At 68.3% G+C, this 49,251-nt stretch carries 48 protein-coding genes, 1 tRNA gene and 1 rRNA gene; 38 read left to right on the forward strand and 12 right to left on the reverse strand.

Annotated elements, in window-relative coordinates; all coding sequences use genetic code 11:
* Nucleotides 1–64: 64 nt before the first annotated feature.
* Complete coding sequence (locus HQ308_RS06195; RefSeq protein WP_222639172.1) at nucleotides 65–1,240, reverse strand: benzoate/H(+) symporter BenE family transporter; 1,176 nt, start codon at nucleotides 1,238–1,240, stop codon at nucleotides 65–67.
* Nucleotides 1,237–1,677 carry a thioesterase family protein gene (locus HQ308_RS06200; protein WP_027507255.1) on the reverse strand — a complete coding sequence of 147 codons (441 nt, stop codon included), beginning with the start codon at nucleotides 1,675–1,677 and terminating at the stop codon, nucleotides 1,237–1,239. The genes HQ308_RS06195 and HQ308_RS06200 overlap by 4 nt, the downstream gene beginning before the upstream one ends.
* Before the next feature lie 158 nt (nucleotides 1,678–1,835).
* Here HQ308_RS06200 and HQ308_RS06205 point away from each other — a divergent pair, with 158 nt between their 5' ends.
* Nucleotides 1,836–2,579 carry a GntR family transcriptional regulator gene (locus HQ308_RS06205; RefSeq protein WP_027507254.1) on the forward strand — a complete coding sequence of 248 codons (744 nt, stop codon included), beginning with the start codon at nucleotides 1,836–1,838 and terminating at the stop codon, nucleotides 2,577–2,579.
* Nucleotides 2,580–2,663: 84 nt separating this feature from the next.
* The gene (locus HQ308_RS06210; RefSeq protein WP_222645921.1) at nucleotides 2,664–3,509 is read left to right on the forward strand and encodes an SDR family NAD(P)-dependent oxidoreductase; all 846 of its coding nucleotides are present in this window, start codon (nucleotides 2,664–2,666) and stop codon (nucleotides 3,507–3,509) included.
* 10 nt (nucleotides 3,510–3,519) lie between these two features.
* On the opposite strand, the gene HQ308_RS06215 is transcribed toward HQ308_RS06210, so the two are convergent.
* The gene (locus tag HQ308_RS06215; protein ID WP_222645922.1) at nucleotides 3,520–3,978 is read right to left on the reverse strand and encodes a PTS glucose transporter subunit IIA; all 459 of its coding nucleotides are present in this window, start codon (nucleotides 3,976–3,978) and stop codon (nucleotides 3,520–3,522) included.
* The gene (locus HQ308_RS06220) at nucleotides 3,975–4,205 is read right to left on the reverse strand and encodes a glucose PTS transporter subunit EIIB (RefSeq protein WP_027507251.1); all 231 of its coding nucleotides are present in this window, start codon (nucleotides 4,203–4,205) and stop codon (nucleotides 3,975–3,977) included. The genes HQ308_RS06215 and HQ308_RS06220 overlap by 4 nt, the downstream gene beginning before the upstream one ends.
* Before the next feature lie 272 nt (nucleotides 4,206–4,477).
* On the opposite strand from HQ308_RS06220, the gene HQ308_RS06225 reads away from it, so the two are divergent.
* Genes HQ308_RS06225 through HQ308_RS06240 form a run of 4 tightly spaced genes read left to right on the forward strand, consistent with a single transcriptional unit; the run spans nucleotide 4,478 to nucleotide 8,492 of the window.
* On the forward strand, nucleotides 4,478–5,719 hold the full coding sequence (locus HQ308_RS06225) for a PTS transporter subunit EIIC (protein WP_373425274.1): 1,242 nt from the start codon (nucleotides 4,478–4,480) through the stop codon (nucleotides 5,717–5,719).
* Nucleotides 5,716–6,897 carry an amidohydrolase family protein gene (locus HQ308_RS06230; protein WP_308115692.1) on the forward strand — a complete coding sequence of 394 codons (1,182 nt, stop codon included), beginning with the start codon at nucleotides 5,716–5,718 and terminating at the stop codon, nucleotides 6,895–6,897. Before HQ308_RS06225 ends, HQ308_RS06230 begins: the two co-directional genes overlap by 4 nt.
* The gene (gene nagB, locus HQ308_RS06235) at nucleotides 6,878–7,657 is read left to right on the forward strand and encodes a glucosamine-6-phosphate deaminase (protein ID WP_222632735.1); all 780 of its coding nucleotides are present in this window, start codon (nucleotides 6,878–6,880) and stop codon (nucleotides 7,655–7,657) included. Before HQ308_RS06230 ends, nagB begins: the two co-directional genes overlap by 20 nt.
* A 31-nt stretch (nucleotides 7,658–7,688) precedes the next feature.
* Entirely contained in the window at nucleotides 7,689–8,492 is an 804-nt protein-coding gene (locus HQ308_RS06240; protein ID WP_027507247.1) for an SDR family oxidoreductase, read from the forward strand.
* Nucleotides 8,493–8,510: 18 nt separating this feature from the next.
* Here the strand turns inward: HQ308_RS06240 and HQ308_RS06245 are convergent, their stop codons facing one another.
* Both HQ308_RS06245 and HQ308_RS06250 read right to left on the reverse strand, forming a co-directional pair.
* Nucleotides 8,511–9,329, reverse strand: coding sequence for a shikimate 5-dehydrogenase (locus tag HQ308_RS06245; protein WP_222645923.1), 819 nt, complete (start codon nucleotides 9,327–9,329; stop codon nucleotides 8,511–8,513).
* Nucleotides 9,330–9,375: 46 nt separating this feature from the next.
* Nucleotides 9,376–10,041, reverse strand: coding sequence for an HNH endonuclease family protein (locus tag HQ308_RS06250; protein WP_027507245.1), 666 nt, complete (start codon nucleotides 10,039–10,041; stop codon nucleotides 9,376–9,378).
* A 133-nt stretch (nucleotides 10,042–10,174) separates the two neighbouring features.
* On the opposite strand from HQ308_RS06250, the gene HQ308_RS06255 reads away from it, so the two are divergent.
* The 7 genes from HQ308_RS06255 (at nucleotide 10,175) to HQ308_RS06285 (ending at nucleotide 19,293) form a co-directional block, all read left to right on the forward strand.
* Complete coding sequence (locus HQ308_RS06255) at nucleotides 10,175–13,009, forward strand: DEAD/DEAH box helicase (RefSeq protein ID WP_222645924.1); 2,835 nt, start codon at nucleotides 10,175–10,177, stop codon at nucleotides 13,007–13,009.
* A complete protein-coding gene (locus tag HQ308_RS06260; RefSeq protein WP_037187418.1) occupies nucleotides 13,009–13,770 on the forward strand; it encodes an SWIM zinc finger family protein in 762 nt (253 codons plus the stop codon). Before HQ308_RS06255 ends, HQ308_RS06260 begins: the two co-directional genes overlap by 1 nt.
* A gap of 64 nt (nucleotides 13,771–13,834) precedes the next feature.
* Nucleotides 13,835–15,343: a CoA-acylating methylmalonate-semialdehyde dehydrogenase gene (locus tag HQ308_RS06265; RefSeq protein ID WP_222645925.1), complete on the forward strand. Its 1,509-nt coding sequence runs from the start codon at nucleotides 13,835–13,837 to the stop codon at nucleotides 15,341–15,343.
* 11 nt (nucleotides 15,344–15,354) lie between these two features.
* Nucleotides 15,355–16,494, forward strand: coding sequence for an acyl-CoA dehydrogenase family protein (locus tag HQ308_RS06270; protein WP_222645978.1), 1,140 nt, complete (start codon nucleotides 15,355–15,357; stop codon nucleotides 16,492–16,494).
* On the forward strand, nucleotides 16,491–17,600 hold the full coding sequence (locus HQ308_RS06275; protein ID WP_222632733.1) for an enoyl-CoA hydratase/isomerase family protein: 1,110 nt from the start codon (nucleotides 16,491–16,493) through the stop codon (nucleotides 17,598–17,600). Before HQ308_RS06270 ends, HQ308_RS06275 begins: the two co-directional genes overlap by 4 nt.
* Nucleotides 17,597–18,490 carry a 3-hydroxyisobutyrate dehydrogenase gene (mmsB, locus tag HQ308_RS06280; RefSeq protein ID WP_222645926.1) on the forward strand — a complete coding sequence of 298 codons (894 nt, stop codon included), beginning with the start codon at nucleotides 17,597–17,599 and terminating at the stop codon, nucleotides 18,488–18,490. Before HQ308_RS06275 ends, mmsB begins: the two co-directional genes overlap by 4 nt.
* A 32-nt stretch (nucleotides 18,491–18,522) precedes the next feature.
* A complete protein-coding gene (locus HQ308_RS06285; RefSeq protein ID WP_222645979.1) occupies nucleotides 18,523–19,293 on the forward strand; it encodes an enoyl-CoA hydratase in 771 nt (256 codons plus the stop codon).
* 68 nt (nucleotides 19,294–19,361) lie between these two features.
* Here the strand turns inward: HQ308_RS06285 and HQ308_RS06290 are convergent, their stop codons facing one another.
* Complete coding sequence (locus tag HQ308_RS06290) at nucleotides 19,362–19,892, reverse strand: MarR family winged helix-turn-helix transcriptional regulator (protein ID WP_027507237.1); 531 nt, start codon at nucleotides 19,890–19,892, stop codon at nucleotides 19,362–19,364.
* 221 nt (nucleotides 19,893–20,113) lie between these two features.
* Here HQ308_RS06290 and HQ308_RS06295 point away from each other — a divergent pair, with 221 nt between their 5' ends.
* Both HQ308_RS06295 and HQ308_RS06300 read left to right on the forward strand, forming a co-directional pair.
* Complete coding sequence (locus HQ308_RS06295) at nucleotides 20,114–20,929, forward strand: hypothetical protein (protein WP_222645927.1); 816 nt, start codon at nucleotides 20,114–20,116, stop codon at nucleotides 20,927–20,929.
* Between the two features lie 69 nt (nucleotides 20,930–20,998).
* A complete protein-coding gene (locus tag HQ308_RS06300) occupies nucleotides 20,999–21,646 on the forward strand; it encodes an alpha/beta family hydrolase (RefSeq protein ID WP_222645928.1) in 648 nt (215 codons plus the stop codon).
* 27 nt (nucleotides 21,647–21,673) lie between these two features.
* Here the strand turns inward: HQ308_RS06300 and HQ308_RS06305 are convergent.
* The 3 genes from HQ308_RS06305 to HQ308_RS06315 form a co-directional block, all read right to left on the reverse strand.
* A tRNA-Arg gene (locus HQ308_RS06305) sits at nucleotides 21,674–21,746 on the reverse strand.
* Between the two features lie 60 nt (nucleotides 21,747–21,806).
* A complete protein-coding gene (locus HQ308_RS06310; protein WP_222645980.1) occupies nucleotides 21,807–22,508 on the reverse strand; it encodes a DUF305 domain-containing protein in 702 nt (233 codons plus the stop codon).
* Between the two features lie 2 nt (nucleotides 22,509–22,510).
* Nucleotides 22,511–23,392, reverse strand: a complete 882-nt coding sequence (locus HQ308_RS06315) for a DUF3105 domain-containing protein (protein WP_027507233.1) — start codon at nucleotides 23,390–23,392, stop codon at nucleotides 22,511–22,513.
* Nucleotides 23,393–23,549: 157 nt separating this feature from the next.
* Between HQ308_RS06315 and argS the strand changes: the two genes are divergently transcribed.
* From argS to HQ308_RS06415, 20 genes are all read left to right on the forward strand, one after another.
* Nucleotides 23,550–25,202 carry an arginine--tRNA ligase gene (argS, locus tag HQ308_RS06320; protein WP_222645929.1) on the forward strand — a complete coding sequence of 551 codons (1,653 nt, stop codon included), beginning with the start codon at nucleotides 23,550–23,552 and terminating at the stop codon, nucleotides 25,200–25,202.
* Nucleotides 25,199–26,617 carry a diaminopimelate decarboxylase gene (gene lysA, locus HQ308_RS06325; RefSeq protein ID WP_056448484.1) on the forward strand — a complete coding sequence of 473 codons (1,419 nt, stop codon included), beginning with the start codon at nucleotides 25,199–25,201 and terminating at the stop codon, nucleotides 26,615–26,617. Before argS ends, lysA begins: the two co-directional genes overlap by 4 nt.
* Nucleotides 26,614–27,966, forward strand: coding sequence for a homoserine dehydrogenase (locus tag HQ308_RS06330; protein ID WP_155957165.1), 1,353 nt, complete (start codon nucleotides 26,614–26,616; stop codon nucleotides 27,964–27,966). The genes lysA and HQ308_RS06330 overlap by 4 nt, the downstream gene beginning before the upstream one ends.
* A 91-nt stretch (nucleotides 27,967–28,057) precedes the next feature.
* The gene (gene thrB, locus HQ308_RS06335; protein ID WP_222645930.1) at nucleotides 28,058–28,990 is read left to right on the forward strand and encodes a homoserine kinase; all 933 of its coding nucleotides are present in this window, start codon (nucleotides 28,058–28,060) and stop codon (nucleotides 28,988–28,990) included.
* Between the two features lie 292 nt (nucleotides 28,991–29,282).
* Nucleotides 29,283–31,496, forward strand: coding sequence for a transcription termination factor Rho (gene rho / locus HQ308_RS06340; RefSeq protein WP_308115694.1), 2,214 nt, complete (start codon nucleotides 29,283–29,285; stop codon nucleotides 31,494–31,496).
* Between the two features lie 150 nt (nucleotides 31,497–31,646).
* Nucleotides 31,647–31,880 carry a 50S ribosomal protein L31 gene (gene rpmE / locus HQ308_RS06345; RefSeq protein WP_027507227.1) on the forward strand — a complete coding sequence of 78 codons (234 nt, stop codon included), beginning with the start codon at nucleotides 31,647–31,649 and terminating at the stop codon, nucleotides 31,878–31,880.
* Nucleotides 31,881–31,981: 101 nt separating this feature from the next.
* Entirely contained in the window at nucleotides 31,982–33,061 is a 1,080-nt protein-coding gene (prfA, locus tag HQ308_RS06350) for a peptide chain release factor 1 (protein WP_222645931.1), read from the forward strand.
* A gap of 45 nt (nucleotides 33,062–33,106) precedes the next feature.
* Nucleotides 33,107–33,988, forward strand: a complete 882-nt coding sequence (gene prmC / locus HQ308_RS06355; protein ID WP_056448594.1) for a peptide chain release factor N(5)-glutamine methyltransferase — start codon at nucleotides 33,107–33,109, stop codon at nucleotides 33,986–33,988.
* Between the two features lie 61 nt (nucleotides 33,989–34,049).
* A complete protein-coding gene (locus HQ308_RS06360; protein WP_027507224.1) occupies nucleotides 34,050–34,712 on the forward strand; it encodes an L-threonylcarbamoyladenylate synthase in 663 nt (220 codons plus the stop codon).
* Between the two features lie 125 nt (nucleotides 34,713–34,837).
* The gene (locus HQ308_RS06365) at nucleotides 34,838–35,926 is read left to right on the forward strand and encodes a glycosyltransferase family 4 protein (RefSeq protein ID WP_081821490.1); all 1,089 of its coding nucleotides are present in this window, start codon (nucleotides 34,838–34,840) and stop codon (nucleotides 35,924–35,926) included.
* A gap of 1 nt (nucleotide 35,927) precedes the next feature.
* Entirely contained in the window at nucleotides 35,928–36,389 is a 462-nt protein-coding gene (locus tag HQ308_RS06370) for a hypothetical protein (RefSeq protein WP_197027871.1), read from the forward strand.
* Between the two features lie 477 nt (nucleotides 36,390–36,866).
* Nucleotides 36,867–37,592, forward strand: a complete 726-nt coding sequence (atpB, locus tag HQ308_RS06375) for a F0F1 ATP synthase subunit A (protein WP_037187440.1) — start codon at nucleotides 36,867–36,869, stop codon at nucleotides 37,590–37,592.
* Between the two features lie 82 nt (nucleotides 37,593–37,674).
* Complete coding sequence (locus HQ308_RS06380) at nucleotides 37,675–37,917, forward strand: ATP synthase F0 subunit C (RefSeq protein WP_027507220.1); 243 nt, start codon at nucleotides 37,675–37,677, stop codon at nucleotides 37,915–37,917.
* Between the two features lie 5 nt (nucleotides 37,918–37,922).
* Nucleotides 37,923–38,486 (forward strand): F0F1 ATP synthase subunit B, encoded by a 564-nt coding sequence (locus HQ308_RS06385; RefSeq protein ID WP_027507219.1) that lies wholly within the window; start codon nucleotides 37,923–37,925, stop codon nucleotides 38,484–38,486.
* Nucleotides 38,483–39,313 carry a F0F1 ATP synthase subunit delta gene (locus HQ308_RS06390; RefSeq protein ID WP_222645932.1) on the forward strand — a complete coding sequence of 277 codons (831 nt, stop codon included), beginning with the start codon at nucleotides 38,483–38,485 and terminating at the stop codon, nucleotides 39,311–39,313. Before HQ308_RS06385 ends, HQ308_RS06390 begins: the two co-directional genes overlap by 4 nt.
* 128 nt (nucleotides 39,314–39,441) lie before the next feature.
* A complete protein-coding gene (atpA, locus tag HQ308_RS06395) occupies nucleotides 39,442–41,085 on the forward strand; it encodes a F0F1 ATP synthase subunit alpha (protein WP_027507217.1) in 1,644 nt (547 codons plus the stop codon).
* A 42-nt stretch (nucleotides 41,086–41,127) separates the two neighbouring features.
* Nucleotides 41,128–42,102, forward strand: a complete 975-nt coding sequence (locus HQ308_RS06400; RefSeq protein ID WP_027507216.1) for a F0F1 ATP synthase subunit gamma — start codon at nucleotides 41,128–41,130, stop codon at nucleotides 42,100–42,102.
* A gap of 2 nt (nucleotides 42,103–42,104) precedes the next feature.
* Nucleotides 42,105–43,556, forward strand: coding sequence for a F0F1 ATP synthase subunit beta (atpD, locus tag HQ308_RS06405; RefSeq protein WP_027507215.1), 1,452 nt, complete (start codon nucleotides 42,105–42,107; stop codon nucleotides 43,554–43,556).
* A gap of 6 nt (nucleotides 43,557–43,562) precedes the next feature.
* Nucleotides 43,563–43,931 carry a F0F1 ATP synthase subunit epsilon gene (locus tag HQ308_RS06410; RefSeq protein WP_027507214.1) on the forward strand — a complete coding sequence of 123 codons (369 nt, stop codon included), beginning with the start codon at nucleotides 43,563–43,565 and terminating at the stop codon, nucleotides 43,929–43,931.
* A gap of 47 nt (nucleotides 43,932–43,978) precedes the next feature.
* Nucleotides 43,979–44,413, forward strand: a complete 435-nt coding sequence (locus HQ308_RS06415; RefSeq protein ID WP_231476479.1) for a DUF2550 domain-containing protein — start codon at nucleotides 43,979–43,981, stop codon at nucleotides 44,411–44,413.
* Nucleotides 44,414–44,437: 24 nt separating this feature from the next.
* On the opposite strand, the gene HQ308_RS06420 is transcribed toward HQ308_RS06415, so the two are convergent.
* Nucleotides 44,438–45,019, reverse strand: coding sequence for a cob(I)yrinic acid a,c-diamide adenosyltransferase (locus HQ308_RS06420; RefSeq protein WP_027507212.1), 582 nt, complete (start codon nucleotides 45,017–45,019; stop codon nucleotides 44,438–44,440).
* 65 nt (nucleotides 45,020–45,084) lie between these two features.
* On the opposite strand from HQ308_RS06420, the gene murA reads away from it, so the two are divergent.
* A complete protein-coding gene (gene murA / locus HQ308_RS06425) occupies nucleotides 45,085–46,338 on the forward strand; it encodes a UDP-N-acetylglucosamine 1-carboxyvinyltransferase (protein ID WP_027507211.1) in 1,254 nt (417 codons plus the stop codon).
* Nucleotides 46,339–46,356: 18 nt separating this feature from the next.
* Here the strand turns inward: murA and HQ308_RS06430 are convergent, their stop codons facing one another.
* The gene (locus tag HQ308_RS06430) at nucleotides 46,357–47,766 is read right to left on the reverse strand and encodes a PLP-dependent aminotransferase family protein (RefSeq protein WP_222645933.1); all 1,410 of its coding nucleotides are present in this window, start codon (nucleotides 47,764–47,766) and stop codon (nucleotides 46,357–46,359) included.
* A 95-nt stretch (nucleotides 47,767–47,861) separates the two neighbouring features.
* On the opposite strand from HQ308_RS06430, the gene HQ308_RS06435 reads away from it, so the two are divergent.
* Complete coding sequence (locus HQ308_RS06435; protein WP_261775759.1) at nucleotides 47,862–48,557, forward strand: pyridoxamine 5'-phosphate oxidase family protein; 696 nt, start codon at nucleotides 47,862–47,864, stop codon at nucleotides 48,555–48,557.
* A 584-nt stretch (nucleotides 48,558–49,141) separates the two neighbouring features.
* Nucleotides 49,142–49,251 (forward strand): 16S ribosomal RNA (locus HQ308_RS06440); the annotation flags it as partial.

Below are 49,251 nucleotides of genomic sequence, written 5' to 3' on the forward strand. Positions count from 1 at the left end.
TCCGCCCCCGTGCGCCTTTCGCGTACCCCTGGATACGCGAAAGGCGCACGAGGAGCGCCGGTCCTCAGGCGCGTCGGGTGAGGCCCAGTCGGACGACGAGACCGAGCACGAGCGCCCAGAAGGCCGAGCCGATCCCCGCGATCGCCACACCCGAGGCGGCGACGACGAACGTGATGGCCGCCGGCACCCGGTCCGCCTCGGTGCTCAACGCGGCGGCCAGCGATGCCGCGAGGGTGGCCAGCAACGCCAGTCCCGCAACGGTTTCCACGATGCCGGCCGGCGCGAGGGCGACGAGGGTCGCCAGCGCCGCCGAGGCGAGCGCGAGGGCCAGGTAGGACGCCCCGGCAGCCACCGCCGCGATCCACCGACGATCCTTGTCCGGGTGCGCGTCCGGGGCGGCCGCGAGCGCTGCGCTGATGGCAGCGAGGTTGACGGCGTGAACGCCGGCGGGTGCGGTGATCGCTGTGCCGACACCGGTGACGGTCATCGAGGCTCGCCACGGTACCGCGTAGCCGAAGGAGGCCATGACGGCCGTTCCCGGGATGTTCTGCGACGCCATCGTCACGATGTAGAGCGGCAGCGCGATGCCGATCAGCGCCTGCCACGTCCAGGTGGGTGCGACGAGGTCGAGGCTCGGGAGCAGCGATCGGGCGCCGATCTCGGTGTCGCCCGTCGTGAGCGAGATGCCGATGACCACTGCGGCGACGGCGAAGGCCGCCGGTACCGCCCAGCGCGGGGAGAAGCGCAGCAGCACGACCCATGTGACGACGACGGGGGCGACCGCCGCGGGATTGTCCGCGAGGGCCCGCACGGGTTCGAGACACAATGGCAGGATGACGCCGGCGAGCATCGCCTGTGCCAACGACACCGGGATCGCCGCGATGACGCGGCCGAGGCCGGACCACACTCCGGTGAGCACGATTGCGATGCCCACGGTCACGAACGCTCCCACGGCCGCCGGCCATCCGCCGACCACCGCTCCGGTACCCGCGAGCAACGCGGCACCGGGTGTGGACCAGGCCAGTGTGATCGGGATGCGGTAGCGCAGTGCCAGACCGGTGATTCCGAAGGCCATGACGAGAGACATGGCGAACAGTCCGGACGCGGCTTGGGACTCGCTCGCCCCCACCGAGCGCAGGCCCGTGAGGACCACGGCGAACGAACTGGTGAAGCCGACGAGCGCCGTGACCACACCCGCGCCGATCGGCACGGCGAGGGACACCCGGCCGGGGGCTGTCACTGTCCGAGTGCCTCGACGACCGCGCGGATCTCGTCGGGGACCGGTGTCGGGCGGCGGGTCTCGGCGTCGACGTAGACGTGCACGAACCGTCCCGCCGCCGCCGGGGTCAGGTTTTCGCCGTCCACCCGGAAGATGCTCAGTGCGTACACGATCGAGGTGTTGCCGAGTCTCTCGACGGCGATACCCACCTGCAGATCGTCGGGAAAGCTCAGTTGGCTGAGGAACCTGCAGGACGTCTCGGCCACCACGCCGATGGCCGGGAGTGTGCGGATGTCGAGGCCGGTGCTCTGCATGAGCCACCCGTTCACCGCGGTGTCGAAGTACGAGTAGTACGTGACGTTGTTGACGTGCCCGTAGTGGTCGTTGTCCTCCCAGCGGGTGGCGACTGGCCACAGGACGGGGCAGTCGGCTGCGGACGGGACGGTGCTCTCGGTCATGCGGGTGAGGATTCCATCCCCGTGCGCCTTTCGCGTATCCCAGGGTGCGCAAAAGGCGCACGGGGCGAAGCCACGGTAGTAAGTTGGACGGGACCAGTCCGTACCGCTCGCGCCACAGATCGCTCCGGTCGCGCCGATTCTCGGGAGTACACGCCGTGGTGATGCCCGTCCACCTTCGCGACAGTGCCGTACCCAAGCACGAGCAGCTCCGCGCGATCCTGTTGCACCGGTGCACCAAGGAACTCCAGCCCGGCGATCTGATGCCGAGCGAACGGCGCCTCATGGAGGACTACGGGGTCAGCCGGATCACCGTGCGCGAGGCCATCGGTCAGCTCGTCAACGAGGGGCACCTGGTGCGGGTGCGCGGCAAGGGCACGTTCGTCGCCAGTCGGCCCGTCCAGTCGAGGCTCCACCTGGCGTCGTTCTCGGAGGAGATGCGCGCGCAGGGTCTCGAACCCACCACGGTCGTTCTCTTCGCGCGGCTCGAGGATCCGTCGGTGGCCACCATCCGTGCGCTGGACATCGCCGCGGGCGGCAAGGCGTACCACATCAAGCGGCTGCGGCTGGCGGACGGAGAGCCCGTCAGCGTCGACGACGGGTGGTACGACGCCGCCGTGCTGCCGGGCCTGGTCGAACTCGATCTGAGCAAGTCCATCTACGACGCGGTGTCCTCCCACTACGGGCAGACCATCGATCGCGCCGAGCAGACGGTCAGCGCGACGGCGGCCGACAACGACACCGCGACGCTGCTGGGGACGAAGCGTGGGGCGCCGGTGCTGTACTTCGACCGGGTGTCGTTCAGCGGTGACCGGCCGATCGAACACACGGAGAGCTGGTACCGCTGCGATCGGTATCAGCTCACGATGGAGGTCCAGGGCGGGCGGCGGCCACAGCGTCGCTGACGTCCACAGCCGACAGCGTCGCCGACGCCGTTCGCTCGTACACTTCGGTCGAGGCGTTCCATCCGCAGATCGAAAGGCTCCTCCGTGCCCACTCCCCGTTCGCTCACCGGTCGCACCATCGTCGTGACGGGAGCGAGCGACGGGATCGGGCGCATCGCCGCGCGCACCCTGGCGGAACGCGGTGCGGAGGTGCTCGTCGTGGGCCGCTCACCGGAGAAGACCGCCGCCGCGGCCTCGGAGATCGGTGGTCGCGCGTTCGTGGCCGACTTCGCCTCGTTCGACGACGTGCGACGGGTCGCGGACGAGCTGCGGGATTCCGTCGATCACATCGACGTCCTGTTGAACAACGCGGGTGGAACGTTCGATCCGTCGAAGCGCACCGCCGACGGGCACGAGCCGAACGTCCAGATCAATCACCTGTCGCCGTTTCTGCTCACCCACCTGCTGCTCGACCGACTCGGCGGTTCGGCGGGCAGTCGCATCGTGAACACGTCGTCCGTGGGCAACCTCGGTGGACGAATCGATCTGCAGGACATGGCCTACGACCGTTCCTCGCCGGCCGAGTTCCGCGCCTACTGCACCAGCAAGCTGATGAACATCGGCTTCACCCGCGGCGCCACGGAGCGGTGGTCCGACCGCGGCATCACGTCGGTGGCCGTCCATCCCGGAGCGGTGCGCAGCAACTTCGGCAACGCCAACGTCCTGTTCCGGGTGATCTACCGGACTCCGCTGAAGTACGTGGCCTCGATCAGTGCCGAGTCGGGCGCCGAGCCGTTGGTGTCGGTGGCCGTCGACAAGCCGGACGCCGAGGTCGCCGGGATCTACTACAGCCGCCACAAGGCTCGCGGTCGCACGAACGGGCAGGTCGACGATCCCGCCGTGGTCGACGGGCTGTGGAGAGAGTCGGAGAAGCTGGTCGGGCTGGCCTGACCCCGGCCCGTCAGAGGACGAAGAGCGGCTCGCCGGCAGAGACGGACGACCCGACCGACGGCGTCGCGAAGGAGTCCGCGGCGGAGTCCATCACGACGACGGGGCACACGTCGTCGAATCCGGCGGCGGCGACGGCGGCCGGGTCGTAGCGCACGACGACGTCTCCGGCCGACACCGAGTCCTTCTCGGCCGCGACGAGTTCGAAACCCTCGCCCTTCATCGTCACGGTGTCGATACCGACGTGCACCAGCACTCCCTTCCTGTCCTCCGTCAGAACCACGAAGGCATGAGGGTGCAGCTTGAGGATGCGCCCGGACACGGGCGAGTGGACGTCCACCATTCCGGTCGTCGAAGCGGGTCTGACAGCCACGCCGGCGCCGACCATCTGCGAGGAGAACACCGGGTCGGGGACGTCGGCCAGTGCGATGACGGTGCCCGCGAGCGGGCTGCCCACGGCGGTGTCGGTCACAGGATGTCGTCGATGTCCTCGGCGAGGGTGTCCGCCTCGGGCCCGACGATGACCTGCACGGCCGTCCCCTTGTGGAAGACCCCGTGTGCTCCGGCGGCCTTGAGAGCGGCCTCGTTCACGAGTGCTCCGTCTCGCACCTCGGTGCGGAGCCGCGTGATGCAGGCTTCGATCTCGACGATGTTCCCGGCTCCTCCGAGCCCGGCGACGATGGCGTCCGCCTTGGACATGCGGTGCTCCTTCCGCTCGGTGACCCGCCCCCGGCGCGATGCGATGCAGGTGGGCGTGCTCACACTTTCTGTTTGACATCAGGCTGCCACCTGGTCAAACTACAACTGGTTATGACCGGACAGTACCCGTGATGGAACCGGTCCACAACACACACGAGAAGAAGGTCGCCATGGCCGGCACGACTGCCACCGGGAACACCGCACCACAGACGCCCACCGAGAAGAAGGACTCCCGCGCACTCGCCGGGTTGCAGCGATTCGGGCGCAGTCTCATGCTGCCCATCGCAGTGCTCCCCGCCGCAGGCATCCTGCTCCGCATCGGCCAGCCCGATCTGCTCGGACGCTTCACCCCGCTCGAGACCACCGCATCGGTGATCTCGGCCGCGGGGCAGTCGGTCTTCACGTGGCTTCCCCTCATCTTCGCAGTCGGCATCGCGATCGGCTGGGCGAAGAAGTCGGACGGCTCCACCGCGTTGGCCGCGGTCGTCGGTTACATGGTGGTCGACGGCGTCTTCACGGCCATGTCGCCGGTGGTGCTCGACGGCGAGGTCGACGCGAACGGCGACCCTGCCGTCATCGACTACGGCGTGCTGGCCGGCATCATCATCGGTCTGCTCTCCGCCGTTCTCTGGCAACGCTTCTACCGTCAGAAGCTGCCCGACTACCTGGGCTTCTTCAGCGGCCGACGCCTCGTCCCGATCCTGACGGCGATCACCGGTCTCGTGGTCGGCGTCCTGATGTCCTTCGTGTACCCGCTGTTCTACAGCGCCCTGAACTGGGTGGGCACCACCGTCGCCGATCACTCCGTCGTGGGCAGCGGTATCTACGGTTTCGCCAATCGCATGCTCATCCCGACCGGCCTGCACCACATCCTGAACTCCGTCGTGTGGTTCCTCGTCGGTGACTACACGGACGCGAGCGGCCAGATCGTCCGAGGCGACCTCAACCGCTTCTTCGCCGGGGACCCGAGCGCCGGAGTGTTCATGACCGGCTTCTTCCCGATCATGATGTTCGCGCTGCCCGCCGCTGCCTTCGCGATCTACCGCAACGCGAAGCCGTCGCAGAAGAAGCTCGTCGGCGGCATCATGCTCTCGACCGGTCTCACGGCCTTCGTCACCGGTATCACCGAGCCGCTCGAGTACTCGTTCATGTTCGTCGCCTGGCCGCTCTACATCGTGCACGCCGTGCTGACCGGTACCTCGATGGCGTTGACCAACGCACTGGGCATCCACGACGGCTTCTTCTTCTCCGCGGGCGGTATCGACTACCTGCTGAACTACGGCATCGCCACCAAGGCATGGCTTCTCATCCCGATCGGCCTGGTCTACGCCGTCATCTACTACGTGTTGTTCAGTTTCGTCATCAAGAAGTGGAATCTGCGCACGCCCGGACGTGAGGACGACGTGACCCTCGACGACGCGGCGGTGACCACCGGCGCACCGGCGGCCACCACCGCATCGACGGACGCCACGACCGCGCCGACGGACAAGCCGGCCGGCGGCGGCTCGGCGTGACCCTCCTCCGCGGGCGCGTCGTCCTGGTGGACGGCGTGCTCGAGGACGGGGTGGTGGAGTTCGAGGACGATCGGATCGTCCGGGTGGGCCCGGCCCGCGAGCGGACGGACATCGCCGTCCCGCCGTCGTCCTCGACGATTCTGCCGGGCATGGTGGACGTGCACTGCCACGGCGGCGGGGGAGCAGGCTTTCCCGATGCCACGGCCGACGCCGTCGATGCCGCTGTCGCGCATCACGTGCGCAGCGGGACGACGACCATGCTCGCCTCCCTCGTGTCCGCCCCGCGCGAGGTGCTCGTCGACAGGACGACACTGCTGGCGGATCTGTGGCGCCGCGGCGACATCGCGGGCGTTCATCTCGAGGGGCCGTTCCTCGCCCGTAGCCGTTGCGGTGCACAGGATCCGGCGGCGATCGTTCCGGGTGATCCGAGTCTCCTCGACGCCGTGGTGACGGCCGGCGGGGGAGCCGTGCGGTCGATGACGCTGGCACCGGAGACCGAAAACCTGGACGCCCTCGCTCGGGTGATGGCCGAGAACGACATCCGTCCGAGCGTGGGCCACACCGACGCCGATGCGGTCACGGTCACGGCAGCGCTGGCGCGGCTGACCGGGCCGGTGAGCGCCACCCATCTGTTCAACGGGATGCCGCCGCTGCATCATCGGGCGCCCGGACCGGTGGCCGCGTGTCTCGCGGCGGCGGGACGCGGCGAGATGGTGCTCGAACTCATCGGTGACGGCGTGCATCTCGATTCCTGGACGGTCGCCATGGTGGTCGACCTCGTCGGACCCGACGGCATCGTGTTCGTCTCCGACGCCATGGCCGCGGCCGGGATGAGCGACGGCCCTTACCGATTGGGCTCGCTCGACGTGACGGTCGCGGACGGGGTGGCGCGCCTGACGCAGGACGGCGACGAGCCGGGAGCCATCGCGGGCGGAACGTCGACAGTCCTCGACATCGTGCGACGGGCGGTGGCCGAGTCGGGAGTCGACCTGGTGTCGGCGGTGCGCATGGGGGCGACCACACCGGCTCGGTTCCTCGGCCTGCAGGACACGGTGGGGCGCCTGGCGGCCGGGATGCGCGCGGACATCGTGATCACCGATGCCGATCTGACCGTGACGAGCGTCGTGAGGCGCGGACGAGTGGAAGTGGGTGTGCCGGATGGAGATCGTCATCCGTGACGACGCAGCGGCGGTGCACCGCACCGTGGCGGACATCGTCGAACGCAGGGTTCGGCAGGGTGCCGCGGTGCTGGGCGTGGCGACGGGGTCCACCCCGTTGGGGACGTACCGGGAGCTCGGTCGGCGGCATCGCGAGGAGGCGTTGTCGTTCGCGTCCTGCCGGGCGTTCCTCCTCGACGAGTACGTGGGTCTGCCGGCCGCCCATCCGCAGTCGTACCGTTCGGTGATCGCCACGGAGTTCGCTGCGGAGATCGACATCGACCCGGATGCCATCGACGGTCCGAACGGCGAGGCGGCGGACGTCGCGGCCGAGTGCGCTCGCTACGACGCCGCGATCGCCGCGTCGGGCGGTGTGGACGTGCAACTGTTGGGCATCGGGTCCGACGGCCACATCGGCTTCAACGAACCGGGGTCGTCGCTCGTCTCCCGCACGCGGGTCAAGACCCTCACGCGCCGCACGCGGGAGGACAACGCACGCTTCTTCCACTCCGCCGACGAGGTACCGCATCACGTGGTGACCCAGGGTCTGGGCACGATTCTCGAGGCCCGCCATCTGGTCCTCGTCGCACTCGGCGAGGGGAAGGCGGACGCTCTCGCCGCGTCGGTGGAGGGGCCGCTGGCCGCGTCCTGTCCGGCGTCGGTGATCCAGATGCATCCGCACGTGACCGTGGTCGTCGACGAGGGCGCGGCGTCGGCGCTGGGGTCGAGTGACTACTACCGGTACGCGTTGTCGGAGAAACCCACATGGCAGCACTTCTGATCGTCGGACGTCCGGTCCCTACAGTGAGCGGATGACCATGTCGACGCTGCGTACGCGTCTCACCGGATCCACCGTCCTCGTCACCGGCGCGAGCTCGGGCCTGGGTGCCGATTTCGCACGACGCTTCGCGTCCCTCGGGTGCGACGTCGTGCTCGTCGCGCGGCGACTCGATCGCCTCGAGGAGCTGGCTGCGGAGATCTCCTCCCGGCACGGTGTCACCGCCACCCCGATCGCCGCGGACCTCGCCGTGCCCGGTGCGGGATCGGCGCTGAAGGCGACTCTCGGTCACCGCGGCATCACGGTGCACTCGCTGATCAACAATGCGGGATTCGGGACGCACCAGCCGTTCGTCGAGGAGGATCCGGTGACGCTCGGCAACGAGATCGCCGTGAACATCGCTGCTGTCGTCGATCTCTCGCGTGCGTTCCTGCCGGGCATGATCGAGCACGGCGCGGGTGTGCTGGTCACGCTCGCGAGCACGGCGGCGTACCAACCGCTCCCGGGAATGGCCGTCTACGCGGCGAGCAAGGCGTTCGTGCTCAGCTTCACCGAGGCGCTGGCCGTCGAGACTCGCGGGACCGGCGTCACCGTCATGGCGGTCTCGCCGGGTCCCACCGAGACCGAGTTCTTCGAGGTGCTCGGCAGCAAGGACGCCGCGTTCGGGAAGATGCAGACGTCGGAACAGGTCATGGACACGACGTTCGCGGCGCTCGCGGCCAAGCGGCCCCCGGCCTCGGTGGTGTCCGGAGTGAACAACAAGCTGCAGTCGGCCGGTGTGCGGTTGCTCCCACGTCGCGCCGCCCTCGAGGTCACCGCCAGAATGTTCCGTGAGTAGTCGGCTGGTCGAACGACCTCAGCGCCGACTGAACTCGGAGGCCCGCTGGATCTGCTCGGTGCGCAGGCGCACGCCGGTGTACAGCGCGAATTGCTCCGCGGCCTGCAGTGCCACCACCTGCGCACCGGTGATCACGGGCTTTCCTGCGGCGCGCGCTGCGACGATCAGCGGTGTCTCGGACGGCACCGCGACCACGTCGACGACGGCGCGAGCGGCGGCGATCTGCTCGGTGGCGAACGGCAGCGCGTCGGAGTCCGGACCGCCGGCCATCCCGACGGGTGTCACGTTGACGAGGACGTCGGCCGAGACGTCGTCGGCGGTGGCCGACCAGCCGTAGCCGTACTTCCCGGCGAGAGCCGGTCCGGTTCTCTCGTTGCGCGCCACGACAGTTCCCGTGGTGAAGCCCGTGTCCCGCAGCGCGGCGACGACGGCCTTGGCCATGCCGCCACTGCCCGTGACCGCGACCGACCACGACGGGTCGAGACCGGCCTCCCGGACGAGGTCCGCGACGGCCTGGTAGTCCGTGTTGTAGGCGTGCAGCACGCCGTCCTCGTTGACGATGGTGTTCACCGAGTCGATCGCGGACGCCGAGTCGTGCATGACGTCGACGTGCTCGATGCAGGCCTCCTTGAACGGCATGGACACTCCGCAGCCGCGGATTCCGAGCGCACGGATTCCGGCGACGGCCGCGGGGAGGTCGGTGGTGGTGAACGCCTTGTAGACGAAGTTCAGATCCAGCTCGTCGTAGAGGTAGTTGTGGAACCGGGTCCCGATGTTGCTGGGCCGCCCCGACAACGACATGCAGAGCTGGGTGTCTTTGGTGAACACACGCGACATGACGGGCAGCGTAACGGTTCCGGCGACGGCTCGGGTTCGGACGGAGTCAGGGGCAGGAGTTCGACACCGTGGTCAGCACGTCCCGGTCGGCCACCGTGACGGGAAGCCCGTACCGGACGGCCACCGTGAGGAACCGCCCCGCGTAGTAGCAGTGGTACGCGCCGTTGGGAGGCATCCAGTCCGAGGGGGTCTTGTCGCTCTTCGACTGGTTCTCCGCACCCGAGACGGCCATGAGGTTGTACGTGATGTCGTTGGCGAAACGGATGCGCTGATCGAGCGGCCACTGCCATGCGCCCATGTCCCACGCCGCCGCCAGCGGGTAGGTGTGGTCGATCTGCACGTCGCCCGCGCTCTGCTTGCTGAACGGCAGCACCGATCCCGTGAACGGATCGCTCAACGATCCCGCCACCACGACGCAGTCGTTGGTTCCCGGCCGGAACTGCACGTCGGTGAGCGCGAGCTGCAGCACGTTGTCGCGGGTGCCGCAGCCGTCGTGTCCGCCCGGACCGTCGTAGTCGTCGGTCCAGGCGGGACCGAACACGCATCCGTCCCCGGCCTTGCAACTGCGCTCGTACCCCGGCACGTCGGGCCGGGAGTCCACGACGGCGACCTGCGCGAGCAGTGACTCGATCGTCGTCGCGGGGGGACTGCCCGGTGCGGGAGTGGGCGCGCCCAGCAGCGTCGAGCAGCCGGTGAGGACGGCCAGGACCATCGCGGCGACGAGCGCGGACGCGAGACGCCGCGTCGGCCGGGTCGAGGAGAAGGTCACGAGGAGCGAGTATGCCGGGTGGGTCCGACAGGACGCGGGACGTTCTGCACAGGCCTCGCAGTGATTGGATGGCACCATGCTCCACGGCCTCTGGACCCCCGGTCGAGGCCTGATGTTGTGGGAGGACGACGACGCCCCGAGCGGCGACCGTCACTCGGCCGACACGCCGGAGCTCCCGCCTCACCTGGCCAAGGTGATGTCCCGACGGATGCGGCACCGTGCCGACGTCACCCTGCCGACGCCGCGCGGACACGTGGCGGTGTCGATGCCGTCGATCGCGCTGGCGCCGGCGGACGCAGCGGAACTGCTGTTGCGCGTTCCGCCCCGCCACCCCGCGATCTCCGGTGATCTGCGCTATCTCGCCCTCGTGGTGGCCGGGGTGGAGCGGTGGGTCCGTGCTGCGCGGGTGGTCCCGGTGCAGGTGCGGTTCGAGTCGCAGTGGTGGCTGCGGTGGCGACTGGTCGGAGGGGAGCCACAGCGCGCGTGGCGCGCGGAACTGGCGGCCGCGATGCCGCCGGTGCAGAGTGCGGAGGGCGGTGCGCGCGCCGTCCTCGACGACCTGCTCGCCGAGGTGACGGATCCGATCGTGCGCCGCGTCATCGGACGCCCCGGAGTCGAGCATCCGCTCCTGTGGTCCCTCGTCGAGGAGGAGCCGTACGAGGAGGGATCGGCTCGCTCCGAGGCGGCACTGGAGCAGTGGCGGGCGAGCCTGCGCGGCGACGAGCCCGAGCTGGTCCTGCGGCTCACCGAACCGGACGACGACGAGGAGACCGGGGAGCCGTTGTGGCCGCTCGAGGTGTTGCTGCGTCCGGACGGTGAGGCGCCGACGCCGGTAGTGGTGCACCGCGGTGGCGGAGCGCCGGGTGTGCGCGACGCGGAACTGTTCCGGGTCGCGGTGGCGAAGCTCGGCGAGGCGATGGCCGCGTACGAGCCGCTGCGCTCGATGGCGACGGACACCGGCTCGCTCGACATGCTGCTGCCCACGGCGGCGGTGACCGACTTCGTGCTGCACGGGGTCGAGAAGCTGCGTGCCGTGTCGGTCGGGGTGCTGCTTCCGCGGGCGTGGAGTCGCCTCGACGCGTCGTTGCGGCTGAAGGTCGACTCGCCGCCGTCGCCCACCGCGGAGAACCGGGCGGTGGGGTTGGACGAGATCGTCTCGTACGACTGGCAACTGGCCATCGGCGACATGGAACTGACGCCGGAGGAGATGGCCCGGCTCGCGTCGACGAAGGGCGACCTGGTGCGACTGCGCGGCACCTGGGTGCAGGCCGACGGAACCGCCCTGAGCCGCGCGATCGAGTACGTGAAGAAGCAGAACCGGGACCGCGCCCTGCCGCTCGCCGACGTGCTGGGGCAGTTGTCCGCCGAGAAACCGCCGCCGGTTCCCGTCGAGCGGATCGAGGCCACCGGCTGGGCGCAGAAGTTGCTCGACCCGGACCGCCGGCCGGAACCGGTGGAGGTGCCCGACTCGGTGCACGCGACGCTGCGGCCGTATCAGCAGCGCGGTGTGGAGTGGCTCGCCTTCATGAGTTCGGCCGGCCTCGGGGCGGTACTGGCCGACGACATGGGGTTGGGAAAGACGCTGCAGCTGCTGGTTCTCCTGGCGCACGAGCGATCGGTGACACCGACGTTGCTCGTCGCGCCCATGTCGGTGGTGGGCAACTGGCAGCGCGAGGCGGCGAAGTTCGTGCCGACCCTGCGCGTGCTGGTGCACCACGGGCCGGATCGCGCGACGGGGGACGACCTGACGGCTGCGGTGCGCTCGCACGATCTGGTGGTCACGACGTACGCATTGTTGGCCCGCGACGTGGGCGAACTGTCGGCGCAGACCTGGCGACGGGTGGTGCTCGACGAGGCCCAGCACGTCAAGAACAGCAGCACGGCGCAGGCCCGCGCGGCGCGGGCGATTCCCGCGGCGCACCGGATCGCGCTGACGGGCACGCCCGTGGAGAACCGGTTGGACGAGCTCCGGTCGATCTTCGACTTCTGCAACCCCGGCATCCTGGGCACCCCGGCCACGTTCCGGGCACGCTTCGCGATCCCGATCGAACGCGAGAAGGAGGAGACCGCCGTGGCCCGGTTGCGCTCCCTCACGTCACCGTTCGTTCTGCGGCGGGTGAAGACCGACAAGACGGTCATCGCGGATCTGCCCGACAAGTTCGAGATGACCGTGCGCTCGAACCTCACCGCCGAGCAGGCGAGCCTGTACCAGGCCGTCGTCGACGAGATGATGCGACAGATCGCCGAGAGCGAGGGCATGGCGCGCAAGGGTGCGGTGCTCGGCGCACTGACCCGGCTCAAGCAGGTGTGCAACCACCCTGCGCACTTCCTCGACGACGGGTCGACGGTGTTACGTCGTGGCAAGCACCGCTCCGGCAAACTCGCACTCGTGGACGACATCCTCGACTCGGTCCTCGGCGACGGCGAGAAGGCGTTGTTGTTCACCCAGTTCACGGCGTTCGGCTCGATGGTGGCGCCGTACCTCGAACGCCGGTTCGGCGTTCCCGTCCCGTTCCTGCACGGTGGTGTGAGCAAGGGCCGACGGGACGCGATGGTCGAGGAGTTCCAGTCCGCCGGCGGTCCTCCGATCATGATGCTCTCGCTCAAGGCGGGTGGCACCGGCCTCAACCTGACGGCCGCCAATCACGTGGTGCACCTGGACCGGTGGTGGAATCCGGCGGTGGAGAACCAGGCGACGGATCGCGCGTTCCGCATCGGCCAGCGCAAGGACGTCCAGGTGCGCAAGTTGTTGTGCGTCGGCACCGTGGAGGAGCGCATCGACACCATGCTCACCACGAAGAAGGATCTGGCCGATCTCGCGGTGGGCTCCGGCGAGAGTTGGATCACCGAGTTGTCGACGGGGGAGTTGCGCGATCTGCTCACGCTCTCCGAGGACGCGGTGGGCGACTGATGGCGCAGTTCGACCAGTTCGGCCCCCGGCGGCGGATCCCGGACGGCATCGCGGCGAAGACCTCTCGGGGCGCCTTCGGTCGCACGTGGTGGGGCAAGCAGTTCGTGGAGACCATCGAGTCGATCGCCGACGCCGGGCGGCTCTCGCGCGGACGGACGTACGCCCGCGGCGGGCAGGTGATCTCCCTCGAACTCCGGCCGGGGCGGATCGACGGCGACGTCCAGGGCAGTCAGGTGGAGCCGTTCTCGGCGTCCGTGAGCATCGCTGTCCTGGATCCGTTCGACATGGACGCGCTGATGTCCGACGTGCAGGAGTCGCCCGGCATGCTGACCGAGCTCGCCTCCGGCTCTGTTCCGCGGGCGCTGGGGCCGCGGCTGCTGCTGTCGAGTGCGTCGCAGCTCGATTTCGACTGCACCTGCCCCGACAGCGGGTGGCCCTGCAAGCACGCCGCGGCGCTGACGTATCTCGCCGCGGAGCGGATCGACGAGGACCCGACCCGCCTGCTGGCGCTGCGCGGAGTCGACCTCGATGCCCTGGTCGGGTTCGTCGAGGACGCGGAGGCGACGGTCGATCCGGACGATCACTTCGGTGACGCGACGACGCTGCCCGCGCTGCCGGACCCGCTGTTCTCGCCGGCGTCGGACGATCTCGAGGCGTCGTTGCTGCGCATCGCGTTGCGGACTGCGGACGTCGACGAGCGCGGGGTGCGGTCCGCGATGGCGGAGCTCGATGCGCTCTATCGGCGGATGGGCGGGGCGTGATCCTGGACATACATGGACGTCCGACTATAGGATCACCTCACTCAACGACGACGAAGGTGGATCCGTGACCCGAGAACTGACGCACTACATCGGTGGACAGCACGTGGCGGGGGAGTCGGGCCGTTTCGCCGACGTCTTCGACCCGAACACCGGCGAGGTGCAGGCCCGCGTTCCGCTCGCCCGTACGGCGGAGGTCGAGGCGGCCGTGGCGAACGCCGAGGAGGCGCAGGTCGAGTGGGCGCTGCAGAACCCGCAGAAGCGTGCCCGCGTCCTGATGCGCTTCCTGGCCCTGATCAACGAGAACATGGAGCCGCTCGCCCAGTTGCTCTCGTCCGAGCACGGCAAGACCGTGGCCGATGCCAAGGGCGACATCCAGCGCGGACTCGAGGTCGTCGAGTTCGCCACCGGCATCCCGCATCTGCTCAAGGGTGAGTTCACGGCGAGTGCCGGAACGGGTATCGACGTGTACTCGATGCGTCAGCCTCTCGGTGTCGTCTCCGGCATCACCCCGTTCAATTTCCCCGCGATGATCCCGCTGTGGAAGGCCGCGCCCGCGATCGCCTGCGGCAACGCGTTCATCCTCAAGCCGTCCGAGCGGGACCCCTCCGTGCCGCTGCGGTTGGCCGAACTCTTCCTCGAGGCCGGTGGCCCTCCCGGAATCTTCAACGTCGTCAACGGTGACAAGGAAGCAGTCGACGCGATCCTGACCGACCCCCGCGTCAGTGCGGTGGGCTTCGTCGGCTCCACGCCCATCGCCCAGTACATCTACGAGACGGCGGCGGCGCACGGCAAGCGCGCCCAGTGCTTCGGCGGAGCGAAGAACCACGCCATCGTCATGCCCGACGCCGACCTCGACGAGGTGGCCGATGCGCTGATCGGTGCCGGCTACGGCAGTGCGGGTGAGCGCTGCATGGCCATCTCCGTGGCCGTTCCCGTCGGCGAGGAGACCGCGGAGGCCCTGCGCGCCAAGCTGGTCGAGCGCGTCGAGAAGCTCAGCGTCGGACGCAGCGACGACGCGGGCAGCGACTTCGGACCGCTCATCACGGCCGAGGCCGTCCAGCGCGTCACGGACTACGTGCAGATCGGTGTCGACGAGGGTGCGGACCTGGTGGTCGACGGCCGAGGCTTCTCCCTCGCCGGCCACGAGAACGGGTTCTTCACCGGCGCAACGCTGTTCGACAAGGTGACGACGGACATGCGCATCTACAAGGAGGAGATCTTCGGACCGGTGCTGCAGATCGTGCGTGCGGCCGACTACGAGGAGGCTCTGCGCCTGCCGTCGGCTCACGAGTACGGCAACGGTGTCGCGATCTTCACGCGCGACGGTGACACGGCGCGCGACTTCACCGCGCGGGTGAACGTCGGCATGGTCGGCGTCAACGTTCCCATTCCGGTGCCGATCGCGTACCACACCTTCGGTGGCTGGAAGCGGTCCGGATTCGGCGACCTCAATCAGCACGGCCCGGATTCGGTGCGGTTCTACACCAAGACCAAGACGGTCACCCAGCGGTGGCCCAGCGGCCGCAAGGAAGCTGTGGCGCAGAACCACTTCGTCATCCCGACGATGGACTGACGGTGGCGGACATCTTCGCGCTCGACGAGGACGAGCGCGCGATCAGCGAGACGGCAGCGGATTTCGCCGCGGAGTTCCTCGCTCCGAACGCCGTGGAGTGGGACCGGACCAAGCACTTCCCGGTCGACGTCCTGCGCAAGGCCGCCGCACTCGGTATGGGCGGGATCTACATCGCCGAGGACGTCGGCGGCTCCGGTCTGCGCCGCGTCGACGCCGTGCGGATCTTCGAGAAGCTCGCCGCAGGTGATCCGTCGATCGCCGCGTACCTGTCGATCCACAACATGGTGGCGTGGATGATCGACACCTACGGCTCCGACGATCAACGGCGACAGTGGCTTCCGGCTCTGTGCTCGATGGAGACCCTGGGCAGCTACTGCCTCACCGAACCGGGCGCCGGATCCGACGCGGCCGCGCTGTCGACCAAGGCGGTGCGCGACGGGGACACCTACGTCCTGAACGGCGTGAAGCAGTTCATCTCGGGTGCCGGCGAGTCCGCCGTCTACGTCGTCATGGCACGCACCGGCGGGCCCGGCCCGTCCGGCATCTCCGCGTTCGTCGTCGAGAAGGACACGCCGGGACTGTCGTTCGGCGCCAACGAGGCCAAGATGGGCTGGAACGCGCAGCCCACCCGCCAGGTGATCCTGGAGGACGTCACGGTGCCGGCCGACAATCTGCTCGGCGGCGAGGGCAACGGGTTCCGCATCGCGATGAACGGCCTCAACGGCGGTCGCATCAACATCGCGGCCTGCTCGCTGGGCGGCGCGACGGCGGCGTTCGACGCCGCGGTGTCCTACCTCGCCGACCGTCGTGCGTTCGGATCACGGCTGCTCGACGCGCAGGCACTGCAGTTCCGCCTGGCCGACATGCGGACAGATCTCGAGGCGGCCCGGGTCCTGCTCCTGCGGGCCGCGAGTGCTCTCGACGCCGATGCTCCCGACAAGGTGCAGCTGTGTGCGATGGCGAAGAAGTTCACCACCGACGTGGGGTTCACCGTGGCCAACGACGCGCTCCAGTTGCTCGGTGGCTACGGCTATCTCAGTGAGTACGGTCTGGAGAAGATCGTCCGCGATCTCCGAGTGCACCAGATCCTGGAAGGAACGAACGAGGTCATGCGAATCGTCATCGCCCGATCGGTGGTGGGTGCCGCGTGAGCGACACCGCCGCGGAAAACTCCGACGTCCTGCTGACGGTCGACCGCGGGGTCGCCACGGTCACCCTGAACCGGCCGCGCGCGATCAACGCGCTCAGCCACGCGATGGTGCGCGACATCGACGCGGCTCTCGTGCGGTGGGAGGACGACCCGTCGGTGCGCGCCGTGCTGATCACCGGCAACGGTGAGCGTGGTCTGTGCGCCGGCGGCGACATCGTCGCGATCCACGACGACGCGAAGGCGAAGGCGGGCGAGAACTGGCCGACGGGGTCCGCCACCGCGAAGTTCTGGCGGGACGAGTACGTCATGAACTCGCGGATCAACCGGTACGGCAAGCCGATCGTCGCTCTGATGGACGGTGCGGTGATGGGCGGCGGAGTGGGTATCTCCGCTCACGCGACGGTCCGCATAGTGACGGAGAAGTCGAAGGTCGCGATGCCCGAGGTCGGCATCGGCTTCGTTCCGGACGTCGGCGGGACGTATCTCCTCGCCCGGACGCCCGGCGAGATCGGCACCCACCTCGCGTTGACCACCGCGCGCATGACGGCGGGCGACGCCGTCGCTGCCGGATTCGCCGACCACTTCGTGCCCACCGAGGATCTGCCGGCGTTCGTCGAGGCCCTGCACACGGGCACCGTCGACACCGCCCTGTCGCTCGTCTCGCCCGTTCCCGAGTCGGCTCTGGCGGCGCAGCGTGAGTGGATCGACGCGGCCTACACGGGCGACGACGCGGCGAGCATCGTCGCGCGGTTACGTGCCGACGGCCGCGACGAGGCCGTCGCTGCCGCCGACGCGATCGAGGCGAAGTCCCCCACGTCGGTGGCGGTCACGCTCCGCTCACTGCGCCGCGCGGCCGCGGCGTCGTCGCTGGACGAGGTCCTCGACGACGAGTACCGCGTGTCCATCGCCTGCCTGGACAGCCCCGACCTCGTCGAGGGCATCCGCGCGCAGGTGGTGGACAAGGATCGTCGACCGCGCTGGACGCCTGCCCACCTCGACGACGTCACCACCTCCGACGTCGATCGTTTCTTCGCACCGCTCGGCGACGCCGAGTTGGGTCTGACATCCGCTGCGGCGGACTCCGTCTCGAAAGGACCACAATCGTGAGCACCGTGATCGCCTTCCTGGGGCTGGGGCACATGGGCGGGCCGATGGCGGCCAACCTCGCCGCGGCCGGCCACGACGTCCGAGGCTTCGACGTCGTTCCCGCCTCGCTCGACCAGGCGCGGGAGAAGGGCATCACGGTCGCCGAGTCGGCCGCCGACGCCGTGGCGGGTGCCTCGGTGGTGGTGACGATGCTGCCCAGTGGCAAGCACGTCCTCGACTGCTATGCCGACGTCGTCCCCGCTGCCGGCGCCGGCACGCTGTTCATCGACTCCTCGACCATCGACGTGGCCGATGCCCGAACGGCGGCCGACGTCGCGCGGGCCGCGGGCCACCGCGCCGTCGACGCTCCCGTCTCGGGCGGCGTCGGTGGAGCCACCGCGGGCACGCTGACGTTCATGGTCGGGGGCGACGACGCTGCCGTCGCCGAGGCGAATCCGCTGCTCGAGATCATGGGTCGCAAGATCGTGCACTGCGGACAGAGCGGCAACGGCCAGGCGGCCAAGCTGTGCAACAACATGATTCTCGGGGTCTCCATGATCGCCGTCAGCGAGGCCTTCGTGCTCGGGGAGAAGCTGGGGCTGACCAATCAGGCACTGTTCGACGTCGCCAGCACGGCATCGGGACAGTGCTGGGCGTTGACCACCAACTGTCCCGTTCCGGGGCCGGTGCCGACGAGTCCCGCGAACAACGACTACACGCCGGGATTCGCCGCCGCGTTGATGCGCAAGGATCTGGGTCTCGTGTCGGAGGCCGTGCGCGCCAACGGTGTCGAGGCGCAGCTGGGCATGCTGGCCTCGGCCATGTACGAGGCGTACGCCGCCGAGCACGGGGACAAGGACTTCTCCGGCATCGTGCAGGACATCCGTGAGCGTTCGGGCGGTACCGCGTGAGCGACATCGGGACGCCGACAGTGGAGACGCAGCTGTTCGAGACGATCACGGTCGAGACCAGGGGCCGCGTCGGCGTCATCACGCTGAACCGGCCGAAGGCGCTGAACGCGTTGAACTCTCAGCTGATGACCGAGGTGGTCGAGGCTGCCGTGGCGTTCGATCGTGATCCGGCGATCGGGGCGATCGTGGTGACCGGTTCCGAGAAGGCGTTCGCGGCCGGTGCCGACATCAAGGAGATGCAGTCCAAGACCTACATGGAGGTCTACACGCAGGACTTCTTCTCCGAGTGGGACGCGTTCGCCGCAGTGCGCACACCGACCATCGCCGCCGTGGCGGGTTACGCCCTCGGTGGGGGATGCGAGCTGGCCATGATGTGCGACATCCTGATCGCAGCGAACACGGCTCAGTTCGGCCAACCGGAGATCGCTCTGGGGGTGATCCCCGGAATCGGTGGCTCGCAACGGTTGACGCGTGCCGTCGGCAAGGCCAAAGCGATGGAGATGTGTCTGACCGGTCGCAAGATGGGCGCCGAGGAGGCGGAGCGAGCAGGGCTCGTGTCGCGGATCGTGCCGGCGGCCGATCTGCTCGCCGATGCGCTGGAGACGGCCGAGACGATCGCCGCGAAGTCGCTTCCCATCGCCGTCATGGCGAAGGAAGCCGTGAATCGGGCGTTCGAATCGACTCTGGCGGAGGGTGTTCGGTTCGAACGTCGCCTGTTCCACTCGACGTTCGCCACCGACGATCAGACCGAGGGCATGACCGCCTTCACCGAGAAGCGTCAGCCGGTGTTCCGCCACCGCTGATCCGGCCGTACCGAGATCCGGTGCGACTCTCCTCGCCGAGCGAGGGGAGTGGCACCGGATCTCTGCTGTCACCAGCCGGACGTGTCCTCGTCGTCGAAGTCCCCGGCGCGCCGCCGGACCCCTGCGAGGATGGACACCAGTCTGTCCAGATCCGCACCCGCGACTCCGGGGAGCCCGAACACGCGGTCGTTGAGATCTTCCGTCGCCTTGACCGCCAATTGCCGTCCCGCCTCGGTGATCTCGACGAGTGTGGTGCGGCGATCCGTGGGGTGCGGCACCCGCGTGACCAGGTCCGCCTTCTCCAACCTGTCGACGGCGTTGGTCACCGAGGTGGGATGGACCTGCAGGCGCGCGCTGGCTTTCGCCATCGGCAGGGCGCCGGTCTTCGTGAAGGTGAGCAGGGTCAGCAACTCGTAGCGAGCGAAGGTCAGCCCCGTGGGTTTGAGGACCTCTTCGACGCGCGCCATCATGATCTGCTGGACGCGCATGATGGACGTGACCGCGGCCATGCCGTCGGCGGCGTCCGACCATCCGTGGCGGATCCACTGACGGTGAGCTTCCGCGATGGGGTCCAGCGGAAGCTTCGGCGCTGACGACATGGGTCGATCTTCCCACGTTCGCACGGTGGATCGACTCGGCGCGCGACCGAGTCGATCGCCACATCCGTCACATCTGCATCATGCGACACTTTGGTATCAATGCAGTCTCGACGACCGTGACCTGACGAAACCCGTGATCGAATCGGACCACACGGTTCCCACGGGACCGCACGCGCATCTCGATCCCGAGATCGTCGACCCCGAGCCATTCAGGAGCATGCATGCGTACATTCCGTCGGCCTCGTCGAACGGTGGCCGCCCTGGCCATCGCCTGCGCCGGAGCGCTCGCGCTGCCGGCCGTCGCCTCTGCCGATCCGGCACCCGCTCCGGACCCGTTCCAGCAGGCGCTGGCCACTCTCGAGGGATCCGCTGAGCCGGGGGACGTCGCCCTCGAGGCGGCGCGCGCCGTGCTGGGTGCTGCACCGTCGGTCGATGTCGCGGAGCCCGCCGGTACGAACCCGCTGGCGCTGCTGGACGCTGCGAACGGACTGCTCGGCGGCTTCGGTCTCACGCCGTTCTTCTACCCGACGGCCGCGATCAACTGCTCCGCGCTCCCGGGTGCGCCGCTCGGCATCGTGCCCGCGGTCGCCGGTTCGGCTCCCGGCCCGTACACGCCGAAGGTGCCGGGTGTCACCATTCCGACACTGCCCGGGATCGACACCACGATCGCCGATCCGGGCGAGACGCTGTACGCCTTCGTTCCGGCGCCCGGCGGCATCGTGAACGACGGTGCGAACAAGTCCGGCATGCAGGTGGCGTGGTTCAACGTCACCACGCTGAAGGGTGGCTTCGCCGACATGGGTGGTCTCACCGACGTCGTCCTCGCGGAGATCATCGAGCCACTGGGTGAGCCGTTCCGTTCCATCGGACGCGACCTGCTGACGAACAACCTCTCGAAGTTCCCCAACGCCGGTGTGCGCCTGGCACCCGTCGCCACGGGCTCGGGCACCGTGTTGTCGGCGATCTTCGGCCAGGTCTCGCACGACGGCAAGACCTGCGCGTTCTTCCCGACGGTGGGGCTCACGCAGGTTCCCTGACACCGGACGCACGAGAAGAACGGGCATCGACCGCTGTGGTCGGTGCCCGTTCTGCGTTACGGTCGCGGCATGACGGAGGGAACGGTGCGGGAGTGGCGAGCCGACGGGATCCACGGCGTCGTCCACGAACCTGCCGGCGCACCCGTCGCGACGGCCGTGCTCGCCCACGGTGCGGGAAGCAACTGCGACGCAGCGATTCTGGTGGCCGTCGCCAACGAGCTCGCGGACCGTGGGGTACTGACGGCGCGGATCGATCTCCCGTTTCGTCAGGCTCGGCCCAAGGGCCCTCCGAACCGAGCGGGCGCCGCCGCGGATCGTGCCGGTATCGCCGCCGCGGTGCGGGCGCTGGATGCGCGGGGACCGGTGATCGTCGGGGGTCACTCGTACGGCGGCCGTCAGGCCTCGATGCTCCTCGCCGAGGACCCCGACATCGCGGACGCTCTTCTCGCACTGTCCTATCCGCTGCACCCGCCGACGAAGCCGGACACCCTGCGGACCGAGCACTTCCCGGGCATCGCCGCTCCGACCGTGATCGTGCACGGCTCGCGGGACCCGTTCGCCACCGGCGACGAACTGCGCGAGCACACGACGCGGATCGGGGGAGCGGTGACCATCGTGACGATCGAGGCTGCGGGACACGACCTGGCGCCTGCGAGGAAACCGACGGCCCGGCTGACGGCCGACGCCGTGATGACAGCGCTCCTGGCGAACGACTGACGGTGCTCGCACCGGGCGAGTGATGGGTGCCCCCGGCAGGATTCGAACCTGCGGCCTTCCGCTCCGGAGGCGGACGCTCTATCCCCTGAGCTACGGGGGCGCACCGGAGCGAACTCCGATGTGCCGTTTCGGGCGGTGCCAACAGTAGCGCATCACGCGATCAGAGCGGAGCAGCACCCTTCTCGGTGAGCATCTGCGTCATCAGCTGAGCCTCCGAGGTCTGGGTGTTCACCATCGTCTGCGCGAGATTGCGCACCGCGGGCGTCTCCGCACGCACCGCGCCGTACTCCATCATCGGCAGACCACCCTCGTGGTGGCGCAGCATCAACTGGAGGAACAGCACGTCCAGTGCCGGACCGGTGGCGGCGCGCAGCGCCGTCATGTCCTGCGTGCTCGCCATACCCGGCATGGTCTGCACGGGACCGGTGGACGAGCCGGACCCGGACATGGACGACATCGACGAGCCGGACATGGAGTGTCCGCCGTCCTCCGTCATCCAGCCCATGTAGCCGCCCGTCGGCAACGGAGCGGCGTCCCAGAGCGCCAGCCAGCCCTGCATCTGCCCGGCCTGGTTCTGCTGTGTCGTGAGGATGTCGTACGCGAGATTCTTGACCAGCGGATCGGAGGCGCCACTGAGCGCGATGGTCGCCATCTCGATCGCCTGGTTGTGGTGCACGGTCATGTCCTGGGAGAACCCGACGTCGACCGAATCGGCGCCCGGTGTGGGTGCCGGATCGTCCCGCAACGGGGTCTGCGCGAGGAAGCCGACGGCGAACCCGATGACGAGCAGGGCCACCGCGCCCAGGACCAGCAGGGCCGACCGCTGACTCCGCTGCGCCGTGGGCCGCTCCTCCGTCGTCACGCTCACGGTGTGGGCACTGCCGCGCCGTCGGTGGGCAGGCCGTCGGTGGGCAGGCCCAGCCCGCCCGGGAGCTGACCCGCACCCGTCTCGGAGGCGTCGGGGGTCAGGCCCTCGCCACTCATCGGCACCGCGTCGGGGCCCGGTGCACTGCCGTCGAACGGCGGCGGGTTGTCCTGGTCGAAGGTCTCCGGCGTCGTGGAGCAGCTCGCGCCGACCTCGGGGTAGGCGTAGCGGTTCAGGCGCAGTGCGGCGATGAAGTGGTCGATCCGGGGGTCGTCGACACTGTCGAGCTTGAGCTGATGGCCCCACGACTGCAGCGAGATCGGGGAGTCGAGTCCGGGGTAGGCGGACATGAGCATGTACTGCTGGTTCTCGACCTTGGCGGCCAGCGTCGAGATCTGGTCCTCGCTCAGGTCGTCCGGGTTGTAGGCGATCCAGACGGCGCCGTGCTCGAGCGAGTGCACGGCATTCTCGGTGCGCAGACCGTCCGGGTAGACCGTGCCCATGCAGTTGGCCCACACCTGGTCGTGCGGGCCACCGAACGGCGGCGACTGGTCGTAGGCGACACGCTGCGAGCCGGTGACGTGCAGCGCAGCGGGATAGTCCTGCGTGACCACGCCGTCGATGCCGGTCGACGGGTCCTGGTTCTCCTCGGTGGGAGCGAAGCGCTGCGCCTCGGCGCGGTCCTGGTACTTGGGCACCAGGTTCCAGGCCAGGGCGCCGATCAGCGCGATGACCACGACGGATGCCGCCACCGTCAGCCACGGGATCTGGCGCCGCTTGCCCGATCCCACGCTGGAGGGGACACCACCCTTGTTCCGGGTGCCGGTCTTGCTGGCAGCCTTGATGGCCTTGGCTGACTTCTTGTCGGAACCGCTTGGCATGGTCGGAGCGCTCTTTCGATCGAGGAGATGAGTGGCCGCCTACTCGAGGCAGCCCCACTGTACGGAGGGAGTCTGAGCCCTCGCTGAAGCGCTCCCGTCGGACCCACCGGTGACCGCGGTCGGGGTGCTGTGCAGCGAGACCATAGGATAAGGCCCCGTGACTCCCGCCGACCTCGCCGAACTGCTGCATGCCACCGCAGCGGCCGTGCTCACCGAGCACGGACTCGATCCTGCCGTGTTGCCCGCGACGGTGACGGTGGACCGCCCGCGCAATCCCGAGCACGGCGACTACGCGACCAACGTCGCGATGCAGGTGGCCAAGAAGGCGGGCGTCAGCCCCCGCGACCTGGCGACCTGGCTCGCGGACGCTCTGGCCGGTGCCGACGCTGTCGAGGCCGTCGACGTGGCCGGTCCCGGATTCCTCAACATCCGGCTCGCGAAGTCCGCTCAGGGCGCCATCGTGGAGCGCGTGCAGCGCGAGAACGATCGCTACGGCTGGTCCGACGAGCTCACCGGGACCTCGATCAACCTGGAGTTCGTCTCGGCGAACCCCACGGGTCCCGTGCACCTGGGCGGCGCCCGCTGGGCCGCGGTGGGCGACGCCCTGGGGCGCATCCTCACCTCGCGGGGTGCCGCGGTCACCCGCGAGTACTACTTCAACGATCACGGCGCGCAGATCGATCGGTTCGCACGCTCGCTGGTCGCCTCGGCGCTGGGTCTGCCCGCTCCGGAGGACGGCTACGCGGGCGAGTACATCGCCGAGATCGCCGCGGCCGTCGTCACGCAGCGACCGGACGTGATGGGTCTGCCCGACGACGAGCGGCAGGAGGTGTTCCGAGCCCTCGGCGTCGACGCGATGTTCACGAAGATCAAGTCGGACCTGCACGAGTTCGGCACCGACTTCGACGTGTACTTCCACGAGAACTCGCTCTTCGAGTCCGGCGCGGTCGAGCGCGCTGTGGAGACGCTGAAAACCTCGGGCAACCTGTACGAGAAGGACGGGGCCTGGTGGCTCCGCAGCACCGAGTACGGCGACGACAAGGATCGCGTCGTGGTCAAGAGCGACGGCAACGCCGCGTACATCGCCGGCGACATCGCGTACTTCCAGGACAAGCGATCTCGCGGATTCGACCTGTGCATCTACATGCTCGGCGCGGACCACCACGGCTACATCGGTCGGCTCAAGGCCGCTGCCGCAGCCTTCGGCGACGATCCGGCGACCGTCGAGGTGCTCATCGGTCAGATGGTCAACCTCGTCCGCGACGGTGTCGCCGTGAAGATGAGCAAGCGTGCGGGCACGGTGATTTCTCTCGACGACCTCGTGGAGGCCATCGGGATCGACGCCGCGCGGTACGTGATGGTGCGGTCGTCGGTCGACTCGTCGATCGACATCGATCTCGCGCTGTGGGCGAGCCGGAGCAACGACAACCCGGTGTACTACGTGCAGTACGCCCACGCCCGGTTGTGTTCTCTCGCCCGCGGTGCCGAGGAGCTGGGCGTCTCCGCCGCGGATCCCGACTTCGCTCTGCTGACCCATGCCGCGGAAGGTGACCTCGTCCGTACCGTCGGGGAGTTCCCCCGCGTCGTCGCCAGTGCGGCGGGGCTGCGCGAACCCCACCGGATCGCCCGGTACCTCGAGGAGTTGGCGGGTGCCTATCACCGGTTCTACGGAGCGTGTCGAGTACTTCCCCGAGGAGACGAGGATCCGATGCCCGTCCACACAGCGCGGCTCGCCCTGGGCGACGCCACCCGGCAGGTCCTGGCCAACGGCCTGGCCATGCTCGGTGTCAGTGCACCGGAGAAGATGTGAGCGCGCATCCCGCCGGGCCGCGGCACGCCGAGCAGTCGGGCCCCGGCACGCCGGAGCGTCCGGCGGACAGCGCGGCACTCACGGACCTTCATCCGAAGGTGTTTCCCCGCAACGCAGCTCGTGGTGACGACGGTGTCGTGACGCTGGCCGGTGTTCCGGTGACGGAACTCGCCGCCACGTACGGCACGCCGCTGTTCGTCATCGACGAGGACGATTTCCGGTCGCGCTGCCGCGAGATGGCGGAGGCGTTCGGTGCCCCCGAGCGGGTGCACTACGCGTCCAAGGCCTTCCTGTGTGGGGAGATCGCTCGCTGGGTCGCGGACGAGGGTCTGTCCCTCGACGTGTGCTCGGGCGGCGAGCTGGCGATCGCACTGAACGCGGGCTTCCCGGCGAACCGGATCGCGATGCACGGCAACAACAAGTCACGGGCCGAACTGGAGGCGGGAGTGCGCGCCGGTGTCGAGCACGTCGTGCTGGACTCGATGATCGAGATCGACCGGCTCGACGAGGTCGCTGCCGCGGCGGGAACGGTGCAGGACGTCCTGATCCGCATCACCGTCGGGGTCGAGGCACACACGCACGAGTTCATCGCCACCGCCCACGAGGACCAGAAGTTCGGCTTCAGCCTGTCCGACGGCAGCGCGCTCCGGGCCGTCAGTCGAGTGTTCGAGACCGACAATCTGCGCCTCGTCGGCCTGCACTCGCACATCGGATCCCAGATCTTCGAGGTCGACGGGTTCGAGCTCGCGGCTCACCGCGTGATCGGGTTGCTGCGCGACATCAAGGCCGAGTTCGGCACCGAGAAGACCTCGCAGATCACCGTGGTCGATCTCGGCGGCGGCATGGGCATCCACTACGTGCCGGGGGACAACCCGCCCCCCGTGCAGGATCTGGCCGCCAAGCTCGCCCACATCGTCGAGTCCGAGTCGGCGGCCGCCGGGATCCCTACTCCGACACTGGCAGTGGAGCCCGGACGTGCGATCGCGGGACCCGGCACCGTGACGCTGTACGAGGTGGGCACCGTCAAGGACGTCACCGTCGACAGCACCCACACGCGCCGCTACATCAGCGTCGACGGGGGCATGAGCGACAACATCCGGACCTCGCTCTATCAGGCCGAGTACGTCGGCCGCCTCGCGTCGCGTACGTCGGAGGCTCCGGCCGTTCTGGCCCGGATCGTCGGAAAGCACTGCGAGAGTGGCGACATCGTCATCCGCGACACGTGGCAGCCCGAGGATCTCGGTCCCGGTGACCTGTTCACCGTGGGCGCGACGGGTGCGTACTGCTACTCGATGTCGTCCCGGTACAACCTTCTGCCCCGTCCGGCCGTCGTCGCCGTGCGGGACGGGCAAGCGCGGCTGGTACTCCGCCGCGAAACGTTCGACGACCTGCTCAGCTTGGAGGTAGACCGGTGACCGCTCCAGAATCGTCAGTGTCGTCGGAGGCCGCGGCCTTCGTCAGTCCCGTGGACAAGCCGATCGGCGTCGCCGTCCTCGGTATGGGGAACGTCGGCAGCGAGGTCGTGCGCATCCTGCTCGATCACGCCACCGATCTCACCGCCCGCGTCGGTGCGCCGCTCGTGCTGCGGGGAGTCGCGGTGCGCGACATCGGCAAGGACCGCGGCATCGACCCCGACCTGCTGACCACCGACGTGCGCGCACTCGTCGCGCGCGACGACGTCGACCTGGTGGTCGAGGTGCTCGGCGGCATCGAGCCGGCCCGCGAACTGATCCTCGCCGCGCTCAACGCCGGCAAGTCGGTCGTCACGGCCAACAAGGCACTCCTCGCCGAGTACACCGGTGAGTTGGCCGACGCCGCCGAGAGCCACCGCGCCGACCTGTACTTCGAAGCCGCTGTGGCAGGGGCCATTCCGGTGGTCCGGCCGCTGATGCAGTCTCTCGCCGGTGACCGGGTGAACCGTGTCATCGGCATCGTCAACGGCACGACGAACTTCATCCTCTCGGCCATGGACGAGACGGGTGCGGACTACGCGGACACGCTCGCGGAGGCGGGACGGCTGGGATACGCGGAGGCGGATCCGACGGCCGACGTCGAGGGCTTCGATGCTGCGGCGAAGGCCGCCATCCTGGCCTCGCTCGCGTTCCACACGCGGGTCACCTCGGCCGACGTACACCGCGAGGGGATCTCTTCGATCACCGCGGCGGACATCGCCACCGCGCGTGCGTTCGACTGCACCGTCAAGCTTCTCGCGCTGTGCGAGCGTGTGAGTGACGACGACGGCAACGACCGCATCTCCGTCCGCGTCTACCCGTCGCTCGTACCGCTGTCGCACCCGCTCGCCTCGGTGTCGGGTGCCTTCAACGCCGTCGTGGTCGAAGCCGAGGCCGCGGGACGGCTCATGTTCTACGGCCAGGGTGCGGGCGGCGCTCCCACCGCGTCCGCCGTCATGGGCGACCTGGTGATGGCGGCGCGCAACAAGTTCTACGGCGGCCGTGGACCCGGGGAGTCGACGTACGCCAAGCTCCCCGTCGCACCCATGGGGGACACCCCCACGCGGTACCACGTCAACATGCAGGTCGCGGATCGCGCCGGAGTGCTCTCCGCCGTCGCGGCCGAGTTCGCCAAGAACGACGTCAGCATCTCCACGGTGCGCCAGGAGGGCGCGAGCAAGCATGCCCGTCTCGTCGTCGTCACGCACCGCGCCAAGGACTCGGCTCTGGCGGCCACCGTGGACGCGCTGAAGGAACTCGACATCGTCACCGCCGTCACCAGCGTTCTCCGACTCGAGGGAACGTCCGAATGATCGGGATCTCGATCGCGGGATCGACTGTGGCGCCAGGGTCGTCGGTGAACCCGGCTGCTCCCGAGTCGGCATAGTGGCCGGGCCGGCCGACGTGACGAGGACACTCACCACCGGGACGGTGGCGCACGCCCGCGTGCCTGCCTCCAGTGCCAACCTCGGACCCGGGTTCGACACACTGGGGCTCGCCCTGGGTCTGTTCGACGACGTCGTCGTCACCGTGGCGGAGTCCGGGCTCGACATCGAGGTCGACGGTGAGGGTGCGCGCGAGGTTCCGTGGGGTCCGTCGCATCTCGTCGTGCGAGCGATCGAGCGTGGTCTCGAGTCGGCCGGCGTGTGGGCGGACGGTCTGAAAGTACGGTGCCACAACAGGATTCCCCATTCTCGCGGCCTCGGCTCGTCGGCGTCGGCAGTGGTCGGTGGGCTCGCCGCGGCCAACTGCCTCGCGGCGTCCCTGGATCCGGCTCTCGCGTTGTCGCCTGAGCAGATGGTGCAGCTGGCCGCCGAGTTCGAGGGTCATCCGGACAACGCGTCGGCCAGCGTGCTCGGCGGCGCCGTGGTGTCCTGGAGCCGCGAGTCCGGACCGCCGGAGGGGCCGCGGGCCTATGCGGCCGCCCGTCTCGACGTGCACCCGGACATCGGTGCGACGGTGCTCATCCCGACCGAACGGTCGTCCACGGCGCACACGCGCGGACTGTTGCCCGACCTCGTTCCGCACCGCGACGCCGCGTTCAACGCGAGCCGATCCGCGCTCGCGGTCGTGGCCCTGACGACGCGACCCGATCTGTTGATGGTGTCCACCGAGGATCGCCTGCACCAGCCCTACCGGGCCTCCGCCCTGCCGGTGACGTCGCGATGGGTCGAGACCCTGCGCGCGCACGGGCACGCCGCGACGGTCTCGGGCGCCGGACCCACCGTGCTCGTGCTCGGAACGGCGAGCATCGCGCGCGAGTTGGCCGACCGCGCCGAGGACGACGGGATGACGGTGCTGGAGCTGGAGATCGCGGACGGCGTCACGACGCGCTGACGCGGACATTCTTGCCCGTACCTCGCATCACGGCTATTGTGGTACGCGTCCGTACATCGTGCGCAGTCAGCGCGCCGATTTCTCCAGGGCATTACTTCCCGGCCTCGAGCTCCAGCGGTGCCGCCGTCGTCGATCGGCGCGCCACGGCCGCCAGGGAAGTCGCATCCTGGAACAGCCTTCGCTCTTCTGCACGACGCGAACGTACGCGGCATCCGAGTTCGACACGAGAGTCGAACGGCGGAACGAACCCTCGATCTGCGCACCAGGCGCGCGAGGGAAGGAAAGGACCTCCGTGACCGATACGGAATCTATCGCTGCTCCGGCGACCCAGTCCGACACGCGCCCGCGCACGTCGCGCCGCGGTGCCGGACTCTCCGGGATGGTGCTCACCGAGCTGCGCGGACTCGCGTCCGAACTCGGCATCAAGGGTGTCTCCGGGATGCGTAAGGGCGACCTCGTGTCCGCGATCGAGGCCAAGCAGGTGCCCGCGTCCGCGGCTGCCACCGAGGCACCGTCGCGCGCACCCCGCGTGAGCCGGTCCGCGCCCGCCGCCACGTCGGACGCACCGTCCGCCGGTGTGTCCGACGCCGTGGCCCCCCGGGATTCCGGAGCCGACGGTGCGAGCGCCAGCGCCTCCAGCTCCGACGCCGGTACCCCCAGCGCCGACACCTCGGGTTCCGACGGTGCAGCGTCCGACGGCGCGAACCCCGACGGCCCGCGTCGCACGCGGAACCGTCGCGGAGCGACCCGCCGTGCCGGCGCCGCGGAGTCGACCGACACCGCCGCCGAGTCGCAGAACGACGCTGCGCCTGCGCAGGACGGCCGCGCGCACCAGTCCACCGACGCGGCAGCGTCCACCACGACGGCTCCGGCCGAGACCACCCGCACCGACGGTGGCGACGACCGCGACCAGGGCGAGGGTGATCGTCAGAACGGGGACCGGCCGCGCCGCGAGCGCCAGGGCCGCAACCAGGGCGACCGCAACCAGGGCGATCGCAACCAGGGTGACCGCAACGATCGCAACCAGGGTGACCGCAACGATCGCAACCAGGGCGATCGCAACCAGGGCGATCGCAATCAGGGCGACCGGAACGACCGCAACCAGGGCGACCGCAACGACCGCAACCAGGGCGATCGCAATCAGGGTGACCGGAACGATCGCAACCAGGGCGACCGCAACCAGGGTGACCGCAACAACGGGCCTCGTGACAACGGTCCCCGCGACGACGAGGACGGCGAGGGCCGCGGCAGGCGGGGACGTCGTTTCCGCGAGCGTCGCCGTGGGCGCGATCGTGACGGTGCTCCCGAGGGCGGCGGCAACCAGCGTGATCGTGAGCGCGAGCCCGAACTGCGCGACGACGACGTCGTGCAGCCCGTCGCCGGCATTCTCGACGTGCTCGACAACTACGCGTTCGTCCGGACCTCGGGGTACCTCGCGGGACCGAACGACGTGTACGTCTCCATGAACATGGTGCGCCGCAACGGCCTCCGGCGCGGTGACGCACTGACCGGTGCCGTGCGAGTGGCCCGCGAGGGGGAGCAGAACAACTCCCGGCAGAAGTTCAACCCGCTGGTCCGTCTCGACACGGTCAACGGTGCGCCGCCGGACGGCAACCGCAAGCGGCCGGAGTTCAACAAGCTGACGCCGCTGTACCCGAATCAGCGACTGCGCCTCGAGACCACGCAGAACATCCTGACGACGCGCGTGATCGATCTGGTCATGCCGATCGGCAAGGGGCAGCGTGCGCTCATCGTGAGCCCGCCCAAGGCGGGTAAGACCAGCGTGTTGCAGGCGATCGCGAACGCCATCGCGACGAACAACCCCGAGTGCTACCTGATGGTCGTGCTCGTGGACGAGCGTCCCGAAGAAGTGACCGACATGCAGCGCAGCGTGAAGGGTGAGGTCATCGCCTCCACCTTCGATCGCCCGCCGGGCGACCACACCTCGGTCGCCGAGCTGGCGATCGAGCGCGCCAAGCGTCTGGTCGAGGACGGCCGCGACGTGGTGGTGCTGCTCGACTCGATCACGCGTCTGGGCCGTGCGTACAACAACAGCTCGCCGGCCTCGGGTCGCATCCTGTCCGGTGGTGTCGACTCCACGGCGCTCTACCCGCCCAAACGCTTCCTCGGTGCCGCGCGCAACATCGAGAACGGTGGATCGCTCACCATCATCGCCACGGCGATGGTGGAGACCGGCTCGACAGGTGACACGGTGATCTTCGAGGAGTTCAAGGGCACGGGCAACGCCGAGCTCAAGCTCGATCGCAAGATCGCCGAGCGGCGCGTGTTCCCGGCGGTGGACGTCAATCCGTCGGGCACCCGCAAGGACGAGCTCCTGCTCAGTCCCGACGAGGCGGCCGTGCTGCACAAGCTGCGTCGGGTGCTCTCCGGGCTCGACTCGCACCAGGCGATCGATCTGCTGATCGACCGACTGAAGAAGAGCAAGAACAACATCGAGTTTCTCATGTCGGTCTCCAAGACGGCGCCCGGTTCGCCGGAGGACTGACCCCCGAGGATCGACGGAACAAACGTCTCGGCACCGATGTTGAGACGATTACCAGCGCGGACAGCTGCTCTGGCATACTGATCGGCCGAGTCCGGTTCCGGTTCACGCACTCGACAGTCGAGGCGACCCGGCGACCATGAAAGGGACACCATGAAGGCAGGAATCCACCCCGATTACACAGCGACGACAGTCGTGTGTGGTTGCGGACATACTTTCGAGACCCGCAGCACCAACTCGGCGGAGCGCATCAACGTCGAGGTCTGCTCGCAGTGCCACCCGTTCTACACGGGCAAGCAGAAGATCCTCGACACCGGCGGCCGCGTGGCTCGCTTCGAGGCTCGCTACGGCAAGCGCGCAGGCAAGAAGGCCGACGCCGACAGCTAGCTCTTCCGCCGACGCCCGTTCCGAGATTCGTCTCGGGGCGGGCGTCGGTCGTTTCTGCACCATTGTTCGTTGACATTCTTCGGTTCGACAGGGAGAACACCGTGGCCGCCTCCGCGACACCGTCCGCGATCGACGACATCCTCGCCGAGCACGCCGGACTCGAGCGCGACCTGTCCGATCCCTCGCTGCACGACGATCCGGCGGCGGCTCGCCGCGCCGGGAAGCGGTTCGCGCAGCTGGCCCCGATCATGAGTGTGTACTCCAAGCTCAGTGCCGCCCGCGACGATCTCGAGGCGGCCCGCGAGCTCGCTGCCGACGACGCCGGCTTCGCCGCCGAGATCCCGGCGCTCGAGGCGACCGTCGCCGAGCTCGACACCACCCTCACCGACCTGCTCGCGCCCCGTGATCCTCACGACGCCGACGACGTCGTGCTGGAGGTCAAGTCGGGTGAGGGCGGCGAGGAGTCCGCCCTGTTCGCGTCCGATCTCGCTCGGATGTACGTCCGGTACGCCGAGCGCCACGGCTGGCGGGTCGAGATCCTCGACGCAAACGTCTCCGATCTGGGTGGGTACAAGGACGCGACGCTGTCCATCAAGGCGCGCTCCGACACCGCCGACGGTGTGTGGTCGCGGTTCAAGTTCGAGGGCGGCGTGCATCGGGTGCAGCGTGTTCCCGTCACCGAGTCGCAGGGACGAGTGCACACGTCGGCGGCCGGCGTCCTGATCTACCCGGAGCAGGACGAGGTCGAAGCCGTCCAGATCGACGAGACCGATCTGCGCATCGACGTCTACCGCTCGTCCGGCAAGGGTGGCCAGGGCGTCAACACCACGGACTCCGCGGTGCGCATCACGCATCTGCCCACGGGCATCGTCGTCACCTGTCAGAACGAACGCTCCCAGCTGCAGAACAAGGCGAGGGCGATGCAGGTGCTCGCCTCGCGGCTGCAGGCGGCGGCCGAGGAAGCGGCCGACAAGGAGGCGGCGGCCGGGCGTGCGAGCCAGGTGCGCACCGTCGATCGGTCCGAGCGCATCCGCACGTACAACTTCCCTGAGAACCGCATCACCGACCACCGCATCGGCTTCAAGTCGCACAACCTGGACGCCGTTCTCGACGGTGACATGGACGCGCTCCTCGACGCGCTCGCCGCGGCCGACCGACAGGCGCGGCTCCAGGCGGAATGACCTCCACGTGATCGCCGGGCCGACCGGCAGTGCGAAGCTGTGTCGGTGAGTCGCGTCCCGCTACGTCTGGCCATCGTCGAGGCAACCCGCGTCCTGACCGAGGCCGGCGTCCCCAGCCCGCGGGTCGACGCCGAGTTGCTCGCCGCGCATCTGCTGTCGGTTCCCCGCGGGCGGCTCGGCCTGACCCCGTTGGTGGAGCCCGAGGTCGCCGAGGCCTACCGTGCGACCGTCGCGCAGCGTGCGAAGCGAATTCCGTTGCAGCACATCATCGGAACGTCGTCACTGGGGGAGATCGACGTCGAGGTGGGCCCCGGGGTGTTCGTCCCCCGCCCGGAGACGGAACTGTTGCTCGCCTGGGCACTCGCGTTCCTCGAGTCCGCCGGGCGGCATCCGCCCGTCGTCCTCGACCTGTGCACCGGAAGCGGCGCACTCGCCCTCGCGATCGCCCACGCTCGCCCGGACGCCGTGGTGCACGCGGTGGAGAAGGATCCGCACGCGTTGGCGTGGGCGCGGCGCAACGCCGACCTGCGGGCGTCGGACGGCGACACTCCCGTGCATCTGCATCACGGTGACGTGACCGAGAGGACGGTGCTCACGGAGCTCGACGGCACCGTCGACCTGGTCGTGGCGAACCCGCCCTACGTGCCGACGAGTGCGCGGCTCGATCCCGAGGTGATCGACCACGATCCGCACGTCGCGCTGTTCGGTGGCCCGGACGGGCTGTCCGTCATCGAGCCGATGATCGCGAACATCGCGCGGTGGTTGCGGATCGACGGGGGAGTGGGCATCGAGCACGACGACTCGCACGGAGACCGGGTGGTCGCCCTCCTGGAGGGGCGAGCGGTGTTCGGAGACGTGTCCCAGCATCGGGATCTCGCGGACCGCCCACGCTTCGTCGTCGCTCGTCGGCAGCGCCGGATCACCTAGGACGCGAGATCGCGCCACCGCTGCGCAGGCGTGCCGTGCACGCAGTGGCAAGATGGGCCGGGTGTCCACCGTCTACGACTGCTCCGATTCCGCCTCTCGCGCGGCAGGTCTCGATGCCGCCAAGCGTGCGCTGTCGTCCGGCCGACTGGTCGTGATGCCCACCGACACCGTGTACGGGCTGGCCGCGGACGCCTTCGACAGCAGCGCCGTCACGGATCTGCTCCGCGCAAAGGGGCGCGGCCGCGACATGCCGGTGCCGGTGCTCGTCGGGTCCTGGCACACGATCGACGGCCTCGTGCTGGGAGTGCGGCAGGCGGCGCGCGATCTCATCCGCGCGTTCTGGCCCGGAGCCCTGAGTCTCGTCGTGCACCAGGCGCCGTCGCTCGCGTGGGACCTCGGCGACGCCCGCGGCACCGTCATGCTCCGCATGCCGCTGCATCCGGTGGCTCTCGAACTGCTGCGCGAGGTGGGCCCCCTGGCCGTCTCGAGTGCGAACATCTCCGGCCGCCCGCCCGCCGTCACGGCGGAGGACGCCCGCGTACAGCTCGGCGGGTCCGCGGCCGTGTATCTCGACGGCGGTCCGGCCGAGCATGCGCTCGCGTCGACGATCGTCGACCTGACGGGGGACACCCCGCGCATTCTCCGCGTCGGCGCGGTCTCGACGAGCGAGATCGCCGAGGTCCTCGGCGTGACCGCCGAGTCGCTCGTCGCCGGAAGCGCCTGACGAATGCCGCACTCGGCTCCGCCGCGGGAGTCACCGTGGTGACGGCCGTGCCCGCGCACGCGAGTGCGCTCCTGGCGCAGTCGGACGGGGGCGCCGGTGTCCCCATCCGCGAGCTTCTTCTCGTCATGCTCACGGCAGCGGTGGTGACGTTCCTGGTCACCGGAGCCGTCCGGCTCGGCGCTCTGCGTTTCGGCGCGGTGGCCGTACCGCGTGAGCGCGACGTCCACGTCACCCCGACGCCCCGGCTCGGGGGTATCGGTATCTACCTGGGGCTGCTCGTCGCGCTGCTCTTCGCGCAGAAGCTGCCGGCCCTCACCCGAGGGTTCGAGTTCACCACGGACGTCCAGGCGGCCCTGGTCTCCGGGTTCATCATCATGGCCGTGGGTGTGGTCGACGACCGGTGGGGCCTGGACGCGCTGACCAAGTTCGCCGGTCAGGTCACCGCGGCCGGTGTCCTGGTGCTGATGGGCGTCAGCTGGTACCTGCTGTATCTGCCGTGGGGCGAGGGGTCGACGCTGATTCTGGACCAGCTGCAGGCGGGTCTCGTCACCGTGCTCATCGCCGTGGTCATGATCAACGCGATGAACTTCATCGACGGTCTCGACGGCCTCGCCGCGGGCGTCGGCCTGATCGCCGCGGTGGCCATCTGTCTGTTCTCCGTCGGACTGCTGCACGAGCAGGGCGGTGACGTCAGCGCCTACCCGCCCGCGATGATCGCCGCGGCCCTCGCCGGTGCGTGCCTGGGGTTCCTGCCGCACAACTTCCAGCCGGCGCGCATCTTCATGGGCGACTCGGGTTCCATGGTCATCGGCCTCATGCTCGCCACCGTCGCGACCAGTGCGTCCGGACGTATCGGGCTCAGTGCCTACGGCACGCGGGACCTCCTGGGTCTGCTGACCCCGTTGCTGCTGGTGGGCGCGATCATGTTCATCCCGATCCTCGACCTGCTGCTCGCGATCGTGCGTCGCACGCGTGCAGGCCGCAGCCCCTTCAGCCCGGACAAGATGCACCTGCATCACCGTCTGCTCCAGATCGGTCACTCGCATCGCCGCGTGGTGCTGCTCATCTACTTGTGGGTCGGTGTGCTCGCGTTCGGGGCGGTCGGCGCGTCCCTGTTCGATCGCCGCCTCGTGGTGCTGCTGCTCGCCGGCGGACTCGTCTTCGCCCTGGTGGTCACCGCGGTGCCGTCGTTCCGGGATCCGGGCCGCCGGTAACCTGCGTGTCGTGACCTTCTCGCCCGCACCGATCCCGTCCTCCACCGCACCGCTCCGCGCCGCCGTCCGGTACGGCGTCATCGCCCTGCTCGGCCTCGCCGTGGTCGCCGCGATCATCGCGGTGCTCGTCGCCGGCCTCGAGGGTCTGTGGGGCGCGCTGCTCGGGTCCGCGGTCGGTGGTCTGTTCATCCTCGCCACCGCCGCATCCGTCCTGTTCTCAGCCAAGTTGCCGCCGACCGCGGTCGGGGCCGTCCTGCTGGGCGGGTGGATCGTGAAGATGCTGATCGCGGTGATCGTGCTGGGACTGCTGCGGGGGATGGACTTCTACAACCGCCCGACACTGGGCATCGTGGTGCTCGCATCCCTGGTCATCGTCCTGGGCGCCGAGATGTACGGCATCTTCCGGCAGCGTGTTCCGTACGTCGATTCTCCCGCGGGCGACCCCGACTCGGACGTTCAGTAGTACGACATTTTGTAGTAGTGTCGTCCGCGGAGCGACCCCCGACACAACTCAGCGTGTTGTGTTGATAAAGTTCCTTTCGAGCGAGGGCTTACCGGGCGTAACGGACACATCGCGCCGCCCGGAACCGTCTTTGCAGGTGATCGACGTCACCGAAGCTGTTTCTCGTAGTCCACGCCATGTGAGAGTGTGTACCGCGACGAAGCGTCTGTTTCGAGACGTCGCGTCACCGAGTCGACGAAGTCGCCGACACCCGACAGACGCGGGACCGTGAGCACGGTCCGACGCGGCTGACGACTACTCGAGCCGACCCGAGTCGACTTGTAGATCGTCCTAGCTCGATCGTGCCCGAATGCCATATGTCCGATCGAACCGCGGGTGTCCTTCGCCCGCGGCCGAACACGGGAGAGACCGCTGAGCGTCACCAACTTGGCCGCGGAGTTCCATCCGCCGTCACTGTCCGACTTTTTCCCACCGGCCATCCTGTTCGAGGGCACCCCGTTCGAGCTCGACCGGCTGATGCTGGTCCGCATCATCATGACGGTCGTTCTTCTCGCGTTCTTCAGCCTCGCGATGCGCAGCCCGAAGATCGTGCCCCGCGGTATCCAGAACGTCGGTGAGCTCGCACTGGGCTTCGTCAAGGATCAGATCGCAGACGAGGTTCTCGGCAAGGAGCAGGGCAAGCGCTTCCTGCCCGTCATCGCGACCATCTTCTTCGCGGTGCTGTTCCTCAACTTCTCGGGTGTCATCCCCTTCATCAACATCTCGTCGAATGCCCGAGTGGGCATGCCGATCGTGTTGGCAGCCCTCGCGTACGTCGTCTTCAACTACGTCGGTATCAAGAAGTACGGGTTCTTCAAGTACGTGAAGAGCAGCATCGTCGTTCCGAACGTGCCGATCGCGCTGCACCTGCTGCTGATCCCCATCGAGTTCATCTCGACGTTCATCCTGCGGCCCTTCACGCTGACCGTGCGACTCATGGCCAACATGCTCGCCGGCCACATCATGTTGGTGCTGTTCTTCAGCGCGACGCAGTTCTTCTTCTTCGAGGCGGCGACCGGCATGAAGGTGTTCGGCCTGTTCTCGCTCGTCGCGGGATTCGGCTTCACGCTGTTCGAGCTGCTGGTCATCTTCCTGCAGGCCTACGTGTTCGCGCTGCTGACGGCGGTCTACATCGACCTCGCCCTGCACGCCGACTCGCACTGACCCACCCACCGACTCTCCAGCCACCAGACAGACCTGACCCGCTGCCGACCGGTCGTGGGCAACAGAAAGGGAACACATCACAATGAGCCTCACCTACCTCGCGCAGGAAGCACAGGAAGTCACCGGCGCAGGCTACGGAGCCATCGGCTACGGCCTCGCGGCCATCGGCCCCGGCATCGGCGTGGGCATCGTGGTCGGTAAGGCCATCGAGGGCATCGCGCGTCAGCCCGAGCTCGCCGGCCAGATCCGCACCAACATGTTCCTCGGTATCGCATTCACCGAGGCCCTCGCGCTGATCGGCCTCGTCGCCGGCTTCATTTTCTGATCGCCATGTCGACATTCGCAGTCCTCGCAGCAGCGGAGGGGGAAGAGGACATCAATCCTCTCCTCCCCGCGACCTACGACATCGTCTGGTCTGCGGTCTGCATCGCCGTCATCGGGTTCTTCTTCTGGAAGTTCGTGCTCCCGCGATTCCAGACGGTGCTCTCCGAGCGGTCCGAGAAGATCGAAGGCGGGATCAAGCGCGCCGAAGAGGCACAGGCCGAAGCCAAGGAGGCGCTCGAGCAGTACCGCGCCCAGTTGGCCGACGCACGCCAGGAAGCCGCCAAGATCCGTGAAGACGCACGCACCCAGGGTCAGCAGATCCTCGCGGAGATGAAGACCAGTGCACAGGCGGAGAGCGACCGCATCGTGGCCTCCGGTCACCAGCAGCTCGCGGCTCAGCGTCAGCAGATCGTCACCGAACTGCGTGCCGATCTGGGCCGTACGGCTGTCGAGCTGGCCGAGAAGGTCATCGGCGAGCAGCTGTCCGACGACGTCAAGCGTGCCGGCACGATCGATCGTTTCCTCGACGAACTCGATTCTGTCGGCGCAGATTCCGCTAGCGGGAAGTGAGCACCATGTACGCAGCGAGTCGTGAAGCCCTCGCCGAGGCCCGCACCGTCCTGACGGCCGAGCTCGATGCGGCGTCGGATGCGACGTCGGCTGCCGCCGGCGCCGGATCCGACCTCTTCGGGGTCGTGTCGGTGCTCGACGGACAGCGTCCACTGCGCGCCGCACTCGCGGACGCGTCGGCTGCTCCGGACGCGCGACGCGCGCTCGCGGGCCGCCTGTTCGACGGCAAGATCGGTGCAGCGGCCACCGCCGCACTGCAGGCCGCCGTCGCACAGAACTGGTCGTCGGCCCGTGACCTCACCGACTCGCTCGTACTCCTGGGCCGTGAGGCACTTCTGCGCGCGGCGCAGGACCAGGATCAGTTGGGCACCGTGGAGGACGAGCTGTTCCGTCTCGGCCGCATCATCGCCGGCGATCCTGCCCTCGAGCAGGCGCTGTCCGATCGAAGCAAGCCCGCCGAAGCGTCGGGATCGCTCCTGTCGACGTTGCTCTACGGCAAGGTCACCGCGATCACCGAGGCCCTGGCGATCCAGGCCGTCGGCCGACTGAAGGGTGCTGCACCGGCATCCGTGTTCGGCGAACTGTCCGCACTCGCGGCCACTCGTCGTGACAAGGAGGTCGCTCACGTCCGCAGCAGCACCGAGCTGAGCGACGATCAGATCTCTCGGCTCACGTCCAGGCTGGAAGGCTTCTACGGCAAGTCCGTGACCGTCCACGTGGAGGTGGACCGGGAACTGCTGAGCGGACTGGTCGTCCGTGTCGGCGACGAGGTCATCGACGGCAGTGGTGCGGGTCGTCTCGCCTCCCTGAGGAAGTCGCTCCGGTGAGCGGTACGCATCGCAGCACCCGAGTTCTGTAGCAAGCCCAGTTCGGTAACAAGCCCCACCCCGCGTTTCGGACGTCGACCGCACAGCCGGTCCGGCCACGAAACACCAGACAGTGAGAGCAGGAAAACATGGCGGAGTTGACGATCTCCTCCGACGAGATCCGTAGCGCGATCGAGAGCTACACAGCGAACTACGCACCGGAGTCCTCTCGTGAAGAGGTCGGTCTGGTGTCCGACACGAGCGATGGAATCGCTCACGTGACGGGCCTCCCGTCCGCAATGTCGAACGAGCTGCTGGAGTTCCCCGGCGGCATCCTCGGCGTGGCACTGAACCTCGACGACCGTGAGATCGGTGCCGTCATCCTCGGTGACTACGAGCACATCGAGGAAGGCCAGGAAGTCAAGCGCACCGGCGAGGTCCTCTCGGTCCCCGTCGGCGACAACTTCCTCGGACGCGTCATCGACCCGCTGGGCAAGCCCATCGACGGTCTCGGTGACATCGAGTCGAACGAACAGCGTGTCCTGGAGCTCCAGGCGGCATCGGTGCTCGAGCGCCAGCCCGTCGAGGAGCCCCTCGCGACCGGCATCACCGCCATCGACGCCCTGACGGCCATCGGCCGCGGCCAGCGTCAGCTGATCATCGGCGACCGCAAGACAGGCAAGACCGCCGTCTGCGTCGACGCCATCATCAACCAGAAGGCCAACTGGGAGACCGGCGACGCCGACAAGCAGGTGCGCTGCATCTACGTCGCCATCGGCCAGAAGGGTTCGACCATCGCGGGCGTCAAGTCCGCTCTGGACGAGCACGGCGCCATGGAGTACACGACCATCGTCGCCGCTCCCGCGTCCGACTCGGCCGGCTTCAAGTGGCTCGCCCCGTACACCGGTTCGGCCCTCGGCCAGCACTGGATGTACCAGGGCAAGCACGTCCTCATCGTGTTCGACGACCTGACCAAGCAGGCCGAGGCGTACCGCACCATCTCGCTGCTGCTGCGTCGCCCGCCGGGCCGCGAGGCGTACCCCGGTGACGTCTTCTACCTGCACTCCCGTCTGCTCGAGCGGTGCGCGAAGCTGTCCGACGAGCTCGGTGGCGGTTCGATGACGGGTCTGCCGCTGATCGAGACCAAGGCCAACGACATCTCGGCCTTCATCCCGACCAACGTCATCTCCATCACCGACGGCCAGGTCTTCCTCGAGTCGGACCTCTTCAACAAGGGTGTCCGTCCCGCCATCAACGTCGGTACCTCGGTGTCCCGAGTCGGTGGCGCGGCGCAGACCAAGGGTCTGAAGAAGGTTGCCGGTTCGCTCCGTCTGGAGATGGCTCAGTTCCGCGAGCTGGAGGCGTTCTCCGCCTTCGCGTCCGACCTCGACGCCGCGTCCAAGGCGCAGCTCGAGCGCGGTGCCCGCTGGGTCGAGCTGCTCAAGCAGGACCAGTACACCCCGGTGTCCGTCGAGGACCAGATCGTCTCGATCTACCTCGTCGACGCCGGCTACTACGACACGGTCCCGGTCGAGGACGTTCGTCGCTTCAACCGCGAGCTCCTCGAGGATCTGCACCGCAACGCGTCGAGCGCCTACGAGGCGATCGCCGGCGGCAAGGTTCTCAAGGACGAGGCCGCCGACGCGATCACGAAGGCGACCGACGAGTTCAAGCAGGGCTTCCTGACGTCCTCGGGCGAGCGGATCGTCAACGAGGCAGAGGCCGACGCGCTCGACAAGGGCGACGTCGACCAGGAGAAGGTCACCGTCACTCGCAAGACTGTCAGCAAGTGATGAGCGGACCCGTGGCACGTCGAACAGGGAGTGAGGTGACAGATGCCCAGCATTCGTGAGCTGCGCTCCCGGATCAGGTCGACCAACTCGATCAAGAAGATCACCAAGGCGCAGGAACTGATCGCGACCTCGCGCATCACCAAGGCGCAGGCCCGCGTCGAGGCGTCGAAGCCGTACGCCACCGAGATCACCAAGGTGCTCTCGGCGTTGGCCAGTGCCTCGGGTTCGCTGGACCATCCGCTGCTCACCGAGCGTGCGGAGCCCAAGCGGGCCGCCGTGCTCGTCGTGACCAGCGACTCGGGTCAGTGTGGTGGCTACAACTCCAACATCCTTCGTGAGGCCGAGGAGCTCCAGCAGCTCCTCAAGTCCGAGGGCAAGGAGCCGGTCATCTACGTTCTGGGCCGAAAGGGCCTGACGTACTACACGTTCCGTGATCGCGACGTCAAGGGCGCGTGGACGGGCTTCTCGCAGCAGCCGGCGTACACCGATGCCGCGAAGGCCGCCAAGCACCTCGTCCAGCTGTTCATGGCGGGGTCCGGCGAGGAGATCGAGGCACCGAACGGCGAGGGCACGGTCGAGGGTGTGGACGAACTCCACATCGTCTACACCACCTTCGTGTCGATGCTGTCGCTCAAGCCGACGGTGCGCCGCATGGCTCCTCTGGAGATCGACTACGACGACGAGGAGATCGAGCTGGGTGCAGACATGCTCAGCGACTCGCCGTCGTCGAAGGAGGTCACCGCGCAGTACGACTTCGAGCCGGAGGCGGACACGCTGTTGTCCGCGCTGCTCCCGAAGTACGTGAGCACCCGCATCTACGCCGCACTGCTCGACGCGGCGGCATCCGAGTCGGCCGCTCGTCGCACCGCGATGAAGGCCGCCACGGACAATGCCAACGATCTGGTCAATGCCCTGTCACGCCAGGCCAACCAGGCACGCCAGGCTCAGATCACCCAGGAAATCAGCGAGATCGTCGGCGGCGTCGACGCGCTTGCCGCGAGCTCAGGAAGAGACTGAACATGACCGCAGCAGTAACCGATAGCACGGGTTCCGGCGCCAAGTCGTCCGAGAACGGGCGCGTCGTGCGCGTCATCGGTCCCGTCGTCGACATCGAGTTCCCCCGTGGATCCATCCCCGCGCTGTTCAACGCGCTGAACGCAGAGATCGAGCTGAAGGCCGTCGCCAAGACGCTGACGCTCGAGGTCGCACAGCACCTCGGCGACAACCTCGTGCGCACCGTGTCGATGCAGCCCACCGACGGCCTCGTCCGCGGCACCCCCGTCGTCGACTCCGGCAAGCCGATCTCGGTTCCCGTCGGTGACGTCGTCAAGGGTCACGTGTTCAACGCCCTCGGCGACTGCCTGGACAGCCCCGGACTCGGCCGTGACGGCGAGCAGTGGGGCATCCACCGCAAGCCCCCGGCCTTCGATCAGCTCGAGGGCAAGACCGAGATCCTCGAGACCGGCATCAAGGTCATCGACCTCCTGACCCCGTACGTCAAGGGCGGAAAGATCGGTCTGTTCGGCGGCGCAGGCGTCGGCAAGACCGTGCTCATCCAGGAGATGATCACCCGTATCGCACGTGAGTTCTCCGGCACGTCGGTGTTCGCCGGCGTCGGTGAGCGCACGCGTGAGGGCACCGACCTCCACCTCGAGATGGAGGAGATGGGCGTTCTGCAGGACACCGCCCTGGTGTTCGGTCAGATGGACGAGCCGCCGGGCACGCGTATGCGCGTCGCCCTCTCGGCTCTCACCATGGCCGAGTACTTCCGCGACGTGCAGAACCAGGACGTGTTGCTCTTCATCGACAACATCTTCCGGTTCACGCAGGCAGGCTCCGAGGTCTCCACTCTCCTCGGCCGCATGCCGTCCGCCGTGGGCTACCAGCCCACCCTCGCCGACGAGATGGGTGAGCTCCAGGAGCGCATCACCTCGACGCGTGGTCGTTCCATCACGTCTCTGCAGGCGATCTACGTGCCCGCCGACGACTACACCGACCCCGCACCGGCGACGACCTTCGCCCACCTCGATGCCACCACCGAGCTGTCGCGTCCGATCTCGCAGAAGGGCATCTACCCCGCTGTCGATCCGCTGACGTCCACCTCGCGCATCCTGGAGGCGTCGATCGTCGGAGACGAGCACTTCCGCGTCGCCAACGAGGTCAAGCGCATCCTGCAGAAGTACAAGGAGCTGCAGGACATCATCGCCATCCTCGGTATGGACGAGCTGTCCGAGGAGGACAAGGTCACGGTCTCCCGTGCCCGTCGTCTGGAGAAGTTCCTCGGCCAGAACTTCATCGTCGCCGAGAAGTTCACCGGTGAAGAGGGTTCGGTCGTGTCGCTGGCCGACACCATCGAGGCGTTCGACAAGGTCACCAAGGGCGAGTACGACCACCTTCCCGAGCAGGCCTTCAACAGCTGCGGTGGACTCGACGACGTCGAGGCCGCAGCCAAGAAGATCTCCGGAAAGTAGTCCGAGATGGCTGAGATGGACGTCGAACTGGTCGCAGTCGAGGAACGCCTGTGGTCGGGAACGGCCACGCTGGTCAGCGCTCAGACCACCGAGGGCGAGATCGGCATCATGGCCGGACACGAGCCGGTTCTCGGTCAGTTGATCGAGGGCGGCACCGTGGCCATCACGACGGGCGACGGTGAACGGCGCGTCGCCGCCGTGCACGGTGGTTTCCTGTCGGTCACCGGCCGGACCGTCACCATCCTCGCCGAGTCCGCCGAGTTCGCGGAGGACATCGACGTCGAGGCTGCGCGGTCCGTGCTGTCCGAGGGCTCCGACGACGAGGAGGCGCTCGCGATCGCACGCGGGCGTGTCCGCGCGGTCGAGCGGGCCTAGGTACACGAGAAGAAGCCGCGGCGGGTTCCGAAGAGATGACGTCCTGGATGACAGTGCTTGTCGTTCTGGTCGTGCTGCTCGGAGGGCTCGCCGCGGCTTTTCTGTATCGGTTGGTGCTTCTCCGCCGCGGGGGCACTGCCGTGATCCTGCGCAGTCTTCCCGCCGCGGCGGGAAGTGGGTGGCGTCACGGCATCGTCCGCTACGGCGAGAACGTGCTCGTGTTCTACAAGCTGTCGAGTCTGCGTCCGGGTCCGGACCGCCGCATGATCCGCCAGACTCTGATCCAGGGCGAGCGGCGCAGTCCGCAGAGCTCCGAGTTCGACATCATGAGTGACGAGACCGCGATCGTCGAACTCGACGCGGGGGACCGCCGCTACGAGATCGCCATGGAGCGTGGCCCGTTCACTGCATTCACGTCGTGGCTCGAGTCGAGGCCGTCCGACCGGTCGCAGCGCAACATGCCGGGCAGCGGCCCGGCCTGACACCTCGCTCGCTCGGGCCCGTGGTCAATCGCGCGAACGCTCGCCGCCCGGCTTCCACAGGACGTCGCCGTCCGGGTTGGTGACCCGCCCGAGAATGAACAGCAGATCCGACAGTCGGTTGAGATAGGTCGCCGGCAGCGGCCCCGTCGTCTCGGGATGTGCCTCGACAGCGGCCCACGCTGCCCGCTCCGCCCGTCGCGCGACGGTGCGCGCCTGGTGTAGAAACGCGGACGCAGCCGTCCCGCCAGGAAGGACGAAGGAGGTCAGCGGCGCGAGAGTGTCGTTGAACTCGTCGCACCACGTCTCGAGCCGCGTGACGTACTCCGGCGTGACGCGCAGCGGTGGGTACTTCGGGTTCTCCTGGATGGGAGTCGACAGGTCGGCTCCGGCATCGAACAGATCGTTCTGGATCCGGCGCAACACCGTCGCCACGCCCTCGGGCGGTGATCCGACCGCCAACACCAGTCCCAGAGCAGCGTTCAGTTCGTCGCACTCCGCGTAGGCCACGACCCTCGGGTCGTTCTTCGAGACGCGGGAGAAGTCGCTGAGACCCGTCGTCCCGTCGTCGCCGGTACGGGTGTAGATCGAGGTCAGGTGAACCGCCATGGATCAACCCTACTGGCAGTCGGCCGATGCTCTGATCGACGACCGATGCCTCTACTGTTGACGTCGTGAGTGAACGTTTCCTGGTCACCGGCGGTAGTCGTCTCTCCGGCGACGTGTCGGTCGGTGGGGCGAAGAACAGCGTGCTGAAGTTGATGGCCGCGGCGCTGCTCGCCGAGGGCACGACCACCCTCACCAACTGCCCCGACATTCTCGATGTCCCCCTCATGGCCGACGTTCTCCGTGGGCTGGGGTGCGACGTCGAACTCGAGGGGGATGCCGTGCGCATCACCACCCCCGCAGAGCCGAAGTATCACGCCGACTTCGCGGCGGTACGCCAGTTCCGTGCGTCGGTGTGCGTCCTGGGACCGCTGGTCGCGCGGTGTCGCAAGGCCGTGGTGGCACTGCCCGGCGGCGACGCCATCGGCTCGCGTCCGCTCGACATGCACCAGTCGGGTCTGCGCCTGCTCGGCGCGCACAGCGAGATCGAGCACGGGTGTGTGGTCGCGACAGCGGAGAAGCTGCACGGCGCGACGATCCGGCTGGCCTTCCCGTCCGTGGGCGCGACCGAGAACATCCTGATGGCGGCGGTGCTGGCCGACGGCGAGACCGTGATCGACAACGCTGCCCGCGAGCCGGACATCGCCGATCTGTGCGCGATGCTGAACAAGATGGGTGCTCGCGTCGAGGGTGCCGGAACTCCGACGCTGACCATCATCGGTGTCCCCAGCCTGAAGCCCACCGAACACCGCGTCATCGGTGATCGCATCGTGGCCGCGACGTGGGGCATCGCCGCGGCGATGACCTGTGGCGATGTCACGGTGTCGGGGGTCAATCCCAAGCACCTCACCCTCGTGCTCAACAAGCTGAAGGCGGCCGGCAGCACCGTCACCCTCCGCCCCGACGGATTCCGCGTCGTGCAGGAGGAACGACCGGTGGCCGTCAACTTCGCCACGCTCCCGTTCCCCGGGTTCCCGACGGACCTGCAGCCCATGGCGATCGGCCTCGCCTCGGTGGCCAACGGCACGTCGATGATCACCGAAAACGTCTTCGAGGCCCGGTTCCGCTTCGTCGAGGAGATGATCCGGCTCGGTGCCGACGCGCGAACGGACGGCCACCACGCGGTGGTCCGCGGAGTGTCGCGGCTGTCGAGTGCACCGGTCTGGTCCTCGGACATCCGCGCGGGCGCCGGTCTGGTGCTCGCCGGCCTCGTGGCCGACGGCACCACCGAGGTGCACGACGTCTATCACATCGACCGCGGTTACCCGCGGTTCGTCGAGCAGCTGCAGGATCTCGGCGGAGACATCGAACGCGTGCAGTGACGCTCGCGCCGCTGCGCGTCAGTCACGGTGGCGTCGGAGTTCGTCGACCAGAACGGTGAGTGCCGTTCGGAGCTCCGTGTCGGTCAGTCGGCCGTAGCCGATCACCAACCCGCCCACGTCGGTGTGCGATCGAGTGGACAGCGCCACGGTCGGTACCTCGATTCCGCGGTGTGCTGCGCCGCGGGCGACCGCCTCCGCTCGTCCCGGCGACAGGACGAGTGTCGTGTGCATACCCGCGCCCAGGCCACGGAGTTCACCGAACGGCGACAGCGAATCCCGTACTGCTGCATCGTGATCGCGGTAGCGCCGCCGCGCCGCTCGCACCGTGCGATCCCACTCGCCATCGTCGAGCAGTGACGTCATCGCCGAGCACAGGGGTGTCGACGGGAAGTCGCCCGTGGCCAGGCGGTGGTCGAGCACCGGCCGGACGAGGTACGACGGCAGCACCATCCACCCGAGTCGCACGCCTGCGCCCAGGGTCTTGGCGATGGTGCCGAGGTAGACGACGCGATCCGGATCAAGGTGCGCCAAGGCGGGGGGCGGCGCAACGTCGTAGCGGTACTCGGAGTCGTAGTCGTCCTCGACGACGACGGTGTCGGTGCTCTGCGCATGGGCGATGAGCGCGGCACGACGTCCCACGTCGAGGGTTCCGCCGGTGGGGTACTGGTGAGACGGTGTCACGTACACGGCGCGTGTCGTCTCGGGCGTGGACACGAGCGTGTCGACCCTCATGCCGCCGGCATCCACGGGGACGTCGTACAGGTCCCAGCCCATCGCGATCGCCGCCGACGCCGCAGTCCGATATCCCGGATCCTCCATCGCCAGAACAGGTCTCGGGTCCGGACGGTCCGCGCGCATCGCCGCGAGTGCCAGAGTCAGCCCATGGGTGGCACCCGTCGTCACGACCACGCGATCGGGATCGACGCTCATTCCGCGCGCGCGGCCGAGCAGCGAACACACGCTGCGGCGAAGATGGACGGGCCCCGCCGGATCGGGGTAACCGGGGGGAGCGGGCTCCGCGCCGGCGATGCGCCACGCCCGCCGCCATGCCGCGGTCGCGGAGGGCGGTGTCCAGGGGATGCCCGGTCGAAGCGCGAGCGTGGGGAGAGCGCTGTCCGCCTCTGCGCGTGGACGCGCGTCGGATACGGCGGCGGCGGTCGGTGTGACGGACCGCAGGTCGGGGGAGACGAATGTCCCGGATCCGGCGCGGCCCTCGATCCATCCCTCTGCGGCGAGCTGGTCGAAGGCCTGATCGGCGACGCCGCGGGAGACCGACAGCTCTGCGGCCAGCGATCGGGTCGACGGGAGACGATCGCCGGCGACCAGAAGTCCGTCGACGATGGCGGTGCGTAGTGCGTCGGCGATCTGCAACGGGAGTGGACGCGTCGAGGATCGGTCCACGGAGAGTGGTAACGCGTGTGAGGCCATGACGTCGATGCCTTCCCGCTGGTCGAAGTGGTCCAGCCGAACAGTATCGAAGTGGACCGTGACAGCGGACCACTGTGATCCGCACACTGATTCGCATGACGATGCACGATGCCCATGGCCGGCGGCCCGACACCTCGTCGACGGCGACAGCTCTCTCCCCGACACCCCGAACGACGTTGCGACGCAACCGAGCGCGCGCCCAGGCGGATCGCGCTGCTCTGACGGACGTGCTCGACGCCGCACAGCTCTGTCACCTCGGAGTGGTGGTGCAGGGAAGTCCCCTCGTCGTCCCGACTGCGTTCGCCTACGACTTGGACGGTCCCGATGCCGAAGGGACGTTGTACCTCCACGGCTCGGTGGCCGCGACGACCCTGGGCGCTCCCGGTGACGTCTGCGTGAGCATCACGGTGCTGGACGGGCTGGTGCTGGCGCGCTCCGCGTTCCATCACTCGATGAACTACCGGAGTGCCGTGGTGCGGGGGACACCCCGTGTCGTGGACGACGAGGGCGAGCGCGCCGTCGCACTCGATCTCATCGTGAACCAGCTGGTCCCCGGCCGGACCGATGTGGTCAGGGCCAACACTCGCAAGGAGCTGGCCGCGACTCGCGTGGTGGCACTGCCGCTGTACGAGGCGTCGGTGAAGGCACGGTCGGGCGGACCGAGCGACGACGAGGGGGATATCGCCGCCGGGGGAGTGTGGGCCGGCGTCCTCCCGTTGACGACGCAGGTCGGCGAACCCGTCCCGGCGCCCGATCTGGACGAGATCGGCGCGGCATCCCCACCGATGTGAGCGGCGTCATAGTCGGTCTGTAGGTCCAGGGCGAGCGGGCGCGGGAGCCGACATACGGGTTGACCTGGGCTGACGCCGCGTGGACCGCGGAACACCTGCCGATTTGCATGGAGCGGTCCGCAGGCGTAACTTTCTTCGAGTCAGAGCGACACGGACACCGACCGAAGGCCTTACGGGGCTGGGCGAACGAGGTGGGACGGAGTCGCATGGCCGATCGGACAGAAAAGGCTCGTCTGCACGTCGTGTAGGCTGAGCGTACAGTCCAACTTCCTGATCCACGTGGTGCCTGGTGTTTGACTCGGGTGTTGCGGTGTGGTTAGGCTGGAACGGTTGCCCCGGATCCTCCTGCTTCGTGTGGGTGGTGGTGGTGTGTGCGTGTTCTTTGAGAACTCAACAGTGTGTCGATGAATGTCAGTGCCAATATTTTGTTTTGGTTTGCTGGTTCTTCTCCTTCTTCCCGTCGGGGAGGGACCGGTTCTTTTTTGTCAGCAATGGAGTTATTGCTGGCGTGAGTTTTATTGCTGGATTTGGCTCTCTAGTTTTCATTGACTTCCTGGTTTCTAGCCGGGGGTTGATAAGAGTCTTCAACGGAGAGTTTGATCCTGGCTCAGGACGAACGCTGGCGGCGTGCTTAACACATGCAAGTCGAACGGTAAGGCCCTTCGGGGTACACGAGTGGCGAACGGGTGAGTAA

Origin of the sequence: Rhodococcus sp. BP-241, from assembly GCF_019836145.1 — a bacterium.
GTDB lineage: Bacteria > Actinomycetota > Actinomycetes > Mycobacteriales > Mycobacteriaceae > Rhodococcoides.

Coding starts and splice junctions, on each gene's coding strand:
- atpD (WP_027507215.1), top strand. CDS start 42,105: ATGACCGCAGCAGTAACCGATAGCACGGGTTCCGGCGCCAAGTCGTCC.
- HQ308_RS06415 (WP_231476479.1), top strand. CDS start 43,979: ATGACAGTGCTTGTCGTTCTGGTCGTGCTGCTCGGAGGGCTCGCCGCG.
- atpA (WP_027507217.1), top strand. CDS start 39,442: ATGGCGGAGTTGACGATCTCCTCCGACGAGATCCGTAGCGCGATCGAG.
- HQ308_RS06435 (WP_261775759.1), top strand. CDS start 47,862: ATGACGATGCACGATGCCCATGGCCGGCGGCCCGACACCTCGTCGACG.
- HQ308_RS06365 (WP_081821490.1), top strand. CDS start 34,838: ATGCTCACGGCAGCGGTGGTGACGTTCCTGGTCACCGGAGCCGTCCGG.
- HQ308_RS06220 (WP_027507251.1), bottom strand. CDS start 4,205: ATGTCCAAGGCGGACGCCATCGTCGCCGGGCTCGGAGGAGCCGGGAAC.
- rpmE (WP_027507227.1), top strand. CDS start 31,647: ATGAAGGCAGGAATCCACCCCGATTACACAGCGACGACAGTCGTGTGT.
- HQ308_RS06290 (WP_027507237.1), bottom strand. CDS start 19,892: ATGTCGTCAGCGCCGAAGCTTCCGCTGGACCCCATCGCGGAAGCTCAC.
- HQ308_RS06420 (WP_027507212.1), bottom strand. CDS start 45,019: ATGGCGGTTCACCTGACCTCGATCTACACCCGTACCGGCGACGACGGG.
- HQ308_RS06300 (WP_222645928.1), top strand. CDS start 20,999: ATGACGGAGGGAACGGTGCGGGAGTGGCGAGCCGACGGGATCCACGGC.
- HQ308_RS06430 (WP_222645933.1), bottom strand. CDS start 47,766: ATGGCCTCACACGCGTTACCACTCTCCGTGGACCGATCCTCGACGCGT.
- HQ308_RS06245 (WP_222645923.1), bottom strand. CDS start 9,329: ATGTCGCGTGTGTTCACCAAAGACACCCAGCTCTGCATGTCGTTGTCG.
- HQ308_RS06200 (WP_027507255.1), bottom strand. CDS start 1,677: ATGACCGAGAGCACCGTCCCGTCCGCAGCCGACTGCCCCGTCCTGTGG.
- HQ308_RS06255 (WP_222645924.1), top strand. CDS start 10,175: ATGCTCCACGGCCTCTGGACCCCCGGTCGAGGCCTGATGTTGTGGGAG.
- HQ308_RS06260 (WP_037187418.1), top strand. CDS start 13,009: ATGGCGCAGTTCGACCAGTTCGGCCCCCGGCGGCGGATCCCGGACGGC.
- HQ308_RS06295 (WP_222645927.1), top strand. CDS start 20,114: ATGCGTACATTCCGTCGGCCTCGTCGAACGGTGGCCGCCCTGGCCATC.
- HQ308_RS06240 (WP_027507247.1), top strand. CDS start 7,689: ATGACCATGTCGACGCTGCGTACGCGTCTCACCGGATCCACCGTCCTC.
- HQ308_RS06400 (WP_027507216.1), top strand. CDS start 41,128: ATGCCCAGCATTCGTGAGCTGCGCTCCCGGATCAGGTCGACCAACTCG.
- HQ308_RS06410 (WP_027507214.1), top strand. CDS start 43,563: ATGGCTGAGATGGACGTCGAACTGGTCGCAGTCGAGGAACGCCTGTGG.
- nagB (WP_222632735.1), top strand. CDS start 6,878: ATGGAGATCGTCATCCGTGACGACGCAGCGGCGGTGCACCGCACCGTG.
- HQ308_RS06225 (WP_373425274.1), top strand. CDS start 4,478: ATGCTGCCCATCGCAGTGCTCCCCGCCGCAGGCATCCTGCTCCGCATC.
- HQ308_RS06250 (WP_027507245.1), bottom strand. CDS start 10,041: ATGGTCCTGGCCGTCCTCACCGGCTGCTCGACGCTGCTGGGCGCGCCC.
- HQ308_RS06385 (WP_027507219.1), top strand. CDS start 37,923: ATGTCGACATTCGCAGTCCTCGCAGCAGCGGAGGGGGAAGAGGACATC.
- HQ308_RS06380 (WP_027507220.1), top strand. CDS start 37,675: ATGAGCCTCACCTACCTCGCGCAGGAAGCACAGGAAGTCACCGGCGCA.
- HQ308_RS06315 (WP_027507233.1), bottom strand. CDS start 23,392: ATGCCAAGCGGTTCCGACAAGAAGTCAGCCAAGGCCATCAAGGCTGCC.